The organism is Flavobacterium sp. NKUCC04_CG, from assembly GCF_019345525.1.
Taxonomy (GTDB): Bacteria; Bacteroidota; Bacteroidia; order Flavobacteriales; family Flavobacteriaceae; genus Flavobacterium.
Window position 1 is genome coordinate 1 of sequence record NZ_JAHKRA010000023.1, and the last position, 48,398, is coordinate 48,398.

Here is a 48,398-nt window from a genome sequence, read left to right on the forward strand (position 1 = left end):
ATCAAAAATAGCCTTTAAAGCAACAGCTACCGTATCACCGGCGGTGTCTGTTATCACCAAATTCGACCCTACTACAGCAAACGATTGGTTGGTCGTATTTAAACTGCTCCAGTCAACATCTGTCAAAACACCAGTTTCGTTGTAATATTGGAATTTATTGGTCGTGCTGTTATACACCACGTTGCCATAAGTACCACTGAGGTTGTTGATGATTTTATTGATCACGTTTTGATTGTTGAAAATCTGATCCAAGTGCGTGTTCGTAATAGCCGTAACAAATTCCTGATTATTAAAAATCTCACTTAAAAGCACTTGTACCTTATTACCTTCACTATCTTCCAATACCAATTTACTATCCAACTGGTCAACTGACAGCCTTACATTGACTGTATTTTGAGTAGGCATAGACGCCATGTCTTCTACATTAACAATCCTTAACCATTTACCATCCATCCAATAGTAATATCCAGCACCTAATACCGCATTTGTATTAAACACCAATAAACTATTAATATTTCCAGCACTAATTGTAGTTTGATCTACAGTACTTATAAGGGAAACTCTCGGTATTAAAATCCCTTTATTCGAAGCCACTATCTCCAACTGAGATGATTCATTAGGCATTTGCGTTCCGATACCCACTTGAGAATATCCCGTTGCTATAATACCCATTAAGAAAACTACTGAAAGTAATCTTTTTTTCATAATTTCTATATTTAAATTCTTTCTGTACATTTGGACACTACATCAAAAAAAAGTCACATACATTTTTCATAAAAAATATATGAAATTAACATTTTAACATATTTTTTTTACCAAAGTTTACTCAATAAAATCAAAACGAAACATAATAAAATAGTAAAAAACATTTTTTATTAACCCATCTTTTAAGAAAAATAATAGGGGTTTACAACATCCCTTTCTGTCGTTTCCATTCAATATTTCTTAAAAAAACTTAACATAAAAAATGCTTGGGGAATTGTATATAAAACAAATACTGCATTATTGAGAAAACAGAATTACCTCAATAATACAGTATCATATATAAAGAACCACTTTTAAAGCTCCTGTATAGAAAGCAGAGTACCTTCGTGCTGTCCAACTGGTTTACCAGCGATATAGGTTGTCGTATTGTCGGCAGGTCCTTTTGCTTCTAAAATTAATTTAATGCCGTGTTGTCCGGAATAAACATAACACACCGGATAAGTTCCAGTTCCTTTAACGGTATTTACAGAGCTTGACTGTACGGTTCCCGGACTACTTAAATACATTTTTGCACTACCGGAAGGAACTTCAGCAAGTTTAAACTGTGTTTTGAGATAGGTTGGAGAGGAAGAGATACCTATACCAACTATGGCTGATATTTTATATGACTTTCCAGGTCCTAAGACCAAAATCGACTGATCACTTCCTTCTAGAGAGACATCGTTATGAAATCTACTCGCTGTAGAAACATCGTTCCAACTGACTGCCGTTCCCGAACTAAGAACTCGTTGTTGACTAAGCGGTCTATTGACTTGAGCGATAACCTTTTCCGCAACGATATTGGTGTATCTATCTAATTTTTCCCACTTTTCCTCTATACCGTCGTAGTAGTAATACCCCTGTTCAGTAACTGCTTCTGTCTTTCTACTGAGGCCCGTTTGTCCTAAAGGCTTAACTACAAAAACCATAATTCCATCATGATTCGCTGTATATAATTCCTCTTTTCCCATCAATTCTACTCCTGAAATCTGAGGAACTTTTAAACCATTAGGTATAGTCGAATCGGCATTATCAGCAATCTCTAAAACAACCTTAGATTCCTTAGTGTTTACGCCTATTTTTTGGGAATACCCTCCTATTGAAAACAACAGTATTACTATATATATATTTCTCATAATTAAAAATCATATTCACTATAACTCTTCTACGATAAGATGGGTATAATAATACGCATCCTGATTTTCCGAACCTGCTAAAACTAAATTTCTATTCCCAAAAGAATGCCCGTAAACTGGTGCATTTAACCTAATAGCCATTGCCTGACTATGTGTATTGATTACAGTAGTTGCATAAACCACCCCTCCATCTTGGTAGGCCTCATTACCCGTTTCGAGATATCCCCATGAAGAAACCGCTAAAGGTGCCGTAGTCTGGGATTCAAATCGGGTTACAACATATCCCGGTCTTCTGGCTCCAACTATACTGATCATGGCAGTGATTTTAAACAAATGCCCTTTAGGAAATCTTAGGGTAGTTTGATCGGCATCAATTCGAAGGTTATTTGAAGCTGGTGTTCCCTCAATTTGATGCCAGGTTAAGTAATTATTTACAAAATTGGCACTGTTGTTATTTGATGGATAATTCAGGTTAAAATCGCCACTTCTTGAAATTTTTGCGAATATCAATTCATCGTCTTCAATAATATTGGTATAGCGCTTTCCCAACGGGCTCCAAATTCCTTGACGACTGTCATAATAGTAATACCCCCTTCTGATGACTTCTCTTAAGACACCATTTGGATTCTGCGCTGCTTCTGTCACATATATCAAAACGCCGTCATATTCCGAACCTACAACACCAGCCAACTCCCTAGCCGGCATTCGGGGAAAAAGTACCCCAACGGCTTCCTGAGTCCCTTCTTGTTTATTGATATGCAAGGATACTTTAGGTTCATGCTCGTTTATTCCAGTTTGCCCATAAAACGGCCCCAACACTAAAAACACAAATAATAAAGCTGTATTTTTCATATTATATTTCTTCTATTATTAAGTAAGACCCAATAGTATTGTGTGCGGGTCCTCCAGCTATATTGGTCCGCAAATTCCCTTCCCTTGTAGCATTAGTTTTTATTATGGCTCCCGATACCCCAGTATAAATTATAATCATGGCAGGAGTTGACCCGCCCGCATTGGATGCATTATAATTGGATGACCGAGCAAACCCCTGACTAGATTCATACACTTGAACTGTTGAATCGGGATTAACAACTATAAATTCACTTCTTAAGCTAGAAGCAATTTTTCGCTGAGCGTCGCTACCAGCTCCATATCCAACTGGAATCATTCCCTGAATCTTTAAAGTCCGGTATGGAGGTAAAACGATTTCAGTTCCATTATTTCTCAACGCAATTAAATTCTTATTGACACCATCAAAATCTGCATTCCATCTAATAACTTCCGTAGCTGAGGCCATCAATCTAGTAGCAGCACTATTTATAATCACAAAAACCTTAGCTGCTGTCATGGCTGATTTTCCACTAATGGTAGGTTTCCATTGCTGGTAAGGTTCATCGTGATAAACATAAAATCCTTTCTGAGTGACTTCTATGGTCTTGGGAGTAACCATTTCCGCAGGAACTGCTGAAGTTACGTAAATCATTGTGCCATTTTGATTTTGACTATATAGCGCGTCATTTTCCGCTAAATCACTTCCTGTAGTACGAGGCATCAAAACTCCATTTTCTGGAGAAACGTTTGAGCCCTTTAAAATTTCAACGGTAGCTATGGGTTTTTTTGTATTTAATCCTGTTTGAGAAAATGAATGCAACGGAATTCCAAACAGCAATAAAAAAATAATCTTCTTCATCTGAAACTGCTAATGATTAATGCAAATAGAGCACCACAAATCGATTGTTTGTTTCCAATTTTGCCGAAATAGCAAAAAAATTGAACTGTAGAAAAACGACTATCAACTTTGTGCCTACAATATTTTAGACACTTTTACTAAGAAAAGTCACATTTCTACACAAACTATTGTCTGCGAACTGGTAAATTTATTGTACACACAAATATATAACCGCTGTTATCACACCGCTTTTCAATTTCTCAACGGTATCAACTAATTTTTACATTAGTTGAAATACTTTGAACTATCCAGCTTAAAAAAACTATACGAATGATTTTGATTTGACAAAAAAAAGCTGCTTTCAATTTTGAAAGCAGCTTTTTTTATTAAAAATCCAAAAACGGAAAATCCCATTTCAGCAACTAAAACCAGAAATCTATAACCAAGCTATTTCCAGCTGCTTATTGATTATCTAAAAATTCTATAGTACTTGAAGAAACTTTTTTTATTGGCATTAATATTTTATGATTATGGACAAGTAAACAAAGGTAGATATTATCAATAGACACTATAACCCCCTCCATTTGTTCAATTCGAATACGCATACCTACACGTAAGTTTTTACGCGTATAAAAAGAATACAACAACAGTGTGACCATTTCTTTAGACCCCAATCCTAAAGACAGAGCTATAGTTATAAAAATACCCCCCATAATAATGGAGATATTATGGGTAATTATATCCGTGTTGATTCCCGCTTGATTAAGAGCAATAATTGTAAAAAACAAAAACAATACATAGAAGACCATCTTTCCGATGATTTTTGCTCCTTTAAAACCAATTACACCAAAGAAGTTCATCAATGCCTTTTTTACCCACAATGCTAAGTAAAGCCCGGAAACAAAAATTATGACGGAAATAAAGAATTGCGGCATTAACGAAACAAAGATTCCTATTTGCGCAGATACTATTTCTAACCCAAACAAATCTGCCCCGACAACAATAAAAATTAAAACCAAGAAAACTTTAATAAAAGCATCAATAATCAATACCAAATCCAACTTAATTTTAGATCTATTCCAAAAATCGCTTTTACTTAAATGCTGTTGTAATCGCTCTATTTTACTAAAAATCAGCAATCTTTTTATTAAAAAAGAAAGAAGTCGAATACACCACCAACTCAAAAGCGCGTATATTAAAATAACCAATACTTTCAATGCTCCGCTAGCTAAGCTATTCAATAGGGAATTAATAAATTGCGAGGAATCTTCAATATTAAATATCTGAGCAAAACTATTCATCTTTAGCTTGGTTAAATTTATCTTTAGCATTTGTGGTTGTGATATGATTGTCCTTAATCAAGGTTGCCATAACATTAGGTAACTTTATGGTAAACAATTCCGCCACTTCTAAAGACAATTTTATAAGTGCAATATTGTCGGTAACCCGATCTCTTATGACTTCAGGTAACTTTTCGTCATATAAAATTTTTTTAAAAGGATTTTCCATTATTACAACGAATTATAGATTTCTAAAACCCTTTTCTTTGCTCTATGTAGTCTCATTTTCACGGCGCTCTCTCCAATTCCTACTTGCTCCGCAATGGTTTTTATAGACATGTCATCTTGGTACTTCATTAACAATATTATTTTTTCGCTAGGTTCTGCAATTTTTAAGGCTTGCCTAAGTTTTTCAGCATTCATTGCCAGAATTTCTTCATCTGCGATGTCGCTTTCACCTTCTGGAATACTGTAATTATAATCATCTATCAAATCCGTTTCTAGATTTTTCTTTTTTAAATCGCGATTATAAAAATTAACACAATGGTTATATGTAAAAGAAAACAGCCATGTAGAAAACTTTGAATCCCCTCTGAAGGTATATAATTTAACATAAAGCTGTATAAATATATCGTGTGTTAAATCTTGAGCCACAGCATCTGAACCAACAAAACTCCTGCATTTATTATAAACCAAATCTGAATATCGATCATATAAAACACCAAAATAGGTAGCGTCTTCTGTCCTAATGATTAAAGCTACTAGCTGCTCATCGTCCAGATTAATATGTCTTAGTGAATCTAACTCCATAACTACGTTATCTAATGGTCAAATAGTATTTAGACACATCATTTTGAAAAAGTCACATGATCGGAGTATTTTATAATGAATCTAAATTAAATCGCTTAAAATCAATTCTTCTGCGTTAGCGGATAATGATGAAAATAGATCTCGGGTTGTTGAAGAATATCATTTAATACCAAGATATAATTGCTCGATTCCTCCACGGAATTATCAAACAACAAAGCTCTTCCCTTTAGATAACCAATAAAATATTGGCACCAATTAGAATAATTTAGTTCTGCAACGGCATAGGCTTTTTTAAGATAATTTACCGCTTCTTCTTCTGTGAGCCAACCTATTGTAAAAGCGTATCTGATAATCAGCCCTACTCTCTCAATATCCCAACTGGCAATATTGGTAATTCGGTGGTATGCAGGCTCGTTGAATGAATAGCCGCAATCAAAAAAGCGGGACTCACACTTGTCGTCTATAAAGTGATATAATTTGGCTTGTTCGCCCAATAATGTCGACGCAACGGGGTGTTGGGGATGTGATTTCTTCTGAACAAGTACGGTTTCAGCTATATCTTTAAAATTATGCACACTGGGCAAGCTTAACAAACTTTCAATCAATTGTTTGGCGTTTTTAGAATTCACCACGCACCAAGCTTGATTGAGTATGTTTTCAATCCTTTGAAGATCTAAGCGCGATCTTAAGGTACTGCTATCGCTTTTGTGATTGGCCTCTATTAAAAAACTCCCTATTATAAGCAGGTGCTCTGGAACAGTATTCAATCTATATTTACGATAGAAATCGTCTTTCCATCCTGAAGTTTCTTGAGTATATTCCATAATATTTGATTTTTTTGATTACACAACCTAGTAAAAATAGGTTATTTCACACAGTAATACAAAAAACCAGCAAAAAAATAGAGCATAACTAGCTCAAAAAAAGCTTTTATTTCGCCACTACAAAATTCTTTACGGTTCAAAAAACAAAAACCAGCCGGGTTTCAACTGTAACAATTAACGCATGGACAACATCTTTGCAACATACTTACCGATAACATCAAACTCCAAATTTACCACGGTACCTATTTTATAAGTTCCAAATAAAGTGTGCTCCAGCGTATAAGGTATGATGGCTACTTTAAAGGTATTTATACCCGAGTCAACCACGGTTAAACTAGTCCCATCAACGGTAATCGAACCTTTTTCAATCGTTATATTCGATTGTTTTTCGTCGTATTCAAACCCAAAATAAATGCTGCCTTCCGAATCTTCCATCGATATACAGCGCGCCGTTTGATCGACATGACCTTGAACCAAATGACCATCTAAACGAGTTCCCAATATCATAGCCCGTTCTAAATTAACACGATCACCAAGTTTCCACTGGCCCATCGATGTCTTTCCAATAGTCTCCTTAATACCGGTAACTGTATAAGTCGAATCGGTCACAGCTACCACGGTTAAACAAATACCATTATGAGAAACGCTTTGATCAATTTTCAATTCTATAGCCAAAGGCGACCCTATAGTAATATGCAGATTTTCTCCTTCTTTTTCTATATTTTCAATCCTTCCGATGGATTCCACAATTCCTGTAAACATAACTCGATTTATTTTCATTAAATTTGCTTACAAAATTAGCAATAAATTACAGCTTATTATGAACCATCAAGAAGAAAATATAAAGCTCGGCATTTCAATAGGCGACATGAACGGAATCGGAAGCGAAGTCATCCTTAAAACTTTCGAGGACAATAGAATGCTCGAATTGTGTACTCCTGTAATTTTTGCCAATTCTAAACCTTTTTCATTTATAAAAAAGATTTTAGGCAACAATGCAGTAATACACGGTATTGACAAGTTAGACCAAGCTGTAAAAGGAAAAATCAACGTACTAAACCTCTGGAAAGAAACCGTTAATGTAAATTTTGGCACCAACGATTCCACAATAGGGAAATATGCCATCAAGTCTTTTACAGAAGCTACAGCAGCTTTAAAGGAGGGTTTAATAGACATATTGGTTACTGCACCAATCAACAAATACAACATTCAAGACGAGGATTTTAAACACCCGGGACACACGGATTACCTCAATCAAGAATTGGAAGGAGATGCCATGATGTTAATGATTAGCGACCAATTAAGAATCGGTTTATTAACCGATCACATCCCCATAAAAGACGTTTCCAAAGAGATTACAGCGGATTTAATAATTCGCAAAGTAAAAACCCTAAACAAAAGCTTAAAAGAAGATTTTAACATCTTAAAGCCAAGAATTGCCCTATTGGGATTAAATCCCCACAGCGGCGACAACGGAGTAATTGGGCATGAGGAGATTAAAATAATGAGTCCCACAATTAAAAAATTATTTGCCGAAGGTATTTTGGTTACAGGGCCGTTTTCCGCAGACAGCTTCTTTGGTTCCAATCAATATGAAAACTTCGATGCCGTACTCGCTTGCTACCACGACCAGGGATTAACCCCTTTTAAAACCTTGTCCTTTGGTTCGGGTGTCAATTATACAGCAGGATTGAATAAAATAAGAACTTCGCCCGATCACGGAACTGCTTATGAAATTGCAGGAAAAGGTTTGGCAGACCCTACCTCATTTAGAGAAGCTGTTTATTTGGCGATAGATGTTTATAACAACAGGAAAAACAATGCGGAACTCATTAATGAGCCCTTAGTTAGCCGTCAAAAAGAATTTACATCAAAAAAATATTGATAACCTGCTTGTAATTACAATTATTTTATATCTTTGCACGCTCAAATCATGTTCTCATGACTAATGAAAAACAGTTCTTAATTCCTTTTATAGGATTAAAATTAGGAAAACACCAGTTTGAAAATCAAATAGATAAATCGTTCTTTGAACTTTATAATTCTGATGATTTCAACGATATTAAAGCAGACGTTGTCGTTCTTTTAAATAAGAAAAGCACACATCTTGAGTTCTCCTTCTCGTTTGAAGGCTCTGTAAATGTTCCATGTGACGTTACAGCTCAAGATTTTGACATGCCCTTGAAAGGAAAATTAGAGATCATTGTTAAATTTGGAGAGAAATTTAATGAGGATCACGACAAATACGTTGTAATTCCTTTTAATGAACACAAAATAGATGTGGCTCAATATGTTTATGAAATGATTGCCTTATCTATTCCTCATAAAAGGGTTCACCCTGGGGTATTAGACGGGAGTTTAGATTCTGAAGCATTGAACTATTTAGGTTACAGCACAGAAAAGGAAGAAGCGCACGAAGAAATTGAAAGTAACAAAGAGAATGATACTGATCCTAGATGGGATCAATTAAAAAAACTATTAACGGATAAATAATACAGTAAGATGGCACATCCTAAGAGAAAAACCTCGAAAACAAGAAGAGATAAAAGAAGAACGCATTATAAAGCGGTTGCTCCTCAAATTGCTACATGTCCAATAACAGGTGAAGCTCACCTTTACCACAGAGCTTACTGGCATGAAGGAAAATTATATTACAGAGGGCAAGTTGTCGTTGACAAGGCCGTAGCTGTAGCATAATTACCAAGAAAAACAAGGGAAAACTCTCACAATGTGTGAGAGTTTTTTTTGTTATTTAAAACCGCCAAACCATTCCGGCTTTAAATTAACAGCTGCTTTCAATTTTTTTTTGTAATTTCCACCACTTTTTGGAATGTTTTTAATACAAAGCACCCCCATATGACAAAAATAAACGCTGCCATTACAGCCGTTGGATGTTATTTACCAGAATATATACTTACTAACAAAGAGTTAGAGAAAATGGTAGATACCAACGATGAATGGATCACAACAAGAACTGGAATAAAAGAAAGACGAATTCTCAAAGGAGAAGGAAAAGGCTCTTCTTATATGGCTATTAAAGCCTCTGAAAACCTCATTGAAAAAAAGGGATTAGACCCTAAGGAAATCGATTTGGTTATTGTAGCCACTGCTACTGCAGACATGCCCGTCGCCAGCACTGCTGTTTTTGTAGCCACGCAAATAGGCGCAACAAATGCTTTTGCTTTCGACCTTCAAGCGGCCTGTTCAAGTTTTTTATACGGTATGTCAGTTGCCTCTTCGTATATCGAATCTGGAAAATACAAAAAAGTTTTACTTATTGGAAGCGACAAAATGTCTTCCATTATAGATTATACCGACCGTGCCACTTGTATTATATTTGGTGACGCAGCCGGAGCAGTTCTCTTTGAACCCAACCATGAAGGCTACGGCTTACAAGACGAAATATTAAAAAGTGATGCCGTAGGAAGAGATTTTTTAAAAATTGAAGCAGGCGGCTCTATACTGCCCGCATCAGCACAAACCGTTGCCAACAAACAACACTATGTATTTCAAGACGGCAAAACCGTGTTCAAATATGCCGTGTCCAATATGGCCGACGTTAGTGAAAAAATCATGGAACGCAACAACCTAACACATAACGACGTTAATTGGCTAGCGGCTCATCAAGCAAACAAACGCATTATTGACGCTACCGCACATCGAATGAAGTTAGACGAATCCAAAGTATTAGTCAATATTGAGAAGTATGGAAACACTACTTCCGCAACATTGCCGTTGTTGCTTTGCGACTTTGAAAATCAATTAAAAAAAGGTGACAACATCATATTCGCGTCATTTGGCGGAGGATTTACTTGGGGAGCAATTTACCTCAAGTGGGCTTATAGCAAATAAACAAACAACTAACCAATACCCAAAGTATGGACATTAAAGAAATTCAAAACTTAATTAAATTCGTAGCAAAATCAGGTGCTACTGAAGTAAAATTAGAAATGGATGATTTTAAAATCACCATCAAAACAACAGACGCAGGAAGCACAGAAACCACTTATATCCAACAAGTTCCGGTTAACTCTGCTCTTCCACAAGCTACTGCTGCACAACCGACAACACCAACAGCCCCTTCACCAGAAGTAGCTGCTGCTACAGAAGCTGCAAAAATTGCTGATCAAGACTCTAAATACATCACTGTAAAATCGCCAATTATCGGTACATTCTACAGAAAACCATCACCGGATAAACCCGCTTTTGCAGAAGTAGGAACAACTATTAAAACCGGAGATGTGGTTTGTGTGATTGAGGCTATGAAACTTTTCAACGAAATCGAATCTGAAGTTTCAGGTAAGATTGTAAAAGTATTGGTTGACGATGCTTCACCAGTAGAATTTGATCAACCATTATTCTTAGTTGATCCATCTTAAGAAATTTAAATCATTTCTAAAAACCTTTAGAACAAGGATTTAACCCCAAGTAAAATTAAAAATTTCAAAAGATGTTTAAAAAAATATTAATCGCAAACCGAGGTGAAATTGCTCTAAGAATCATTAGAACATGTCGCGAGATGGGTATTAAAACCGTAGCGGTCTATTCCACTGCAGATGCCGAAAGTTTACACGTAAGATTTGCTGATGAAGCGGTTTGTATAGGACCACCTCCAAGCAACTTATCTTATTTAAAAATATCGAATATTATTGCAGCGGCTGAAATCACCAATGCAGATGCTATTCATCCTGGTTACGGATTTCTTTCTGAAAATGCTAAATTTTCAAGAATCTGTGAAGAACACGGTATCAAATTTATCGGAGCTTCACCAGATATGATAGACAAAATGGGCGATAAATCAAGCGCTAAAGCTACCATGAAATTAGCTGGTGTTCCAACGGTTCCCGGTTCTGATGGAATCATTGAAAGCTTAGAGGATGCTAGAACTATTGCCAAAGAAACCGGATATCCCGTTATGATCAAAGCCACCGCTGGTGGTGGAGGTAAAGGAATGAGAGCTATCTGGAAAGAAGAAGACCTTCAAAAAGGTTGGGAAGATGCGCGTCAAGAAGCACTTGCTGCTTTCGGAAACGACGGTATGTATATGGAAAAACTGATTGAAGAACCAAGACATATCGAAATCCAAATCATCGGAGATTCTTACGGAAAAGCATGTCACTTATCAGAACGCGATTGTTCTATTCAAAGAAGACACCAAAAGTTAACCGAAGAAACACCATCCCCTTTTATGACCGATGAACTTCGTGAAAAAATGGGAGAAGCAGCTGTTAAAGCCGCTGAATTCATCAAATATGAAGGTGCCGGTACTATAGAATTTTTGGTAGACAAACACCGTAACTTCTACTTTATGGAAATGAATACTCGTATCCAAGTAGAACACCCTATCACAGAGCAAGTAATCGATTACGATTTGATTCGCGAGCAAATACTCGTTGCTGCTGGAGTACCTATTTCAGGAAAGAATTACCTTCCGCAATTGCATTCTATCGAATGTCGTATCAATGCAGAAGACCCTTATAATGGTTTTAGACCTTCACCGGGTAAAATCACCACTTTACACGCCCCAGGAGGCCACGGAGTTCGCCTAGATACTCACGTATATTCTGGCTATACCATTCCACCAAATTACGACTCTATGATCGCAAAATTAATCACCACAGCTCAAACGAGAGAAGAGGCGATTAATAAAATGAAACGCGCCTTAGACGAATTTGTAATAGAAGGTATTAAAACTACTATACCCTTTCATAGACAATTGATGGATGATCCCAATTATGTTGCCGGTAATTACACCACAGCATTTATGGAAGATTTCACTATGAAACCCCTACAAGACTAAGATTAAAACCGCTAAAACAGCGGTTTTTTTTTGCTCTAAAATCACCTTAAAAAAAACCTACATTTTTTATCTTAAAAATTGTAGATGTCGATAATTATAATATCTTTGAGCATTATTAATATTTTTTTTTTTAAAATGCGAACAGGCAAAGTTAAATTCTTCAACGAAGAAAAGGGTTACGGATTCATCACAGACGACCAAACAGGGAATGATATTTTTGTACATGCTACTGGATTAAACGGAAGTGAACTTCAAGAAGGTTTCCGCGTTTCTTATGTTGAAGAAGAAGGAAGAAAAGGCAAAGTAGCCGCACAAGTAGAGGTAATAGAAGATTAATTATATATTATTTTCCATTTGCTTACAAAACCGTTCTTACTTAAAGAGCGGTTTTTTTATATAATAAATTTATTATTTATAATTAGTCTAATTATTTATTAGCTTAACTGCTGCCGAAAAGCAGAAGACTATCTCTATATAATTTGATATAATCCCCCTTCACAGTATATTTGTGTAATTTATATTAAAAATGCCTATTTTTATGCAATCAACCCAACTCGATTTTATACCGATTTTAATGCAGCTAGGTTTAGCAGCCGGATTTGTTGTATTAACCGTATACGTATCAGGGCTTTTAGGCCCAAAAAGAAAATCACAAAACAAAGATATTAACTTTGAATGTGGAATTGAATCTGTAGGAAACGCGAGAATTCCTTTTAATGTAAAATATTTTCTTGTAGCCATACTCTTTGTCTTATTTGATGTTGAAGTGATATTTCTATACCCATGGGCAGTAAATTTTCAGGAGATGGGCTGGGAAGGTTTTTGGAAGATGGGAATATTTATGTTCTTGTTAATCATTGGCCTGTTGTATGAATTTAAGAAAAAAGGTCTCGAATGGGACTAAACCACAACAGTTATGGACGATAAATCTAAATATAAAATGGCCGATGCACCAGATGGTTATGCTGGAGAAGGATTCTTTGCTACCAAACTAGACACCGTTGTAGGACTAGCTCGTGCCAATTCAATGTGGCCGCTACCCTTTGCTACTTCTTGTTGTGGTATTGAGTTTATGGCAACAATGGCTGCTCACTACGATGTGGCTCGTTTTGGATCGGAACGTATGAGTTTCTCTCCTAGACAGGCAGATATGTTGTTAGTTATGGGAACCATTGCCAAAAAAATGGCTCCGATATTAAGGCAGGTTTACGAACAAATGGCCGAACCCAAATGGGTTATTGCCGTTGGAGCTTGTGCTTCATCAGGAGGTATATTTGATACGTATTCCGTATTACAAGGGATAGATAAAGTAATTCCTGTTGACGTTTATGTACCTGGATGTCCTCCTCGACCGGAACAAATATTAGACGGAATTTTGAAATTACAAGATATTGTAAAATCGGAATCCGTTAGAAGAAGAAGTTCGGAAGAATATACCGATTTATTAAATTCTTATAAAATCAAATAAAATGGCTTTAGAGACTGCTGTTATTCAAAATATGTTGATTGAAAACTTCGGACTATCGGTTACTGAATTTTATCAGCAACACGATATTTTTACTTTTGAAGTTGCACCAGATGCTTTGCATGAAGTAATTGCCTTTTTAAAAGATAATGAGACTTTACGCTTTAACTTCTTAACTGATGTTTGTGGTATTCACTATCCCGATTATACCGAAGACAGGCAATTGGCTGTCGTATATCATATGCACAATTGGCTCGATAATGTACGCATTCGAATTAAAACCTATTTAAGCATAAAAAATCCCGTAGTAAACACGGTTTCCGATTTATTTCTAAGTGCCAATTGGCAAGAAAGAGAAACCTACGATTTCTACGGTATTATATTTAAAAACCATCCGCAATTAAAACGTATTTTAAATATGGATGAAATGGTCTCTTTTCCATTGAGAAAAGAATTTCCTTTAGAAGACGGAGGAAGAACCGACAAAGACGATCGATTCTTCGGAAGAACTGTACACAACTGTTAATAGAAACCTGAAATAAGACTACAACCAAACTATGTCAGACCTATTATTACCACCAGAGCATCGATATGCGAAGCTCATCGAAGAACGTTTAAAAGAGGACGGAACGGAATTATCTATTCTTAACCTAGGTCCTACGCATCCTGCTACCCACGGTATTTTTCAAAACATCTTATTGATGGATGGAGAAAAAATAATCGATGGAGAAGGAACCGTAGGTTATATACACCGTGCATTTGAGAAAATTGCGGAAAACAGACCTTTTTATCAAGTCAATGTTTTAACCGATCGACTTAACTATTGTTCTTCTCCAATCAACAATACCGGTTGGTGGATGACTGTGGAAAAAGCATTGGGAATCGAAATCCCTAAACGCGTTCAATATCTACGCGTTATAATTATGGAATTGGCTCGTATTGCCGATCACATTATTTGTAGTTCGGTAATGGGTGTAGATACCGGTGCCTTAACCGGTTTCTTATACGTTTTCCAATACCGCGAAAAAATATATGAGATTTACGAAGAAATCTGTGGTGCCCGATTAACTACGAATATGGGACGTATAGGTGGATTTGAAAGAGAATGGAGCCCTGCTGCTTTCCGAAAGATTGATGAATTCTTAGCGGAATTCCCAGCGATTTGGAAAGAGTTTGAAGGCCTACTCGAAAGAAATAGGATTTTTATGGACCGTACCATAGGCGTTGGAGGCATTACTGCTGAAAAAGCTATTAGTTACGGTTTTACTGGTCCAAACTTACGTGCTGCAGGTGTAGATTACGACATCCGAGTGATGCAACCCTATTGCTCCTACGAAGATTTCGAATTCGATATCCCTGTTGGACAAAATGGAGATTGCTACGACCGTTTTACCGTTCGTAATGCCGAAGTATGGGAAAGTTTAAAAATCATTAGACAGGCGTTGGACAAAATGCCAGAAGGCCCTTATCACGCTGATGTTCCAGAATATTACCTACCTCCAAAAGAAGATGTTTACCAAAACATGGAAGCCTTGATTTACCACTTTAAAATTGTGATGGGAGAGATACCCGTTCCAAACACAGAAGTATATCAACCGGTTGAAGGAGGAAATGGTGAATTGGGGTATTACCTGATTACCAACGGAAGTCGCACACCTTATAGACTACACTTTAGAAGACCTTGTTTTATATATTACCAAGCGTATAACGATATGGTTCAAGGACAAATGTTGTCCGATGCCATCATCACCTTATCGAGTATGAATGTTATCGCAGGAGAATTAGACGCTTAAGAATATGGAAAAGACCGCTCACAAACAAACTATAAATATCACACCGGCTCTTCAAGCTCGTATAGACGAATTGATTAGCCATTACCCAGCCGATAAACGAAAATCTGCTTTACTTCCCGTTTTACACGAAGTGCAAGATGCTCACGACAATTGGTTGAGTACAGACTTAATGGATGTTGTCGCAGAAATACTACACATCCGCCCTATTGAAGTATATGAAGTAGTTACCTTCTACTCCATGTACAACCAAAAACCGATGGGTAAATATATGTTTGAATTTTGCCTTACTTCCTGCTGTGGTTTGCGCGGTGCAGACGATATGTTGGAGTATGCTTGTGAAAAACTACAAATTGCCCCAGGAGAAACAACAGCTGACGGTATGTTTTCTGTAGTTGGTGTTCAATGCCTAGGCGCTTGTGGATATGCACCAATGATGCAATTGGGAGATTACTACCAAGAGCATCTTACCAAAGAAAAAATCGATCAAATTATAGAAGACTGCAAAGCAGGTAAAATAATTCTTCACGACAAATAATATCATGGGAAAAAAAATATTATTAGATAAGATCAATATTCCGGGTATAAAAACTTATGAAGTTTACCGTCAAAACGGAGGTTATGCCTCTGTAGAGAAGGCATTAAAAACCATGCAACCCGACGAAATTACAGAAGAAGTAAAAACTTCAGGATTACGAGGTCGTGGTGGAGCAGGATTTCCCGTAGGATTAAAATGGAGTTTTATCGACAAAAAATCGGGCAATCCAAGACATTTGGTTTGTAATGCCGATGAGTCCGAACCGGGAACTTTTAAAGACCGATTTTTAATGGAATACATTCCTCACTTATTAATTGAAGGAATGATCACCTCTAGTTATGCCTTAGGCGCACATCTTTCTTATATCTACATCAGAGGAGAATATATGTGGGTTTATAAAATATTAGAACGCGCCATTAAGGAAGCTTATGACGCGGGTTGGTTGGGTCAAAACATCTTGGGAACAGATTATCACCTTGACCTACATGTACATTGTGGAGCGGGTGCTTATATCTGTGGTGAAGAGACCGCTTTGATTGAATCTTTAGAAGGAAAAAGAGGAAATCCTCGTATCAAACCTCCTTTCCCTGCTGTTAGTGGTTTATGGAAAAACCCAACGGTAGTAAACAACGTAGAATCCATTGCCAATGTGCCTTGGATTGTTATGAATTCTGGAGAAGAATACGCCAAAATCGGTGTAGGCCGTTCAACGGGTACCAAATTAATTTCTGCTTCTGGACATATCAAAAATCCCGGTGTTTACGAAATTGAAATGGGTATAACGGTTGAAGAATTTATCAATTCCGACGAGTATTTGGGCGGTATGATAGACGACAGACCTATAAAAGCATTAATTCCAGGAGGTTCATCTGTGCCAATCTTACCTGCACATTTGATTTATAAAACAGCAACAGGAGAAGACCGATTAATGACCTATGAATCTCTTGGAGATGGTGGATTTGCCACAGGATCATCTATGGGTTCTGGGGGATTTATCGTTTATAACGACACCGCTTGTATCGTTAGAAATACTTGGAATTTTGCTCGTTTTTATGCTCATGAAAGCTGTGGACAATGTTCGCCGTGTAGAGAAGGAACCGGTTGGATGGAAAAAGTATTGCACCGTATAGAAACGGGAACAGGAAACATGGAGGATATCGATTTACTATGGGACATCCAAGGTAAGATTGAAGGAAATACCATTTGTCCTTTAGGAGATGCTGCAGCTTGGCCAGTAGCAGCGGCTATACGTCATTTCAGAGAAGAATTTGAATACCATATTCTATTCCCTGAAAAAATTAAAAACAGAGATCATTATGTTGCAGAACCCTTTGAAAGCGTGAAGCACTTGATTTCAAAAGAAACCATATAAATTAAAGCCTACGTTTGAAGCTTTGTTCGCAAACTTTGAACCTAAAACATATAGTTATGAAAGTTACAATAGACGGACATGAAATCGAGGTAGAACCAGGAACAACTATTCTACAAGCAGCCAGAATGATTGGAGGAGAATCAGTTCCTCCTGCTATGTGTTACTATTCCAAATTAAAGGGAAGTGGCGGAAAATGCCGTTGCTGTTTGGTCGAAGTGGCCAAAGGAAGCGAGGCCGATCCCCGTCCTATGCCTAAGTTGATGGCTTCTTGTGTAACAGGAGTTATGGACGGTATGGAAGTAAAAAGCATTTCGTCACCGAGAGTTGTCGAAGCCAGAAAATCAGTTACGGAATTTTTGTTGATCAACCACCCACTAGATTGCCCTGTATGTGATCAAGCAGGGGAATGTGATTTACAAAACCTTAGTTACAACAACGGAAAGGAAGCGACTCGATTTAAAGAGGAAAAAAGAACTTTCGAACCGGAGAATATCGGTGACAAGATTCAACTGCATATGAATCGTTGTATTTTGTGCTACCGTTGTGTGATGACAGCTGATCAAATTACCGATGGACGTGTTCACGGCGTATTAAACCGTGGTGACCATTCCCAAATTTCAACTTGTGTAACGGCAGCAATAGACAATGAATTTTCTGGAAACATGATTGACGTTTGTCCTGTTGGAGCTTTGACTGATAAAACCTTCCGTTTCAAATCACGTGTTTGGTTTAACAAACCATTTAATGCCCATAGAGATTGCGATAAATGTTGTGGTAAAACAACGCTTTGGATGTTTGGTGACGAAATCCAAAGAGTGACTGCGCGTAAAGACATCTACCATGAAGTCGAAGAGTTCATCTGTAACGAATGTCGTTTCGACCACAAAGACACTAAAGATTGGGTTATTGAAGGACCGAGAAAATTCGAAAAATTTTCGGTTATCAACCAAAACAATTATACAAGACCACTAGACAAAGTCGTTATCAATACAGAAGCGCAAATCTTAAAGGGTCGTGATCAAGATCGTTATAAGATCAGTATGAAAAACATCCCTTTTAAAGCAGAGGAATCAAAAAAATAATTTCATTCAAAAATGGACAATACTATCATCATTGAAAAGGGTGTCATTATCCTTATCGTTTTTGCCATCACTATGGTAATGGCCATGTATTCGACCTTAGCGGAACGTAAAATCGCCGCTTGGATACAGGATCGAATCGGCCCTAACAGAGCTGGTAAAGGCGGAATTTTACAACCTCTTGCTGACGGACTTAAACTATTCTCCAAAGAGGAATACGCTCCAGACACTCCTAATAAATTTTTATTTATTTTAGGACCAACCATTTCCATGACTGTCGCACTGATGACTAGTGCTGTTATTCCATGGGGAGATCGTTTACACCTTTTCGGCAGAGATATTCTCCTACAAGTAACTGATATCAATGTGGCCATGCTTTATGTATTTGCCGTATTATCAGTTAGTGTATACGGAATCATGATTGGTGGATGGGCTTCCAACAATAAGTTTTCTTTGATGAGCGCCATGCGTGCCGCTTCTCAAATGATTTCGTATGAGGTAGCTATGGGACTTTCGATCATCGCTTTGTTGATGATGACACAAACCTTGAGTTTAAGAGAAATTTCCCTACAACAATCGGGCATGAACTGGAACGTATTTTACCAACCTTTAGGTTTCCTAATATTCTTGGTATGTTCGTTTGCAGAAACCAATAGAACTCCTTTTGACCTTGCAGAATGTGAGCAAGAGTTAATCGGTGGATACCATACCGAATATTCTTCGATGAGAATGGGATTCTTCCTATTTGCAGAATACGCCAGTATGTTTATCTCGTCAACGATTATAGCGGTTTTATATTTCGGTGGATACAACTATCCGGGAATGGATTGGGCAGTGACCAACTGGGGAGTAAATCCAGCCAATATCATTGGAATCATCGTCTTGTTTATCAAAATCTGTTTTTTCATCTTTGTATATATGTGGGTACGTTGGACTATACCGCGTTTCCGTTACGATCAATTGATGAATTTAGGTTGGAAAAACTTGATTCCATTGGCACTATTTAATATTATTATTACAGCAGTAGTTATCTTACTCTTAAAATAAAAAACATGGCTTTAGATACTATTTCATTATCAGGCAGAAAAAAACAGGTAACCAACACGACCATGACCTGGTCGGAGAAGATTTACCTTGTGGCGATTATCAAAGGGATGATGGTTACTTTTAAACATTTATTCAAAAAGAAAGTAACGATCAGTTATCCAGAGATGACGCGTCCATTTAGTCCTGTTTACAGAGGACGCCATACCTTGATGCGCGACGAAGAAGGACGTGAACGCTGTACCGCTTGTGGCCTATGTGCCCTATCTTGCCCAGCAGAAGCCATTTCGATGAAGTCCGCTGAACGTACTGCAGAAGAAAAACACTTATACCGCGAAGAAAAATATGCTGAGATCTACGAGATCAACATGTTGCGTTGTATATTTTGTGGTTTGTGTGAAGAAGCCTGTCCAAAACAAGCGATTTACTTGACGAAATCACAAACCATCGTAAAATCAAGCATGAACCGCGAAGATTTTATCTATGGAAAAGATAAGTTGGTGATGCCTTTAGATGCAGCCATTCAAAACACTAAACAGAATCAAGCGTAATTATGATAGAAATTCTATTTTATATTCTTTCGACACTAACTATCGGAAGTGCAGCTTTAACCATCTTGAGTAAAAACCCAATCCACAGCGCTATTTGGTTAGTGGTCAGTTTTTTCTCTATAGCTGGTCATTATATTTTATTAAATGCTCAGTTTCTGGGTATGGTACACATTATGGTTTATTCGGGTGCGATCATGATCTTGATGTTGTTTACCATCATGTTAATGAACCTCAACATCAGTACGGAGATTCAAAAACCCATAGTAGTGAAATTAACCGCTACTGTAGCATTCTGCTTAATCGGTTTGGTTTTTATTGCAGCGATTATGAAAGCAAATCCAATTGTTGAAAGCTATCAAAACTCTGGTGAAGACTTTCAATCGATTAAAGTTTTGGGACAAGTACTACTCAATGAATATGTAGTTCCCTTTGAAATGGCAGCAGTCTTGTTGTTATTATCGATGATTGGGGCTGTATTAATTTCTAAAAAAGATAATAAAACCGCTTAATTATGGAAAGAGTTTTAGAAATAATCGGAATCGAATCGTATATCTACTTATCAGTTATACTGTTTTGCGTAGGTGTATTTGGAATCTTATATAGAAGAAATGCCATAGTCATGTTTATGTCTATAGAAATCATGTTGAACTCTGCCAATTTGCTGTTGGTAGCCTTTTCAACCTTACATCAAGATGCCTCGGGGCAGGTTTTTGTATTTTTCACTATGGCTGTAGCGGCGGCGGAAGTTGCTGTAGGTTTAGCCATTTTGGTATCGATATACAGAAATATCGGATCTATCGACATTGACAATTTAAAAAACTTAAAAGGATAATCCCGAATGGATACAAACGTAATTTTACTCTTATTAATAGTCCCTTTACTGGGGTTTCTAACGACCTTTTTCTTCGGAAAAAAATTAGGTAGTGCTTCGGGAATTATAGGAACGGCTTCGGTATTCGTTTCCTTTATTATCAGTGTGATGTTGTTTTTTCAAATCAACCAAACACAGCAAGCAATACAAATTCATTTATTTGACTGGATGGCCTTAGAGAAATTCTCTATTTCCTTTGGTTTTTTAATCGATCAATTGTCTATTTTATGGCTGTTGTTTGTAACGGGAATCGGAACACTGATTCACTTATACTCGACGAGCTATATGAAGGGAGACGAAAACTTCCATAAGTTTTTCGCCTATCTAAACCTATTTATCTTCTTTATGATCTTGTTGGTCATGGGAAGCAATTTATTAATCATGTTTATCGGATGGGAAGGTGTTGGACTTTGTTCTTACCTACTAATCGGGTTTTGGCATAAAAACCAATCGTATAACGACGCTGCAAAAAAAGCTTTTATCATGAACCGTATTGGGGATTTGGGCTTTTTGATTGGAGTTTTTATCTTGGGTTATTTGTTCCAAACTTTGGATTATATGACCATTAAAGAAGCTTTGGTTAACGGAACTACGCATCACGTAAATACTTGGATTGGCTATGCTACCTTGGCTCTATTTATTGGAGCTGCAGGTAAAAGTGCTCAGATTCCACTATATACTTGGTTGCCAGACGCGATGGCTGGACCAACTCCAGTATCCGCATTAATTCACGCGGCTACCATGGTTACCGCAGGTATCTTTATGATTACCCGTTTAAACTTCTTGTTCGACTTAGCTCCTCAAGTTCAAAATATCATCGCGATCGTTGGTGCCTGTACAGCCATCTTTGCTGCTTCAATCGGTTTGGTTCAAAACGATATCAAAAAAGTGTTGGCCTATTCAACCGTTTCTCAGTTGGGATTGATGTTTATGGCTATCGGTTTTGGTGCTTACGAAATTGCCGTATTCCACGTAATTACACATGCTTTCTTTAAGGCTTGTTTGTTCTTGGGTTCTGGTTCGGTTATCCATGCTATGGGCGGCGAACAGGATATGAGACAAATGGGTGGTTTAAGAAAATATATGAAAGTAACTTATATTACTTTCTTATTGGCTACTTTGGCCATTTCAGGTATACCTCCATTTGCAGGTTTCTTCTCTAAGGACGAAATTTTAATGGTGGCTTTTCACGAAAACATCATACTTTGGGTATTGGGAGCTGTCGCTTCTATATTCACAGCATTTTATATGTTCCGCTTATTGTACCTTACTTTCTTTAAAGATTTTAGAGGAACAGCAGCACAAAAAGAGCACTTACACGAGAGTCCTTCGTCGATGACTATTCCCCTTATTGTATTGGGAGTATTGTCTGTAGTTGGGGGTGCGATAAGTTTACCTGGCAACAGTTGGTTAAACGGGTTCTTAGCTCCTGTGATCAAAAACAATGCAGCGGCACATCCTCACGTAATGGGAATGACCGAATATATCTTAATGGCTTTAGCGATCATTGGTGCTTTAATCGGATTGGGTATTGCTTACAACAAGTATATCAAAAAATCAGAAGTACCTGTTGCCGATGAGCAAATCAGCGGTTTCCACAAAACACTTTACAACAAATATTATATCGACGAAATCTATATGAAAGTGATTGTTGCCCCTATTTACGGTTTGGCGACTTTCTTTAAAGATTTTGTTGAAGTGGGTATTTCACAAACGGTATTTGGCTTAGCTAAAATTGCGGACGGACTATCCCTACAAGGAAAAAGAGCGCAAAACGGAAATATTGGCTTATATTTATTTGCCTTTGTATTCGGAATTTGTTTCTTATTTTACTATTTATTCATTGCAAGTTAATTTATAAAAATGAACGTAACGATACTATTAATCACTTTACTAGTTGGCGCATTGGCAACTTATCTCTCCGGTAACAAAATGGCTCCGAAAGTAGCACTTCTTGTTGGAGTTATCGCTTTTGCAGAAACTTTACTATTGATCAATCAACACCTTCAAGGGGTTGATGCTGGATATGTAGTGCAATGGATGAATAAACCCAACATCTTCTTTGCTTTAAAAGCAGATGGATTGGCTTTGGCTTTGGTTTTACTAACGACGCTATTGACGCCACTTATTGTTCTTTCTTCATTTGGTACTGCTATTGAAAAATCAAAATCGTTTTACGGTTTGGTTGTTTTTATGTCCTTTGCCATGACTGGAACATTTTTGGCTTCTGACGGTTTCTTATATTATATCTTCTGGGAGTTGGCCTTGATTCCGATCTATTTCATCGCCTTGCTTTGGGGTAATGATACTTTTGAAGAACGTAAAAAAGCTATACTTAAGTTTTTCATCTATACCTTTGCAGGTTCGATATTTATGTTGGTAGCTTTTATCTACTTATATCAAAAAGCCGGCAGTTTCTTATTACAAGATTTATATAATGTATCGCTTACTGCCAACGAACAGTATTGGATTTTCTTAGCTTTCTTCTTGGCTTACGCCATCAAGATTCCTATTTTTCCTTTCCATACTTGGCAGGCATCTACTTATGAAAAAGCACCTACTGTAGGAACCATGCTTTTATCGGGTATTATGCTAAAAATGGGATTGTACTCGATTATACGTTGGCAAATTCCAATCGCTCCACAAGCGGCGAAAGACTTGATGAGTACCATCATCGTTTTGAGTTTAATCGGAGTGGTTTATGGCGCTATCGTAGCCTTAAGACAATCGAACATCAAACGTTTCTTTGCTTACTCTTCGTTATCACACGTTGGATTAATCGCTGCGGGAACGTATACACTTACCCTAGACGGTTTGCGCGGTGCCGTTTACCAAATGTTGGCTCACGGATTTGTTATAGTAGGTTTGTTCTTTATTGCAGAAATCATATACAGAAGATATCAAACTAGAAATATAGGTGAGTTGGGCGGTATTCGTCAGCAAGCAATTGTTTTATCATCCCTGTTTATGATTTTGATGTTTGCATCTGTAGGTCTACCGGGAACTTTTAGTTTTGTCGGTGAGTTCTCTTTGTTATTCGGTCTATCTCAAATCAATATATGGTATGCGGTAATCGGAGGTAGTAGTATCATTTTTGGTGCTTTCTATATGTTGAGAATGTTCCAAAAAGTGATGTTGGGTGAAACCAACAGCAAACCTTTTGCAGATCTAAACTTTAATGAAGGATTTGTATTGGTAATCTTAGCAGCAGTAGTGTTGTTCTTGGGTATATATCCAAAACCAATCACCGATTTAATCACGCCGAGTTTGATAGAAATCGTATCACAAATTAAGTAACAGTATAATGGAACTCGGATCAAATCCGAATATCATAAATCCTAAATAACACCAATGAACACAATAATAGCGATTGCAGCATTAGCGGTTTTAGTACTGGTAGTAGAGATTGTTAATTTGAGAAAATTAATAGTCCCTATGACCGTCATCGGGCTTTTAGCCATACTGGGTATCACGCTAAATAACCTAAACGTCACCGAATCTTTTTACAACAACATGATTGTTGTCGATTCCTTTTCGGTAGCTTTTTCTAGTTTGTTTATTGTACTAACCACCTTTTTGGTTGCCTTAAGTACCAATTTCTACGAAAATGAAGACGCCTTAAAGATTTCCGATTATGTATCCCTAAAACTATTCCTACTCTTAGGCGCTGTTTCTATGGTGAGTTTTGGTAATATGGCGATGTTTTTCTTGGGATTAGAAATTCTATCGATCACCTTATACATTCTAGCTGGTAGCAACAGAACCCACATCAAGAGCAATGAAGCGGGTATGAAATACTTTCTTTTGGGCTCGTTTGCCTCAGGGGTAATTCTATTCGGTATCGCCTTGATTTACGGTGCAACAGGCTCTTTTGATTTACACGAAATATTCCGCATTATTGCGACAGGAGCTATTCCTGCATGGTATAAAATTGGCGTACTGATGATGATCATCGGAATGTTGTTTAAAATTGCTGCGGTTCCTTTCCACTTCTGGGCTCCAGACGTGTATCAAGGCGCTCCAAGCTTAACGACAGCGATGATGAGTACTCTGGCTAAAGTAGTAGCAGTTGCCACTTTATACAAGCTAAGCGTAAGCCTTACGGTTACGATGCCTAGCAATTATATGACGGCCATAGTTGTTATCGCCATACTAACCATGACCGTTGGTAATATCATGGCGCTACGTCAAGATAACATCAAACGTTTATTGGCGTATTCTGGTATTTCACATGCCGGTTTTATGATGATGGCTTTGGTAAACCTGGGCAATTCTGCACCGAGTTTATTCTACTATGCCGTAGCGTATGCTATCGCGGGTATTGCTGCATTCTCCGTAGTCATTTTGGTTACCAAAAACAAAGACGAAGAATTGTTGTCGTTGTTTAAAGGATTGGGTAAAACCAACCCACTATTGGCTGGTATTTTAACCGCCTCACTACTTTCTATGGGAGGTATTCCAATCTTTGCCGGTTTCTTTGGTAAGTTCTTCTTGTTTTCTCAAGCGCTTGAAAACAACCAATTGACCTTAGTGATTTTTGGAGCGATCAACTCTTTTATCAGTATCTATTACTACTTTAAAGTTATCGCAGTACTCTACTCTAAAAACGAGGAAACCGATCAAACAGAACCGATCAAAGTTCCAATGGCGTATTACGCCGTAGGAATCATATCCATAACTATCAATATCGTTATAGGAATTTATCCTTCGATTATTTTAGATATGATAAAATAAACAAAAACAGATCAACAACTGAAAAGGACCGTTTCGAAAGAGACGGTCTTTTTTTTTGCTCATTCAAACTATGAAATAGTCACCTTATAATTTTTATATCTTTTAGTTTCAGATGACAACTCTTATAAACCAATATGTAAAATATAGATATCGGTATATTTTAAGCAATTTCGGACACACCGACTTTCAAAGTTCTACGCACTTAGTTTTGTTAAAAAAACAACGTACTTATAAGTCTATTTTATTACTAAAATCAAAAATCATAACCGCTAAGTCCCTAAAGTTTTTCTTCTTAAAATCATTTTATTGCCACATTAAAGCAATTGTACTGCCATGCAACAAAACCGAGGAATTTAAAAATAAAAAAGATTTCAAGAGATGCCTCTTTTTAAATATAACTTATTAATGCCTTCTTTCCTCATTATTCATCTCCTTTATTTAAAAACAGAATAAGAAAATCTAATAAACAACTAGATACATAAAAACAAATTAACTACATTTAACAGTGACTTACAAAAATATAAGCAGAATTCACAATCACTAAATTTTACACATTATGACAAAAACTAAAATCACCCTAGCATTATTAGGTCTTTTTCTCTCCTTAACTGCCATTGCTGGCGAACCAATTACAGAGAAAAAATCAGAAACTTTCACAAAACAAATAGTTGTACTCGGTTCTGGAGGCCTTAAAGACATGGGACCATGGAGTACCGTATGTCCAAACACGGATAGAGTGCATTGTGCCATGTTGACCAGAGCATTTACTAGAGACACTCGATTACAAGTTGGTGAAGTAGTCAAAGTAAACATACTTGATGACACAACGAACCACATTTTAAAAGTGATCGCCTTATCAGGATCATTTGATAGGGAAGGTAACATACTAGGAAAAGACATTCTCTTTGAAAAAGTTAACTAATAATCTTAACAAGAAAAGAAGGGTATCTTAAACCATACCCTTCTTCAAGAATAAAACAGAAATGAAAAAAACTTTCTATTGTCTTTTCTTATTACTATATCTAACTCAAGGATATTCACAAGATCATATCATGCAAATTTCTCCAAAATGTGGACAAGAAAAAAAAATCGTAAACTCTTTCTCTCAAATGGGCCTGAAACAAAAAGAAATTTACGTATTACATTTTCGACCTGCCGCATGCCCTAGATGTGAAAGTGGAATTTGGATATCTACCTCACTGCTTAAAGCACAAAACAAAGAAGTTGTCTTAATAGTCGACGGTGAAAATCAAAAACAGAGTACCGATTATTTAAACTCCTTAAAAGGCATCAATCTTAATGATTTTTCCTACATTATTTATGACACCTCCCAGTTTTTCCGCACCCTTATCGACTATCAAGCTACGTTTAACTTAAGCTATCCCTTACTTCATAAAATAAACATAGAAGTTGGTTTTTTTCACAGCATCAACCCTCTATCGGGTACTGCCGTTAATTCTGAATCTATAATATCCATTATTGACAATACTGATATCCAAAAATGTATAGAATTAACGGATGAAAAACAAAAGGACAAAACTACTAAAAACACTTTTTGGGACCACGAAATACTTCTAAACTCAAAGAATCTAGTAAATCCAAGAGAAATTAACGCAAATAGAAGATTTATATATTTAACTGATGCTACGACTAACCACGTTATAATTTATGACAGTAATGGCGAACAAGTGTACGATTATTATCCAGAAGCTTTGGAATTAATGCTCGATATAAAAGAAGACACCCTATTTAGGAAAAAAATTCAAGAAGACTTAATAGATAGCGGTATAGCTAGGGTAATTTATCTCAATGCTTATACTAGTGAACACGGACTAACAACTATTCCATCATCCGTCCCTAATATTTGGTACGAAGGAGAAACGGCCTTTTATGCAAACACGCCATTATTTATAGAAAAACAAAATGAAAACACTATTAAAAATATAATCCGTTTTGAAACATCTATAGATTTCAATGATAGCGTTAAACAAAAATCTCCTTTAGTAGCAGTACACGACTATTACAAACCTTTTTTTGAAAATTATTTCGCCTTTCCTTTAATCAAAGGATGGCCAGCACAAGGTTTTGAACTCGACCTCAACAATTCAGATAACAATCCGTTTGACACAAAATTTTATAATAATAGTCAGGTACTAAGAGTTTACAAAAACAACCTAGAATACCTCGATATCGGCCAGTTAGCAAAGATATATACCGAAAAGAAATTAGGTTATTTCTATCAAAATTCCTTTTATACCAGTTCCTCTACGACATTCTACCTTTTCGACAAACTATCAGGTGAAGTACAAATTTTCGATAAAAAATCAATTGACGAGCAAAAAAATATTTTTAAAACAGTGCAGCTTTTTCCAGAAAAAATTACACGCCTTCAAAATCTTAGTCCTCAAATTTCAAATAATGAAACCAAACTTAACTTGCTTACGCCATTTAAGCCAATTTTAACAGAAACTTCTATCTGGGATGTAAAGACTGACAACAAAAAAAATGTCTGTATTTTAATAAAAGACAATAAAAATAATCAGTTAATATATCGCAAATACAATTCAAAAATGACTAAACTCTTATTAGAAAAAAAATTCGAACTAGAAAATTCTGATATACTAGTATCAGCCACCATTCAATGTGACATAAATAATAATGCAACCCGAATTATCGGAATCGAAAAGATAACTGGTTCTTTTTATTTTAAATTCAAGAACCTAACTTCTAAATAATTGACATAAGTAAATGTCAAAACACTCCAACTAATCCCAAATAAACATATAGGCTATCTAAATGTTTTGCATCTTCATACTAGTTTATAGAAATCTAACCATAATAAAAATGAATAACTTCGTAGGTCAAAAGCTTAAAGCCCTTAGAATCAGTCAATTTCTAACGCAAGAATCGTTGGCTGATAAATTACATATATCTCAATCTACCTATGCCCGTATGGAAAACGGTAAAAGCAATTCTTGGGTAAATCATATCGAAGGTTTTTGTAAATTATATCAAATACAGCCGGAAGAATTATTGCGGTTTTCAGACGAACTGCCCTCTTATAATACAGACGAAAAAGCTATTGACAAGGTACTGCATACTTTAATTCAAAACCTCGAAAATCAAATCAAGGAAAAAGACGAGCTTATCTCTTACCTCAAAGAACAACTGCGCAAAGCCTTAGCCCAAGCCCAGTAGCTTCAATAGCATTTTAACGGCTTAATTCGAGTACAAAAAAATCACAAATTTATCGCATTAACCGATATTAGTGAGATTCTACAATACACCGATGGAGATTGCCTCTATTACTGTAAAAGCACTTTTAATAATTTTTAAACAAATCAGCTTATATCTTTATATTAGCATACTCTGGTAAAAAAAACAATGATGCTAAAAACAATTTTATATACCTTACTACTCTCCTTAATCCTCTATGGCTGTAGTCATACAAAAGACCAATTCAGAGACTTTACGGCAAACACCGCCAAGCAAGACTCTATTATAACTGTTTATACAACGAATTGCGCTCATAATTATAACTATAACACTCACATGAACGAGTGGCAAAACTGCCTAGATGAGGGTTTAAAACAAGACAGCACTATAGCTTATCTATGGCAACAAAAAGCCATGCCCTATTTTAAGGCTAGAAAGTATGAGGTAGGGATGCAGTATTTAGACCAAGCGGTTTTATATAATCCAAAACGATACCAACCCTATAGAGCCTTTATAAAATGTGTGTTTCTCAAAACCTACCAAGACGCCATAGCCGATTTTACCGACTGTAAGGAAAAATGGGGTGATAACTTCGAAATGGACCATACCTACTCCTTTTATATTGGATTATCACAATTGCAATTGAATCAGTTTGACAAAGCCGTTAGCAGTTTTAACGAAGCCATAAATGTCCAATCGAAATTTTTCAAGGACACCCACCATATTGATTTGTTTTATTTAGGGATAACCAAAATGGAACAACTAAAATTCGATGAGGCCATAAGCCTATTTAACCAAGCCTTAATGCAATATCCGGAATTTTCTGAGGCGATGTACTATAAGGCACTGTGTCTGCAAAAACAAGGAAAGTCTGCCGACACCTATCTCCCCCTATACGAAGAGGCCATAAAATGGCATAAAAAAGGCTATAGCATTAATGAAGCCAATGCCGTTTATGAGCTTTATCCTTATCAATTGAATTGACAATAAGAACGAAAAGTACGTTGTTAACTTCACCGCTTTTAAAGCTAACTGCTGCGAATTATTTAAATTATCAATCCTTTTTTACTTTTCAAAAAAATAGCACGTACCTTTGTATTCTAATTTTGGAGCAACTGATTTATGAGCACACCCTTAGTATTCAAACCTTTAAGCCTTAAAAACCTAATCCTTAAAAACCGATTTGTTGTAAGTCCGATGTGTCAGTATTCCTCTGAAGACGGTTTTGCTACTTCCTGGCATTTGGTTCACACCGGACAATTTGCCATTGGACAAGCAGCAGCTATCATACAAGAAGCAACGGCAGTTACTGCGGAAGGCCGTATCTCCTATGGCGATTTGGGAATTTGGAAAGACGAGCATATTTCAAAATTAGCCGAAATAACTGCTTTCGTCAAATCACAAGGCAGCATACCGGGCATTCAATTGTCTCATGCTGGACGAAAAGCCAGCAGTAATAAACCGTGGTTGGGTCGCGAACAACTAGCCCCAAATCACGACAACGGATGGCAAACCCGTGGGGTATCGGAAATTCCATTTCGCGAATCCGAACATCCCCCACTAGCTTTGAGTATTGCTGAGATTAAAGATTTAATTGTTTCGTTTAGAGAAGCCACCGCAAGAGCGGTAAAGGCCGGATATCAAATTATTGAACTTCACGGGGCTCATGGGTACCTGATTCACCAATTTTTTTCACCCCTCATCAACAACAGAACGGACGAATACGGAGGCAGTTTTGAAAATAGAATTCGCTTCTTATTAGAAATAATTGACGCCGTTAAACCGGAAATGACCGACGAAACCTCCTTATGGGTTCGCATTTCTGCTACGGATTGGGCTGAAGGTGGTTGGGATTTGGAATCGTCAATTCGATTAGCTCATATCTTAAAAGATCGCGGTGTTGAAGTGATTGACGTTTCTACTGCAGGAGCTGTTGCGCATCAGAAGATAACGACGGGTCCAAATTACCAAGTGCCGTTTGCCGCAGCCATCAAGGAACAAACGGGGATAACAACGGGTTGCGTTGGTTTAATAGCCGAGGCACAACAAGCCGAAGACCTACTCCAAACTAATCAAGCCGATTTGATTTTCATTGCCAGAGCTTTTTTAAGAGATCCCCATTTTGTCTTAAATGCCGCCAAAACTTTGAATTATGCCATCGAATGGCCAAAACCATACGAACGCGCTCAGCTCTAATTAGTACCATTTATTGCACAAAAAATTTCCGCTTCTCTATAAACGATGAAGCTTTTAAACTTTATGGTGATTGCCATAAACCCAAAACAACAACTTCTACACTATGAATAAAAGCTTAGTTGCCCTAGCCATAGGCGGACTCGCCATTGGAATGACTGAATTTACAATGATGGGAATTTTACCCGATATCGCCCATGACATTCAAATTGACATCCCTACAGCAGGACACTTTATATCGACTTACGCCTTAGGTGTAGTGATCGGTGCGCCCTTACTGGTATTGCTATCCAGCAAATACCCACCCAAAAACGTTTTGATGTTTTTGATGTTGATCTTCTTTGTATTTAATGCCTTTTTTGTAATCGCACCGGAATACAACACTTTATTGATTACGCGTTTTATGTCGGGATTACCACACGGAGCGTTTTTTGGCGTGGGATCGGTAGTGGCCAGCCAACTCGCCAAAAAGGGCAAGGAAGCGCAAGCCATTTCAATTATGTTTACCGGACTTACGGTGGCCAATTTACTTGGTGTGCCGATTGGAACTTATATCGGTCACCATTTCCATTGGAGATATACCTATGCAATCATCAGTTTGATGGGCTTGATCACCTTACTGGCCTTGTATTTTTGGGTTCCCAAAATTGCCCCTCAAGAAAACACCAATATCAAAAGTCAATTGTCTTTCTTTAAAACCTGGCAAGCCTGGTTGCTCGTAGCTTTAATCTCCATCGGTACCGGTGGTTTGTTTGCGTGGATGAGTTATATTGCGCCGTTGATGACCAATGTAGCCAAAATTGAAGGAGGAAAGATTCCCTTTATCATGATATTAGTAGGACTGGGTATGGTATTGGGTAATTTGATCGGCGGAAAAGTAGCCGACACCTTTTCACCGACCAAAGCGGCCATTTATTCCTTTTCGGCTATGACGATTTGTTTGATTATTGTATACTTCACGGTTCACATTGAATTTATGGCGTATCTGATGTCGTTTGTCACCGGGCTCGTAGCGTTTACCATAGGTTCACCGCTACAGATGATTTTAATCAATTCTGCCAAGGGTTCGGAGATGTTAGCAGCATCTGCAGGCCAGGCGAGTTTTAACGTCGGAAATGCCTTGGGTGCTTATTTAGGAGGTTTACCAATCGCGATGGGATTCGGATATAACTCCCCAGAATTAGTTGGTGCTGGGATGGCGGCTTGTGGTGCTTTGATGGCATTTGCACTTTTACTGACCCAACGCAGCGCCAAAGCAAAAATGGCCTAAAAGGTCCATTGAAAAGAAGCTGAAAGATCATCGATTGCAATAGGGATAGGAATGGCATCCTTTGGTGGAGCGCGCGAAACCAAAGATAGAATGGATAGCCCGGACCGAAGGTATTGCCCAAAAAAACATAGAAAAAGCAGAAAAAAACAAATGTTGTGGAACTATTTGTCCAAACTTTATTTGTATTCGCTATAAGTTATTAAATTTGTCTAAAAATAATAAGAATGTATAGAACTCATAATTGTGGAGCTTTAAGAGCTGCCGATATCAATCAAGAAGTCACCTTATCGGGTTGGGTTGCCAAAAACCGTGATAAAGGGTTTATGATTTGGGTCGATTTGCGCGACCGTTACGGAATTACGCAATTGATTTTTGATGCCGATCGCACGGAGCAAGCGGTTTTTAAAATGGCTCAGTCCTTGGGTCGTGAATTTGTGATTCAGGTAACGGGAAAAGTTATTGAGCGCGAAGCAAAAAACAACCACATCCCAACGGGAGATATTGAGCTTTTAGTTACATCACTTACGATATTAAACGAGTCCAAAACGCCGCCGTTTACCATTGAAGACGAAACGGATGGTGGAGAAGATATTCGTATGAAATACCGTTACTTAGACATCCGTAGAAATCCGGTTAGAAACAACTTATTGTTTCGTCATAAGGTAGCGCAAGAGGTTAGAAATTATTTATCGGCACAAGATTTTTGTGAGGTGGAAACGCCTTATTTGATCAAATCCACTCCAGAAGGAGCTCGTGACTTTGTGGTTCCATCACGTATGAACCCGGGTCAATTTTACGCTTTGCCACAATCACCACAAACCTTTAAACAGTTGTTGATGGTGGGCGGTATGGATCGTTATTTCCAAATCGTTAAGTGTTTTAGAGATGAGGATTTACGCGCGGACAGACAACCGGAATTTACACAAATCGACTGTGAAATGGCGTTCGTAAACCAAGAAGATGTGATGAACACCTTTGAAGGGATGACCAAACACCTATTGAAATCGATTCACAATATAGATGCTGCAGATTTTCCGAGAATGACTTATGACGAAGCCATGCGTAAATACGGAAACGACAAACCGGACATCCGTTTCGGTATGGAATTTGCAGAATTAAATACCGTAACACAGCATAAAGAATTTGCGGTATTCAACGCGGCAGAATTGGTGGTTGGTATTGCAGTACCTGGAGCGGCTAGCTACTCCAGAAAAGAAATCGATGCTTTAATCGAATGGGTAAAACGCCCTCAGGTTGGTGCATCAGGAATGGTTTATTGTAAGGTTGAAGCAGACGGAACATACAAATCTTCTGTAGATAAATTCTATGACCAAGACGATTTAAAAGCTTGGGCTACTGCAACTGGAGCTCAACCGGGCGATATGATTATGGTACTTTCAGGACCGGCTAATAAAACTCGTGCTCAATTGAGCGCTTTGAGAATGGAATTGGCTACGCGTTTGGGATTGAGAAAATCAGATGTATTTGCTCCGTTATGGGTCGTGGATTTCCCGTTGTTTGAATACGATGAAGAAAGTCAACGTTTCCACGCTATGCACCATCCATTTACCTCTCCGAAACCAGAAGATATCGCGCTTTTAGCAACAGATCCGGGTAAGGTTCGTGCCAATGCCTATGATATGGTATTAAACGGAAATGAAATCGGTGGTGGATCGATTCGTATTCACGATAAAGCCACTCAGGAATTGATGTTTAAATATCTTGGATTTACTCCAGAACAAGCAGAAGAACAATTTGGCTTCTTGATGAATGCCTTCCAATATGGCGCTCCCCCACACGGTGGATTGGCTTTTGGATTAGATCGTTTGGTAGCGATTTTAGGTGGTCAAGAAACCATCCGCGATTTTATCGCCTTCCCTAAGAACAATTCGGGAAGAGATGTTATGATCGACGCTCCTGCAACTATAGATGCACAGCAATTGACCGAATTAAGCCTTGTTTTAAAAGCGTAATTCTCAAGGGTAATACAGATTAAAAAAGGGGAAATTAAAAGCTAAACACTTTTAATTTCCCCTTTTTATGTTGATATACTTAAGTATTATTCCACTGTAAATGACACGGTGTTGATTAATTGTGGTACTTCAAGCACTTTAAAAGTCAAAGCTGCTTTGATTTTTTTATCGGTTCTTCTCAAATCCAATTTACCTTGTTTTACTTGAAAATAACCCGCTTGTCCTTTACAATAGCAAAAACGTCCGAAAAGCATTTTTACATCTTGAAGTACGCGGTTTTCTAAAATCAGTCGTTGAGACTGTGAAGGAATTTCAAAAATAATCTCCTCTTTGTAAAAACCGTCTAATAAAGCATCGTCCATCGCTTTTTCATAAGTATAAATCACTACTTCAGTACCAGCATTTTCCACCAATTGATAGTACATTCCGCCAGCAACTCCCCCATCGATATCCTTTTTCACTACAAGCGACATATTTGGAATGCGCTTTACGGCACAATCGCCCTCGATTGGACAATAGGAAGTCACTTTAAACTTATTGGATGCTGCTTCCGCTTGGCTTTCTTTTAACGTACGCTTCACTGTAGTACAACAGGCCAAAAGAATGACTAATGGCAATATTAAAATTTTTCTCATAAGGGATATTTATTGTTCTATCGCATAAGGCACTGCATTACTATAACAGTTATACCTGAAACTTTATTGTTTACTTTCCGTTGAATTCACTCATGGTTTGGTTTAATCCCGCAAGAGCAAATGATTTTATTGCCTCACTGGCTGTTTGCAGGCGTTCAGGCAATAACTTTTTTTCCTGATCATCCCAATTGCCCAATACATAATCCACTTGCTGTCCTTTTTTGAATTCATCGCTAATCCCGAAACGAAAGCGAGAATAATTGGCAGATTCCAAAGTAGCTTGTATGCTCTTTAATCCATTATGCCCTCCATCCGAGCCTTTAGCTTTAATGCGTATTACACCAAAAGGCAAATTCAAATCGTCCGTAACAATTAATAGATTTTCAATAGGTATTTTTTCCTTTTCCAACCAATAAGCCACGGCCTTACCGCTAAGATTCATATAGGTATTTGGTTTTAATAACAGCAGGGTACGTCCTTTAATCTTAACCTCTGCCAAAGCACCTAATTTTACGGTTTCGAACGAAGCTCCGGCTTCTTGTGCTAAATAGTCAACCACTTTAAAACCAATATTATGTCGGGTATTTACGTATTCTGGCCCAATATTACCCAGACCTACGATAAGGAATTTCTTCATTGTATGATGAATTAAAATATAAAGAGTCCATCCTCTTAAGTCACAAAAATAAAGGAAACCCCTTTACATCACAAGGATTTTTCCCAAAAAAAAAGCACCAGTAAAACTGGTGCTTGATCAAAAATTCTAAGAATAGAATTATTTTTTTCCTTTTGCAGGTGTTTTTGCTGCTTTTGCTGCTTCTTGAGCTGCTTTCATAGCCGCACGAGAAATTCTCACTTGAGCTACTACAGTATTATCTGTATGTAAAACTTTATAGTTATTAGTAACTAAATCCGTTACATACAATTTGTTACCCATTTCTAAGTTAGTGATTTCTGCTTCAACAAAATCAGGAAGATTTGCAGGCAAAGCTCTAACTTTAAGTTTACGCAAGTTAAGGTTAAGAACCCCACCAGCCATAACACCTCTAGAATTACCTAAAAGTTTTACTGGAACTTCCATAGTAATTTCTTTGTCTTCATGCAATTGGTAGAAATCCATATGTAGGATGCTTCCGCTTACTGGGTGAAATTGGATGTCTTGAAGAATTGCGTTGAAAGATTTACCACCTTCCAATTCAATAACAACTGTGTGTACGTTTGGAGTGTAAACCAAGCCTTTGAATGCTTTTTCTTCTGCTGTAAAATGAACTGCTTCTTGAACTCCTCCGTATAACACGCAAGGAACCAATCCAGCATTACGTACCGCTTTCGTTGCCGATTTACCTACGCTTTCTCTTTCTGATCCTTTAATTGTAATTGATTTCATTGAACTATATTTAATTATTAATATTCCTAAACGATAAATTTGCCGCTAATCGATTTATTGTTTTGTACCATTTGCATAACATCTGCAAAAAGAGGTGCACAATCAATAACTCTGATTTTTGGACTTTGTTTTTTCAATGGGATAGAGTTGGTTACTATCAATTCTTCCAATTGAGAATTTTCTATTTTTTCGTACGCTCCACCTGATAAAATAGCATGTGTACAAATGGCTCTAACACTTAAAGCTCCTTTTTCCATCATCATCTCTGCTGCCTTAGCTAAAGTACCACCTGTGTCAATCATATCATCGACTAAAATCACATTGCGCCCTTTAACCTCGCCAATCAGCTCCATAGTATCTATGACGTTAGCCACTTTTCTTTGTTTGTAACAAATAACCACATCCGAATTTAAAAACTTAGAATAGGCATAAGCTCTTTTAGACCCTCCCATATCTGGAGAAGCTATCGTTAAGTTTTCCAAATTCAAACTCTTAACATACGGCAAGAAAATAGTCGATGCAAATAAATGATCCACCGGTTTCTCAAAGAATCCTTGAATTTGATCAGCATGCAAGTCCATAGTCATAATGCGGGTTGCTCCTGCAGATTCCAATAATTTTGCTACCAATTTTGCTCCAATCGGTACTCTAGGTTTGTCTTTTCGGTCTTGTCTAGCCCATCCAAAATAAGGAATTACTGCTGTTATATGTCTCGCTGAAGCTCTCTTAGCCGCATCAATCATCAAAAGCAATTCCATCAAATTATCTGATGTTGGAAAAGTAGAGCAAACTAAAAAAACGCGCATTCCTCTTATCGATTCTTCAAAGGAAGGTTGAAATTCCCCATCACTATAATGTGATAAAGTAACCTTACCTAATGCTACTCCGTAATGTTCTGCAATCTTCTCAGCAAGATGTACACTTTGTGAACATGCAAAAATTTTTGCATCCGGTTCGAGGTGTGTCATTTAATTTGTTGTTTTGTAGTTAGTTAGTTTGTTGCAATTATTTTTTACTGCTGCAAATTTATAAATTATATTTCACATTGTGTTTTTTTTTGCATTTTTTATTTGTTTTAAAAAATATTTTCCTACATTTGCAATCTCAATACAGAGAAACACTGAGGCCCGGATGGCGGAATTGGTAGACGCGCACGACTCAAACTCGTGTTCCTTGGAGTGTGGGTTCGATTCCCACTCCGGGTACTAGACAGGAAAATAGATACATATCTATTTTCCTGTTTTTATTTTTACATAATGCATTCAATTGGTGTGATAGTGTATTCCTTCAAATTCTAATTTTTTCCAGAAATATCGAAGCGCTTAAAATTCATTTCTTTTCAATATCCCTATCAATATAGCGTCTTGATATGTTCTGATCAACGCCAAAAGCTGTACCCAGCCCACATTGAACGTCTTTTTCACCGCCTCTACCATCTGGTTTATCATTTTATCTTCCTCAATATCGGGCATCACTCTTGTTTATGGTTTGTACCCAATAATTATATGTTTACACCTTTTTTATAAAACTTTTCCATTTTTATTCTCAATTTAAGACTATCGGCACCAATTATAATCAAACGACAAAAATCTTATATCGTCATTTTACACAAGGAAAGGCGGGTACTTTTCTCGATAGATTAAAAAAGTAAACCGTTTAATTAGCAACTTATACTAATAAAATTACGAATAAAATTCAAAACTTAAAAAACCAGTATATCGTTAAAGGTATTTTAAAATAGTAAATAATAACCTGAAAACGCCAAGTGGATTTTGACATTCGCGAGGTGATTTTTGGTATTGCTAATTCAACACCATTTAATGATTATTGTTATTCGTTATTAAAAAGTAAATCCAACAATACTTTTACTTTTTTTATCTTTACAAAAACACCATCCGATGAGAGCAGCTAGAGAGATCATTACAGAACCTATTATTACCACCTCTTTTTCTGTCAGTCGTTTTGATGAATTTATTGTTGAGACAGCGTTTTCAAACAGACTGAATTATCATCGGATATTAATGATCAAAAGTGGATCGGGCATATTAACTATAGACGAAAAGTCTTTTGAAGTAAAGAGCCATGCAGTTTTTCTGATGTCCAAAGGACAGGTTTATGAATTTGAAAAACCTTCAATTATTTCAGGTTATGTTATTTCATTCGGGGATTGCTTCTGGGAGAAAACTCCAAAGAGTGCTAGTAACTGCAAAGCAGTTCTTTTTAATAACACAACCGCTAACCAAATATTGACACTCAACAATTCGGAAATGAGTGAGCTTTTGTTTTTGTGTAATATTCTTTCGAATGAGTTCCTAAAACCAAAATATATCAACCAAATGGATGTATTAGCCTCTTATCTTAAAATCGTTATGATTAAGTTGGCAAATGTAAGAATAACAGAAGAAACCCTTTTTGACAGTCAGGATTACCTCATGTACCGTAAGTTTATGGAAATACTCAGTAAAGAATATCGCAATAATCGCTCAGTAAATAGCTATGCTGAAATGTTGAACATCACAGCCCGAAAGCTTAGTACAACCTGTAAAAGATGTAGCGGCATTAGTGCAAAAGAAATCATCAATGGGCAGATTGTTGCCGAAGCCAAACGACTTTTACAGTTTAGCTCTACTACCGTAAAGGAAATTGCCTATGAGCTTAATTTTAATACGCCCGAACAGTTCAGCCATTTTTTCAAAAAGAACACAAAAAAATCTCCCGCTGATTACAGAAACCAATTTATAACTATATCCACATAATAATAAAGCAGAAAAATTTTGACATCCTAAACGCATTTATTGGTATTCTTTCAGATAGACAAGGGAAATAATTTTGTCAAAAATAATTTTCAATCATGTCAGTAAATCGTTTAAAAAAAGTAGCCGGTGTAATTATTCCGGACAGTAAAATTGCAATCGAAGCAACAGAGCTTTTGTTAGAACACGGAACAGAATTTATCTACAATCATTCTCTGCGAGTTTTCTTGTTTTCATCGTTGAATGCTCAACGCAACAATTTGATTCACGATACTGAATTATTGTACATTGCTTCTGTATTTCACGATTTAGGTCTTGTGTCACATTATAGTAGCGAAAACTTGCGTTTTGAAGTCGATGGAGCCAATGCTGCTCGTGATTTCCTAAAAGGTCACGGAATGCCCAAAGAAAAATTACAATTGGTTTGGGACACTATCGCTCTGCACACTACAATTGGTATCGCGGAGCATAAGGAGAATGAAGTAGCCTTGATGTATTCGGGTGTAGGTTTGGACGTAATGGGAGAAGGTTATGAACATTTAAGTGTAGAACATCGTGAAGAAATTATAAGATCTTTCCCGAGAAACGATTTTAAAAAGAAAATTATCCCTACATTTTTTGGTGGGTTTGAGCACAAGACCGAAACCACCTTTGGCAACATCAAAGCGGACGTGTGTTCTTTTATGATACCGAATTTTAAAACCAAAAATTTCTGCGATTGCATTCTACATTCGCCTTGGTCGGAATAACAGCATCTATGTTTATGCAAAGGCTTCTTGATAGACACCACTGTAATGATGAACGGGCTTAATAATGTTCTAGGTAAAATAAATTGGCTGATGAAAGAAATAATTTGTTAGACGCTCCCGGAAGTGCAAAAAAGCAAAACTGGAGAATATGGTTATGAATGGATCTTACACTCAAATCAAGACGTTGATAAACAGCTGTATCGTTGCAAAAACGAACACCATGGAAGAAGCTGTAGCAAAGTTACTTATCCAATAAGCCCCCTATAGAGGGCTTATTGAGTATATAAACTCGACGTTTACCGACTTACAAGGTGAAAGAACATCATTGGATAGATTAAGTATTACGAAAGACAAACCCTTAGGATAAAGCCTCTGCAAGTTGTACAATCCCAAATTCCAGCTGTGCTTTTGTCAATGAACCGTAACTCAATCGCATACCTTTTACTGGCTTATCTAGACAGTAAGCCTCAGGCAAAATAATCTTAACCGACCGCAATCGCAACTGTTTGTCAACCCCTTCCCAATCTACATCGGTTTTAGGCACAATCCAAAACGCCATACCGCCTTCCGGAATCATATAGTCGACTTTTCCTTTTAAGTGTTTTTCCAACAAGCCGTTGGTGAAATTTCGTTTGTCTTTATAATAAGCTTGCGCCTTTTTTAAATGCCTTTTTATTGTTCCATCCTCAATCAACTGCAATACCGCCTGCTCCATGATGGTATCTCCTTGCACATCGATGATTTTTCTCAACGCTCCAATTTTTTTAATCAAGGACTCATTTTTACTAACTAAATAACCTATACGCAAAGCTGGAGCAACCACCTTACTCATCGTTCCAATATAAACGTAATTTTCGAGTTCACTGTAGCTAGATAAAGGGAGTATCGGTCGATATCCAAAATGAAATTCATTATCATAATCGTCTTCAATGATGGTAAAACCATACGCATTGGACAATCGAATCAACTCCAATCGACGTTGCAGACTCAAAGTCACCGTCGTTGGGTATTGATGGTGTGGTGTGATATAAATCGCCTTGATATGATCATAAGTGTTTAAGTGCCGCAGCACATCGTCAATTACCAAACCATCCTGATCCACACCCACCGTCAGCAGTGTGGCACCGGAGCTCTCAAAAGCCTTCCAAGCCGGTTTATATCCCGGATGCTCAATCATCACATAGTCATTCGAACTCAACAAACACTGAGCAGTCAAATACATCGCCATCTGACTACCCCTTGTTACGCACATTTGCTGCTCGTCAATATGCATTCCACGCTGGTGATTCAGCATATTCGCTATGGCTTTTCTAAATTGAACATCACCAAATTCGTTGGCATAACCCATCATCTGCCACTTGCTCTTTCGATTAAATATTTGTCGATACGCTCGAGCCAAAGCCGCTACAGGCGCTATTTGACTGTCTGGATGCCCATCATCAAAAGAAACTTGATAGTATTCACGCTCAATTATTGGCCCTGTTACACCAATCAACCCAGTTGATTGTTTGCTTAAAACCGGCAAAACATCGCTGACAAAGGTGCCTTTACGCTCTTTGGAACTCAACCATCCTTCGTTGATCAAAACATTTAAAGCCTCTACAACGGTATTTCTATTAACTCCTAAATCGGCGGCCATACTTCTGCTACCAGGCAAAACACTTCCTACCTCCAATCGCCCTATTTGAATATCGGTAATAATCGCATCAGCAATCTGAAGATAAATCGCTTTATCCAATTGCTTATCTATTCGAATCTCTAATTTCCACGGTCTTAACATCTGGACTAGTCGTTTTTCTAAAATCTGTATCAGTTCACTGGTCCTAAGTTAATCTATTTTTGTCATGCAATAATGCAGAAAACAATAAATACCTTTTAATTATGACAACAGTAAAAGAAAAGAAAACAGCAGAAAAAAACACAACCAGCTTCAGTTCTAAGGATTTCCATCAAACTTTTGCAAGACCCGTTTTTGTCAAACCGACCCATTTAATTCATAAAAATGTTGAGGATGCAGGAGTTCACAATCAATTTTCTACAGAACGCAAACATCCGGTTTTCTTTGTGGACTTGCCGAGCAAAAACGTCAGCATGACCATAGGAGGCCTACTTCCTGGACAATTAACCAACCGCCACAGACATACCTATGAAACCGTGCTTTATGTAATCGAAGGAAAAGGATGGACAGAAGTAGAAAACGAGCGTATTGAATGGGAAGCGGGAGATGCCGTTTATATTCCGGCATGGGGATGGCACAGACATCAAAACATGAGCGACAGCGAGCCAGCCAAATACGTTGCTTGTGAAAATGCACCACAACTACAAAATCTAGGTGTAGCACTACGAGAAGAAGAAGGTAGAGATTTATAAATCCAGATTATTTATTTACTATGAAACACACTCCCCTTAAAGGTGTAATTGCCTATCCAATTACCCCTTTCGACACCGACGAAAGAGTCAACATTAAGTTGTTTAAAACATTGGTAGAACGCTTAGTTCAAAACGGATCACACGCGATTGCTCCACTGGGCAGTACTGGAGTTTTACCGTATTTATCCGACCAGGAAAAAGAAGCGATTACAGAAGCTACTATTGTCCAAGTGGCGGGTCGAGTTCCTACTTTAGTAGGCGTATCCAATTTGACTACAGAAAACACCATCTATCACGCCCAATTTGCCGAAAAAGCAGGCGCATCAGCCGTCATGATTATCCCGATGAGCTATTGGAAATTAACCGACGATGAAATTTTTGATCATTATGATCGCGTCGCTTCCAAAATTTCCATTCCAATCATGGCCTATAACAATCCCGCGACGAGTGGGATAGATATGACACCGGCATTACTTCAGCGTTTACTTAAAATTCCAAATGTAACCATGATTAAAGAAAGCACTGGCGATATCCAACGGATGCATTTCCTTAGAAAAACCTTGGGTGAAGAAGTGGCCTTTTACAACGGATCAAACCCCTTAGCCCTAGCCGCTTTTGCAGCAGGCGCACAAGGATGGTGTACCGCAGCTCCGAATCTTATTCCCGAATTGAATATGGCGCTTTACGAAGCCGTTCAAGCCAATGACCTGGTACGCGCGCAACAAGTGTTTTATCAACAATTCGATTTGTTAAAATTCATCGTTAACAAAGGCTTACCAAGAGCCATTAAGGCAGGATTGAATATATTAGGTCAACATGGAGGCGAATTGAGAGCACCATTACAACAACTCAATCAACAAGATACCCTCGAATTAGAAAAACTACTGAGAGATATTTACAAACCCCAACCGACTGTAGTTTAAGCAACAGTTGAAGGCTCTATGAATTTTACCGTTCTAAGTCCTTCTCTATACCGTCAAACGATTGGTAATCGATAGCCCATGATTTTCATATCTGGGCTATTTTTTTATCTCCCTGCCGTACTGAAGAATAATCGCAAAAACGCTTTTAAAATCCATTGACACTGCTTAAATAGAGGCTTGTTGAATTTAACAATCCAATCTCCTAAAAATTCTAATAATTAGCACACTAAAAGAAATTGTATTACCAATTCATTATTTTTAAGTAAATTTAGTTTACGGAATTATCACTAACCCGAAATAATCCGCACGATTTTAAGCTTTATAACAATCGAACCCTCAATTTTTGTTTATATGGATGCTTTAAAACTAAAACCTATAGACCGCGTTGCTACAATTTCCAAAGAAGATTTTGTTGAAAATTATTTAAAAAAACAAAAACCCTTAGTTGTAGAGAAACTAACTGAAGACTGGCCAGCCTATCAAAAATGGCATCTTAATTATATAAAAAATCTGGCTGGAGATAAAACAGTCCCTTTATATGACGACAGACCCGTCACCCACAAAGACGGCTTTAATGAAGCTCATGCTCAAATGAAGATGTCTGATTATATCGACTTATTACAACAAAAACCGACCAATTATCGAATCTTTCTTTATAATTTGATGAAGGAAGTACCCTCACTACAAAACGATTTCCATTGGCCACAATTGGGGATTAAATTAGTCAAGCAATTACCGATGTTATTTTTCGGAGGTGAGAACTCAAAAGTTTTTATGCACTATGATATTGATCTTTCCAATATTTTCCACTTTCACTTTCACGGTAAAAAGCAATGCATTCTTTTTCATCCCGACCAAACTCCTTATCTTTACAAAATACCTCATTCCTTAATAGTGCGGGAAGACATAGATTTTGACAATCCCGATTATAAAAAGTGGCCCGCCTTGAGAAAAGCACAGGGTCTTATAGCTGACTTAAGTCACGGCGAAATGCTGTATATGCCTGAAGGCTATTGGCATTATATGAAATATATTACCCCCGGATTCTCTATGAGTTTACGCTCTTTGCCGAGAAAACCAAGCCATGTCATAAAGGCTGTATACAACATTTTTATCATGCGCCATTTTGACAACTGCATGAGACGTATACGGGGTCAAAGATGGATCGATTACAAAAACGAAAAAGCCATATCCGATACGGAGAAAAGGCAACAAAAAAAATAAATCATTTGAAAAACACACCCAAATTATTTATCTCGACTGCAGAAGCCCAAAAAAAGCTCGAATACTATTGCAGCTATCAAGAGCGCTGCCATTCCGAAGTAATTAAGAAACTACAGCAGTTAGGTATTCCTCAAAACCAAGTCGATGAGATTGTTGTATATCTCATTCAAGAAAACTTCCTAAATGAAGAGCGTTTTGCCAGAAGTTTTGCACGCGGAAAACATCGCATTAGTTTTTGGGGGAAAAATAGAATTCTAGCGGAATTGAAATTCAGAAATATCTCGAGTTACAATATAAAAAAGGCTATGGAAGAGTTGCCCGATGAATTGTATTACGACACTTTTGAAAAAATTAGTGTATACAAATGGGAAAGCACTACAGACAAAAACCCGCTAAATAAGAAGAAAAAAGTGATGGATTACCTCTATAGAAAAGGTTATGAATCCGATATGATTTACAGCAAAATACAAGAACTAGACAGGGTTTGATTCTTGTATTTTTTGAATATAACGAAACAAAACCACCAAATAAAATAATTAAAACCCAATAAAACAGTTTTTTTAAAAGGAAAAACATAAATACAATTGATTTATTATTATATTTATAACCCAACCTTTTGTTAAAAAAACTCCATATGAAATATTTTTATTTATTAATTACGATACTTATCTTTTTTATCCCCAGCCTACAGACTGCAAACGCACAATACGCATTAAAACATCATATCGCACCTTGTCCATGGCAATATTGGAGTACTGCAAATGAAATTGTCATTTCTACTTTAGCAGCTGCTCCCGTACAGGTCAAATTATACAAGAGTGATAACACATTAATAACGACCTTAACGGTTAATCCCAACACTCCCTTATCCTATCGATTTATAGGAAATGCCGCTGCTTTAAACCGAAATTTAACCGATACCAATTATGACGACAGAGGACTTATTGTGGATGCAACGGAACCCGTATTAGTCAACTTAAGAAACATAGCTTCTGATGCACCAGGACTAACAACCAATACCATTAAGGGAAATGCATCTTTAGTCAGTTTTGGAAATGAAGGTATGGGACTCGAATTTCGATTGGCATATTATAGAACCAATTTTACAGGTCTTTTTTTACAAAACCCTGTTTATTCTGTAATGGCTATAGAAGACAACACACGTGTTGAATTAAACGGTGTTTTACTCACTACTTTAAATGCTGGCCAAAGTCGGTTATTTAATGCGCCTACTGGGGCATTATTAGCTGCAGACAAATCGATTGTTGCCAATGTCGGTAGTTATGGCGACACACCCATGGCTTGCGGCGGAAATGGAGAAGACGGCACTGTCGATCAAATTGCCCCTGTAAATGCACTGGGAATGCAATACTTGGTAGTTCGAGGCGAAGGTAGGCCTGGAACCACCCCAGACCATCCGGAACAAAGCACTTTTGTAGCCACAGAAGACGGCACCGTGGTAACCGTAAAAAATTACACTGCCTTAGGTGTACTTATCAATCAAACAACCCACAATCTTAATCTAGCGGGAAATTTTGCTTCTATCTACCATGGTGATGCTACAACCAAGTTGTCCTCCTCCTTAATTACCGCAGACAAACCCATAATCGTTTATTCTGGAACCGCAGTAGGCTGCGAGACCGATATTTCAACGGTATTACCCATTGGAGGTTGCTCGGGTTCTACAAATATTCAAACAACAAAATTCATCAATTTCAACGGAGGAGATCTCCCTTACTTTGGTTATACCGTTATAGAAAGCGCAACTACCCCGGTTCTAATTAATGGACAAAATCTAGAAACCGTAACGGGAGCACCTAGAGTTCCAATTGGAAATACCGGTTTTTACATCTTAAATTTCACCAATTTAAATGTTGGAAATCCAGCAAATATCATTTTAACCTCTAGTGCTCGAATGACCACCTGCCTAATTCAGCAAGGAGACGGATACTCCATGTCTGGTTTCTTCTCCTCATTTGGGGACAGCCCGGAACCTCCTACTGAAGTGGAAAATGATGAAAAATGTTCTGCTATACTAAAAACCACCGAAGGACTAGAGCCGTATCAATGGTACCTTGATGGCGTAGCTATAGAAGGGGCGAACGAAGCTACGTTTGAAGCCTTCTTTACAGGAAACTACACGGTAAAAGGAACTAGAGATTGTGGTGAAACCAACCTTTCCTCTCCACTATTTGTAGAAATTCCCCTTTGCAGTGATTTGTCCATTACCAAAAAAATAGATACAGTTGAGGACGGTGTGGTAAGCTTTATCATAACGGTTACTAATAACAGCACCATACACGACGACACCAATGTACTAGTCAATGAATTTCTACCCGCTGGCTACAGCTTAATAAGCGCAACACCATCTTTAGGTACTTATGACATCGTATCTAATAGCTGGTTGATTCCATTGCTTGTAAAAGAAACTACTGAAACATTAACTATAGTTGCTCGAATAGTACCCGACAAAGGCGATTACCTAAACAAGGTTGATGTTAAAGGGGATAACTTTGATCCTAAACCGGAAAATAATCAAGCCGAAGTCAAAATAGCCTTAGACACTTTCATCGTTACTAAAGTAGCTGCGGAACATTCATATCAAGATATAGGAGACGTCATTGAATACGAAATAAAAATACAGAATAAAGGAAATGGAATCCTACGCAACGTACAAACTATCGATATCAATGCGGACCCGGGCAGTATTACACCAGCAATAATAGCCCAAATAAACCCCAAAGAAGAAGTTATTGTAAAAGCGACACATACCATTACAGAAGAAGATTATATCGCTGGAGAAGTCATTAATCAAGCGACCGTATTAGCAGAAACTCAAAGCGGTAAAATGGAAGAGCTTTCCGATGACCCTTCTACTCCAGCAAAGCAAGATCCAACGGTTACCAAGATCAAACGATCTGCTGACTTAACAGCAACTAAAACAAATAATCAGGTCTATTATACTCCGGGAACACAAACGGAATACACCATTTTTGTCATCAATCAAGGACCTACCAGCGCCGTTAATGTTCAAATTTCAGATCCTTTACCAACCGATATAACCATCATGGAATGGAGCAGTGATAAGGGCCATATAGGAACTGGAGCCATAGATGTTAGCATACCTTTAATGAGAGTTTCTGAAACCATTACTTTTAAAGCAAAAGTAACGATTCCTGAAAGCAGAAGAGGTGACTTAACCAATATTGTCGAAGTTACCAGCGCTATTGATGACCCAAATCCGTTGTGTTTGCCTTGTATTGATAACGATATTGAACGCATTTTAATTCCCAAAGGAATTTCTCCTAATGGAGACAACCTCAATGATTTTTTAGATTTAGAACGCTTTCACATCGCAGATCTCAAAATTTTTAACCGCCAAGGTAAATTAGTTTATTCTAAAAAGGATTACAAAAGGCATTGGCACGGTCAATCAAATAGCGGTTCGGCTCTTCCTAGCGCCACCTATTTTTATACCGCTACTGTTGACAATGGCGATATGATAACAGGATGGATTCATTTGATTAAATAGTAATTGTTTACCTAATTAAAATCCCTTTCGTTTCGTCCGCGACAAAACGAAAGGGATTTTTTTATGATGGCGCTCCGCTAGGCTTTTATGTATAATTCCTTAGAATAAAACCCCGTAGGGGTGACATGATTCTAAGGGCGGATACGCCGATGTGCCTATTCGCTTATGGGCAGAGAACCCCGTAGAGGTGAAATAATGCTAGACAATAAAATGTTGGTTATGGAAACCCCGTGGGGGTGAAATGATTATAAACAAAAAACCCCTAGTCTGTGAAGACTAGGGGTTCTTAAAAGAAAGGCGACGAACCGAGGCCAAAGGCCGAACACGTCGCTCCGTTGTAAAACAAAAAACCCCTAGTCTGTGAAGACTAGGGGTTCTTAAAAGAAAGGCGACGACATACTCTCCCACATAAATGCAGTACCATCTGCGCTAACGGGCTTAACTTCTCTGTTCGAAATGGGAAGAG

General features: G+C 37.5%; 49 protein-coding genes, 1 tRNA gene, 1 rRNA gene and 1 pseudogene. 37 read left to right on the forward strand and 15 right to left on the reverse strand.

The window, feature by feature from the left end; all coding sequences use genetic code 11:
- From KO524_RS13960 to KO524_RS14000, 9 genes and pseudogenes are all read right to left on the reverse strand, one after another.
- Positions 1-705 (reverse strand): annotated as a pseudogene (locus tag KO524_RS13960) (hypothetical protein); the annotation flags it as partial.
- Positions 706-1,058: 353 nt separating this feature from the next.
- The gene (locus KO524_RS13965; RefSeq protein WP_219294850.1) at positions 1,059-1,880 is read right to left on the reverse strand and encodes a hypothetical protein; all 822 of its coding nucleotides are present in this window, start codon (positions 1,878-1,880) and stop codon (positions 1,059-1,061) included.
- A gap of 18 nt (positions 1,881-1,898) precedes the next feature.
- Positions 1,899-2,732 carry a hypothetical protein gene (locus KO524_RS13970; protein ID WP_219294851.1) on the reverse strand — a complete coding sequence of 278 codons (834 nt, stop codon included), beginning with the start codon at positions 2,730-2,732 and terminating at the stop codon, positions 1,899-1,901.
- A 1-nt stretch (position 2,733) separates the two neighbouring features.
- A complete protein-coding gene (locus tag KO524_RS13975) occupies positions 2,734-3,570 on the reverse strand; it encodes a hypothetical protein (RefSeq protein ID WP_219294852.1) in 837 nt (278 codons plus the stop codon).
- Positions 3,571-4,010: 440 nt separating this feature from the next.
- Positions 4,011-4,850: a hypothetical protein gene (locus tag KO524_RS13980; RefSeq protein ID WP_219294853.1), complete on the reverse strand. Its 840-nt coding sequence runs from the start codon at positions 4,848-4,850 to the stop codon at positions 4,011-4,013.
- The gene (locus KO524_RS13985; RefSeq protein WP_219294854.1) at positions 4,843-5,058 is read right to left on the reverse strand and encodes a hypothetical protein; all 216 of its coding nucleotides are present in this window, start codon (positions 5,056-5,058) and stop codon (positions 4,843-4,845) included. Before KO524_RS13985 ends, KO524_RS13980 begins: the two co-directional genes overlap by 8 nt.
- A gap of 2 nt (positions 5,059-5,060) precedes the next feature.
- Positions 5,061-5,639 carry an RNA polymerase sigma factor gene (locus tag KO524_RS13990; RefSeq protein WP_219294855.1) on the reverse strand — a complete coding sequence of 193 codons (579 nt, stop codon included), beginning with the start codon at positions 5,637-5,639 and terminating at the stop codon, positions 5,061-5,063.
- A gap of 101 nt (positions 5,640-5,740) precedes the next feature.
- A complete protein-coding gene (locus KO524_RS13995; RefSeq protein WP_219294856.1) occupies positions 5,741-6,463 on the reverse strand; it encodes a DUF1266 domain-containing protein in 723 nt (240 codons plus the stop codon).
- A 174-nt stretch (positions 6,464-6,637) separates the two neighbouring features.
- Entirely contained in the window at positions 6,638-7,225 is a 588-nt protein-coding gene (locus KO524_RS14000) for a riboflavin synthase (protein ID WP_219294857.1), read from the reverse strand.
- Positions 7,226-7,283: 58 nt separating this feature from the next.
- On the opposite strand from KO524_RS14000, the gene pdxA reads away from it, so the two are divergent.
- The 28 genes from pdxA (at position 7,284) to aspS (ending at position 34,359) form a co-directional block, all read left to right on the forward strand.
- Positions 7,284-8,348 (forward strand): 4-hydroxythreonine-4-phosphate dehydrogenase PdxA, encoded by a 1,065-nt coding sequence (pdxA, locus tag KO524_RS14005; RefSeq protein WP_219294858.1) that lies wholly within the window; start codon positions 7,284-7,286, stop codon positions 8,346-8,348.
- Positions 8,349-8,404: 56 nt separating this feature from the next.
- Positions 8,405-8,956, forward strand: coding sequence for a DUF177 domain-containing protein (locus tag KO524_RS14010; protein WP_219294859.1), 552 nt, complete (start codon positions 8,405-8,407; stop codon positions 8,954-8,956).
- Between the two features lie 9 nt (positions 8,957-8,965).
- Positions 8,966-9,160, forward strand: a complete 195-nt coding sequence (rpmF, locus tag KO524_RS14015) for a 50S ribosomal protein L32 (RefSeq protein ID WP_219294860.1) — start codon at positions 8,966-8,968, stop codon at positions 9,158-9,160.
- Between the two features lie 159 nt (positions 9,161-9,319).
- Positions 9,320-10,315 carry a beta-ketoacyl-ACP synthase III gene (locus KO524_RS14020; protein WP_219294861.1) on the forward strand — a complete coding sequence of 332 codons (996 nt, stop codon included), beginning with the start codon at positions 9,320-9,322 and terminating at the stop codon, positions 10,313-10,315.
- A 26-nt stretch (positions 10,316-10,341) separates the two neighbouring features.
- The gene (accB, locus tag KO524_RS14025) at positions 10,342-10,842 is read left to right on the forward strand and encodes an acetyl-CoA carboxylase biotin carboxyl carrier protein (RefSeq protein ID WP_219294862.1); all 501 of its coding nucleotides are present in this window, start codon (positions 10,342-10,344) and stop codon (positions 10,840-10,842) included.
- Positions 10,843-10,913: 71 nt separating this feature from the next.
- Positions 10,914-12,263 carry an acetyl-CoA carboxylase biotin carboxylase subunit gene (gene accC / locus KO524_RS14030; protein ID WP_219294863.1) on the forward strand — a complete coding sequence of 450 codons (1,350 nt, stop codon included), beginning with the start codon at positions 10,914-10,916 and terminating at the stop codon, positions 12,261-12,263.
- A gap of 135 nt (positions 12,264-12,398) precedes the next feature.
- Entirely contained in the window at positions 12,399-12,599 is a 201-nt protein-coding gene (locus KO524_RS14035; RefSeq protein WP_219294864.1) for a cold-shock protein, read from the forward strand.
- A gap of 202 nt (positions 12,600-12,801) precedes the next feature.
- The gene (locus KO524_RS14040) at positions 12,802-13,167 is read left to right on the forward strand and encodes an NADH-quinone oxidoreductase subunit A (protein WP_219294865.1); all 366 of its coding nucleotides are present in this window, start codon (positions 12,802-12,804) and stop codon (positions 13,165-13,167) included.
- Between the two features lie 12 nt (positions 13,168-13,179).
- Positions 13,180-13,731: an NADH-quinone oxidoreductase subunit B gene (locus KO524_RS14045; RefSeq protein ID WP_219294866.1), complete on the forward strand. Its 552-nt coding sequence runs from the start codon at positions 13,180-13,182 to the stop codon at positions 13,729-13,731.
- A 1-nt stretch (position 13,732) separates the two neighbouring features.
- Positions 13,733-14,254, forward strand: a complete 522-nt coding sequence (locus KO524_RS14050; RefSeq protein WP_219294867.1) for an NADH-quinone oxidoreductase subunit C — start codon at positions 13,733-13,735, stop codon at positions 14,252-14,254.
- A 31-nt stretch (positions 14,255-14,285) separates the two neighbouring features.
- Positions 14,286-15,521, forward strand: a complete 1,236-nt coding sequence (locus tag KO524_RS14055) for an NADH-quinone oxidoreductase subunit D (RefSeq protein ID WP_219294868.1) — start codon at positions 14,286-14,288, stop codon at positions 15,519-15,521.
- 4 nt (positions 15,522-15,525) lie between these two features.
- Positions 15,526-16,056 (forward strand): NAD(P)H-dependent oxidoreductase subunit E, encoded by a 531-nt coding sequence (locus tag KO524_RS14060; RefSeq protein WP_219294869.1) that lies wholly within the window; start codon positions 15,526-15,528, stop codon positions 16,054-16,056.
- A gap of 4 nt (positions 16,057-16,060) precedes the next feature.
- On the forward strand, positions 16,061-17,428 hold the full coding sequence (gene nuoF, locus KO524_RS14065; RefSeq protein WP_219294870.1) for an NADH-quinone oxidoreductase subunit NuoF: 1,368 nt from the start codon (positions 16,061-16,063) through the stop codon (positions 17,426-17,428).
- Between the two features lie 56 nt (positions 17,429-17,484).
- A complete protein-coding gene (locus tag KO524_RS14070) occupies positions 17,485-18,510 on the forward strand; it encodes a 2Fe-2S iron-sulfur cluster-binding protein (protein WP_219294871.1) in 1,026 nt (341 codons plus the stop codon).
- 12 nt (positions 18,511-18,522) lie between these two features.
- Positions 18,523-19,554, forward strand: coding sequence for an NADH-quinone oxidoreductase subunit NuoH (nuoH, locus tag KO524_RS14075; RefSeq protein ID WP_219294872.1), 1,032 nt, complete (start codon positions 18,523-18,525; stop codon positions 19,552-19,554).
- A gap of 5 nt (positions 19,555-19,559) precedes the next feature.
- Positions 19,560-20,102 (forward strand): NADH-quinone oxidoreductase subunit I, encoded by a 543-nt coding sequence (locus KO524_RS14080; RefSeq protein WP_219294873.1) that lies wholly within the window; start codon positions 19,560-19,562, stop codon positions 20,100-20,102.
- 2 nt (positions 20,103-20,104) lie between these two features.
- Positions 20,105-20,611 (forward strand): NADH-quinone oxidoreductase subunit J, encoded by a 507-nt coding sequence (locus tag KO524_RS14085; protein ID WP_219294874.1) that lies wholly within the window; start codon positions 20,105-20,107, stop codon positions 20,609-20,611.
- A 2-nt stretch (positions 20,612-20,613) separates the two neighbouring features.
- Positions 20,614-20,934, forward strand: coding sequence for an NADH-quinone oxidoreductase subunit NuoK (nuoK, locus tag KO524_RS14090; protein ID WP_219294875.1), 321 nt, complete (start codon positions 20,614-20,616; stop codon positions 20,932-20,934).
- A gap of 6 nt (positions 20,935-20,940) precedes the next feature.
- A complete protein-coding gene (gene nuoL, locus KO524_RS14095; RefSeq protein ID WP_219294876.1) occupies positions 20,941-22,827 on the forward strand; it encodes an NADH-quinone oxidoreductase subunit L in 1,887 nt (628 codons plus the stop codon).
- Between the two features lie 9 nt (positions 22,828-22,836).
- A complete protein-coding gene (locus KO524_RS14100; RefSeq protein WP_219294877.1) occupies positions 22,837-24,270 on the forward strand; it encodes a NuoM family protein in 1,434 nt (477 codons plus the stop codon).
- A gap of 54 nt (positions 24,271-24,324) precedes the next feature.
- Positions 24,325-25,707, forward strand: coding sequence for an NADH-quinone oxidoreductase subunit N (locus KO524_RS14105; protein WP_219294878.1), 1,383 nt, complete (start codon positions 24,325-24,327; stop codon positions 25,705-25,707).
- 556 nt (positions 25,708-26,263) lie between these two features.
- Positions 26,264-26,629 carry a hypothetical protein gene (locus KO524_RS14110; protein WP_219294879.1) on the forward strand — a complete coding sequence of 122 codons (366 nt, stop codon included), beginning with the start codon at positions 26,264-26,266 and terminating at the stop codon, positions 26,627-26,629.
- A 61-nt stretch (positions 26,630-26,690) separates the two neighbouring features.
- Positions 26,691-28,442: a hypothetical protein gene (locus KO524_RS14115; RefSeq protein ID WP_219294880.1), complete on the forward strand. Its 1,752-nt coding sequence runs from the start codon at positions 26,691-26,693 to the stop codon at positions 28,440-28,442.
- 109 nt (positions 28,443-28,551) lie between these two features.
- Positions 28,552-28,905, forward strand: coding sequence for a helix-turn-helix domain-containing protein (locus KO524_RS14120; protein WP_219294881.1), 354 nt, complete (start codon positions 28,552-28,554; stop codon positions 28,903-28,905).
- Positions 28,906-29,094: 189 nt separating this feature from the next.
- Complete coding sequence (locus KO524_RS14125; RefSeq protein ID WP_370629743.1) at positions 29,095-29,907, forward strand: tetratricopeptide repeat protein; 813 nt, start codon at positions 29,095-29,097, stop codon at positions 29,905-29,907.
- Positions 29,908-30,045: 138 nt separating this feature from the next.
- Positions 30,046-31,119: an NADH:flavin oxidoreductase/NADH oxidase gene (locus KO524_RS14130; protein WP_219294883.1), complete on the forward strand. Its 1,074-nt coding sequence runs from the start codon at positions 30,046-30,048 to the stop codon at positions 31,117-31,119.
- Positions 31,120-31,222: 103 nt separating this feature from the next.
- On the forward strand, positions 31,223-32,386 hold the full coding sequence (locus KO524_RS14135) for an MFS transporter (RefSeq protein ID WP_219294884.1): 1,164 nt from the start codon (positions 31,223-31,225) through the stop codon (positions 32,384-32,386).
- Between the two features lie 224 nt (positions 32,387-32,610).
- Complete coding sequence (gene aspS, locus KO524_RS14140; RefSeq protein ID WP_219294885.1) at positions 32,611-34,359, forward strand: aspartate--tRNA ligase; 1,749 nt, start codon at positions 32,611-32,613, stop codon at positions 34,357-34,359.
- Positions 34,360-34,445: 86 nt separating this feature from the next.
- Here aspS and KO524_RS14145 read toward each other — a convergent pair whose 3' ends face one another.
- The 4 genes from KO524_RS14145 to KO524_RS14160 form a co-directional block, all read right to left on the reverse strand.
- Positions 34,446-34,994 (reverse strand): hypothetical protein, encoded by a 549-nt coding sequence (locus KO524_RS14145; protein WP_219294886.1) that lies wholly within the window; start codon positions 34,992-34,994, stop codon positions 34,446-34,448.
- Positions 34,995-35,064: 70 nt separating this feature from the next.
- The gene (pth, locus tag KO524_RS14150) at positions 35,065-35,631 is read right to left on the reverse strand and encodes an aminoacyl-tRNA hydrolase (protein ID WP_219294887.1); all 567 of its coding nucleotides are present in this window, start codon (positions 35,629-35,631) and stop codon (positions 35,065-35,067) included.
- Positions 35,632-35,769: 138 nt separating this feature from the next.
- On the reverse strand, positions 35,770-36,381 hold the full coding sequence (locus tag KO524_RS14155; protein ID WP_219294888.1) for a 50S ribosomal protein L25/general stress protein Ctc: 612 nt from the start codon (positions 36,379-36,381) through the stop codon (positions 35,770-35,772).
- A gap of 26 nt (positions 36,382-36,407) precedes the next feature.
- Entirely contained in the window at positions 36,408-37,349 is a 942-nt protein-coding gene (locus KO524_RS14160; RefSeq protein ID WP_219294889.1) for a ribose-phosphate pyrophosphokinase, read from the reverse strand.
- A 157-nt stretch (positions 37,350-37,506) separates the two neighbouring features.
- Here KO524_RS14160 and KO524_RS14165 point away from each other — a divergent pair.
- The 4 genes from KO524_RS14165 (at position 37,507) to KO524_RS14180 (ending at position 39,883) form a co-directional block, all read left to right on the forward strand.
- Positions 37,507-37,586: transfer RNA gene (locus KO524_RS14165), tRNA-Leu, on the forward strand.
- 317 nt (positions 37,587-37,903) lie between these two features.
- Positions 37,904-38,032, forward strand: coding sequence for a hypothetical protein (locus KO524_RS15600; protein ID WP_219294898.1), 129 nt, complete (start codon positions 37,904-37,906; stop codon positions 38,030-38,032).
- A 247-nt stretch (positions 38,033-38,279) separates the two neighbouring features.
- Positions 38,280-39,137 carry an AraC family transcriptional regulator gene (locus KO524_RS14175; RefSeq protein ID WP_219294890.1) on the forward strand — a complete coding sequence of 286 codons (858 nt, stop codon included), beginning with the start codon at positions 38,280-38,282 and terminating at the stop codon, positions 39,135-39,137.
- A gap of 95 nt (positions 39,138-39,232) precedes the next feature.
- Complete coding sequence (locus KO524_RS14180; protein WP_219294891.1) at positions 39,233-39,883, forward strand: HD domain-containing protein; 651 nt, start codon at positions 39,233-39,235, stop codon at positions 39,881-39,883.
- Between the two features lie 358 nt (positions 39,884-40,241).
- Here KO524_RS14180 and KO524_RS14185 read toward each other — a convergent pair whose 3' ends face one another.
- A complete protein-coding gene (locus KO524_RS14185) occupies positions 40,242-41,663 on the reverse strand; it encodes a PLP-dependent aminotransferase family protein (protein ID WP_219294892.1) in 1,422 nt (473 codons plus the stop codon).
- Positions 41,664-41,764: 101 nt separating this feature from the next.
- Between KO524_RS14185 and KO524_RS14190 the strand changes: the two genes are divergently transcribed.
- The 5 genes from KO524_RS14190 to KO524_RS14210 all read left to right on the forward strand — a co-directional run bounded on the left by KO524_RS14190 (position 41,765) and on the right by KO524_RS14210 (position 47,932).
- Positions 41,765-42,253: a cupin domain-containing protein gene (locus KO524_RS14190; RefSeq protein WP_219294893.1), complete on the forward strand. Its 489-nt coding sequence runs from the start codon at positions 41,765-41,767 to the stop codon at positions 42,251-42,253.
- Between the two features lie 20 nt (positions 42,254-42,273).
- On the forward strand, positions 42,274-43,176 hold the full coding sequence (locus KO524_RS14195) for a dihydrodipicolinate synthase family protein (protein ID WP_219294894.1): 903 nt from the start codon (positions 42,274-42,276) through the stop codon (positions 43,174-43,176).
- A gap of 351 nt (positions 43,177-43,527) precedes the next feature.
- Positions 43,528-44,400: a cupin-like domain-containing protein gene (locus KO524_RS14200; RefSeq protein ID WP_219294895.1), complete on the forward strand. Its 873-nt coding sequence runs from the start codon at positions 43,528-43,530 to the stop codon at positions 44,398-44,400.
- Positions 44,401-44,405: 5 nt separating this feature from the next.
- Positions 44,406-44,888, forward strand: coding sequence for a regulatory protein RecX (locus KO524_RS14205; RefSeq protein ID WP_255555274.1), 483 nt, complete (start codon positions 44,406-44,408; stop codon positions 44,886-44,888).
- A gap of 146 nt (positions 44,889-45,034) precedes the next feature.
- A complete protein-coding gene (locus KO524_RS14210; RefSeq protein WP_219294897.1) occupies positions 45,035-47,932 on the forward strand; it encodes a gliding motility-associated C-terminal domain-containing protein in 2,898 nt (965 codons plus the stop codon).
- A 383-nt stretch (positions 47,933-48,315) separates the two neighbouring features.
- Here the strand turns inward: KO524_RS14210 and rrf are convergent.
- A 5S ribosomal RNA gene (gene rrf / locus KO524_RS14215) occupies positions 48,316-48,398 on the reverse strand; the annotation flags it as partial.

Excerpts from the sequence above, each read along its gene's own strand:
- KO524_RS14180 (WP_219294891.1), top strand. The coding sequence starts at position 39,233 with ATGTCAGTAAATCGTTTAAAAAAAGTAGCCGGTGTAATTATTCCGGAC.
- KO524_RS14070 (WP_219294871.1), top strand. The coding sequence starts at position 17,485 with ATGAAAGTTACAATAGACGGACATGAAATCGAGGTAGAACCAGGAACA.
- KO524_RS14105 (WP_219294878.1), top strand. The coding sequence starts at position 24,325 with ATGAACACAATAATAGCGATTGCAGCATTAGCGGTTTTAGTACTGGTA.
- accC (WP_219294863.1), top strand. The coding sequence starts at position 10,914 with ATGTTTAAAAAAATATTAATCGCAAACCGAGGTGAAATTGCTCTAAGA.
- KO524_RS14055 (WP_219294868.1), top strand. The coding sequence starts at position 14,286 with ATGTCAGACCTATTATTACCACCAGAGCATCGATATGCGAAGCTCATC.
- KO524_RS13965 (WP_219294850.1), bottom strand. The coding sequence starts at position 1,880 with ATGAGAAATATATATATAGTAATACTGTTGTTTTCAATAGGAGGGTAT.
- KO524_RS14175 (WP_219294890.1), top strand. The coding sequence starts at position 38,280 with ATGAGAGCAGCTAGAGAGATCATTACAGAACCTATTATTACCACCTCT.
- KO524_RS14110 (WP_219294879.1), top strand. The coding sequence starts at position 26,264 with ATGACAAAAACTAAAATCACCCTAGCATTATTAGGTCTTTTTCTCTCC.
- KO524_RS13970 (WP_219294851.1), bottom strand. The coding sequence starts at position 2,732 with ATGAAAAATACAGCTTTATTATTTGTGTTTTTAGTGTTGGGGCCGTTT.
- KO524_RS14060 (WP_219294869.1), top strand. The coding sequence starts at position 15,526 with ATGGAAAAGACCGCTCACAAACAAACTATAAATATCACACCGGCTCTT.
- nuoL (WP_219294876.1), top strand. The coding sequence starts at position 20,941 with ATGGATACAAACGTAATTTTACTCTTATTAATAGTCCCTTTACTGGGG.
- KO524_RS14085 (WP_219294874.1), top strand. The coding sequence starts at position 20,105 with ATGATAGAAATTCTATTTTATATTCTTTCGACACTAACTATCGGAAGT.
- KO524_RS14040 (WP_219294865.1), top strand. The coding sequence starts at position 12,802 with ATGCAATCAACCCAACTCGATTTTATACCGATTTTAATGCAGCTAGGT.
- KO524_RS14195 (WP_219294894.1), top strand. The coding sequence starts at position 42,274 with ATGAAACACACTCCCCTTAAAGGTGTAATTGCCTATCCAATTACCCCT.
- nuoF (WP_219294870.1), top strand. The coding sequence starts at position 16,061 with ATGGGAAAAAAAATATTATTAGATAAGATCAATATTCCGGGTATAAAA.
- pdxA (WP_219294858.1), top strand. The coding sequence starts at position 7,284 with ATGAACCATCAAGAAGAAAATATAAAGCTCGGCATTTCAATAGGCGAC.
- pth (WP_219294887.1), bottom strand. The coding sequence starts at position 35,631 with ATGAAGAAATTCCTTATCGTAGGTCTGGGTAATATTGGGCCAGAATAC.
- aspS (WP_219294885.1), top strand. The coding sequence starts at position 32,611 with ATGTATAGAACTCATAATTGTGGAGCTTTAAGAGCTGCCGATATCAAT.
- KO524_RS14210 (WP_219294897.1), top strand. The coding sequence starts at position 45,035 with ATGAAATATTTTTATTTATTAATTACGATACTTATCTTTTTTATCCCC.
- rpmF (WP_219294860.1), top strand. The coding sequence starts at position 8,966 with ATGGCACATCCTAAGAGAAAAACCTCGAAAACAAGAAGAGATAAAAGA.
- KO524_RS14050 (WP_219294867.1), top strand. The coding sequence starts at position 13,733 with ATGGCTTTAGAGACTGCTGTTATTCAAAATATGTTGATTGAAAACTTC.
- KO524_RS14155 (WP_219294888.1), bottom strand. The coding sequence starts at position 36,381 with ATGAAATCAATTACAATTAAAGGATCAGAAAGAGAAAGCGTAGGTAAA.
- KO524_RS14100 (WP_219294877.1), top strand. The coding sequence starts at position 22,837 with ATGAACGTAACGATACTATTAATCACTTTACTAGTTGGCGCATTGGCA.
- KO524_RS14045 (WP_219294866.1), top strand. The coding sequence starts at position 13,180 with ATGGACGATAAATCTAAATATAAAATGGCCGATGCACCAGATGGTTAT.
- KO524_RS14120 (WP_219294881.1), top strand. The coding sequence starts at position 28,552 with ATGAATAACTTCGTAGGTCAAAAGCTTAAAGCCCTTAGAATCAGTCAA.
- KO524_RS14125 (WP_370629743.1), top strand. The coding sequence starts at position 29,095 with ATGCTAAAAACAATTTTATATACCTTACTACTCTCCTTAATCCTCTAT.
- KO524_RS14160 (WP_219294889.1), bottom strand. The coding sequence starts at position 37,349 with ATGACACACCTCGAACCGGATGCAAAAATTTTTGCATGTTCACAAAGT.
- KO524_RS13990 (WP_219294855.1), bottom strand. The coding sequence starts at position 5,639 with ATGGAGTTAGATTCACTAAGACATATTAATCTGGACGATGAGCAGCTA.
- KO524_RS14130 (WP_219294883.1), top strand. The coding sequence starts at position 30,046 with ATGAGCACACCCTTAGTATTCAAACCTTTAAGCCTTAAAAACCTAATC.
- KO524_RS13975 (WP_219294852.1), bottom strand. The coding sequence starts at position 3,570 with ATGAAGAAGATTATTTTTTTATTGCTGTTTGGAATTCCGTTGCATTCA.
- nuoK (WP_219294875.1), top strand. The coding sequence starts at position 20,614 with ATGGAAAGAGTTTTAGAAATAATCGGAATCGAATCGTATATCTACTTA.
- KO524_RS14190 (WP_219294893.1), top strand. The coding sequence starts at position 41,765 with ATGACAACAGTAAAAGAAAAGAAAACAGCAGAAAAAAACACAACCAGC.
- KO524_RS14135 (WP_219294884.1), top strand. The coding sequence starts at position 31,223 with ATGAATAAAAGCTTAGTTGCCCTAGCCATAGGCGGACTCGCCATTGGA.
- accB (WP_219294862.1), top strand. The coding sequence starts at position 10,342 with ATGGACATTAAAGAAATTCAAAACTTAATTAAATTCGTAGCAAAATCA.
- KO524_RS14145 (WP_219294886.1), bottom strand. The coding sequence starts at position 34,994 with ATGAGAAAAATTTTAATATTGCCATTAGTCATTCTTTTGGCCTGTTGT.
- KO524_RS14080 (WP_219294873.1), top strand. The coding sequence starts at position 19,560 with ATGGCTTTAGATACTATTTCATTATCAGGCAGAAAAAAACAGGTAACC.
- KO524_RS14020 (WP_219294861.1), top strand. The coding sequence starts at position 9,320 with ATGACAAAAATAAACGCTGCCATTACAGCCGTTGGATGTTATTTACCA.
- KO524_RS14010 (WP_219294859.1), top strand. The coding sequence starts at position 8,405 with ATGACTAATGAAAAACAGTTCTTAATTCCTTTTATAGGATTAAAATTA.
- nuoH (WP_219294872.1), top strand. The coding sequence starts at position 18,523 with ATGGACAATACTATCATCATTGAAAAGGGTGTCATTATCCTTATCGTT.
- KO524_RS13995 (WP_219294856.1), bottom strand. The coding sequence starts at position 6,463 with ATGGAATATACTCAAGAAACTTCAGGATGGAAAGACGATTTCTATCGT.
- KO524_RS13985 (WP_219294854.1), bottom strand. The coding sequence starts at position 5,058 with ATGGAAAATCCTTTTAAAAAAATTTTATATGACGAAAAGTTACCTGAA.
- KO524_RS14200 (WP_219294895.1), top strand. The coding sequence starts at position 43,528 with ATGGATGCTTTAAAACTAAAACCTATAGACCGCGTTGCTACAATTTCC.
- KO524_RS14185 (WP_219294892.1), bottom strand. The coding sequence starts at position 41,663 with ATGTTAAGACCGTGGAAATTAGAGATTCGAATAGATAAGCAATTGGAT.
- KO524_RS14115 (WP_219294880.1), top strand. The coding sequence starts at position 26,691 with ATGAAAAAAACTTTCTATTGTCTTTTCTTATTACTATATCTAACTCAA.
- KO524_RS14000 (WP_219294857.1), bottom strand. The coding sequence starts at position 7,225 with ATGTTTACAGGAATTGTGGAATCCATCGGAAGGATTGAAAATATAGAA.
- KO524_RS14035 (WP_219294864.1), top strand. The coding sequence starts at position 12,399 with ATGCGAACAGGCAAAGTTAAATTCTTCAACGAAGAAAAGGGTTACGGA.
- KO524_RS13980 (WP_219294853.1), bottom strand. The coding sequence starts at position 4,850 with ATGAATAGTTTTGCTCAGATATTTAATATTGAAGATTCCTCGCAATTT.